Here is a 57,671-nt window from a genome sequence, read left to right on the forward strand (position 1 = left end):
TGATCATGCCAAGATGTTCGACCGGGTGGTGTTCAATATGGGAAATCCGTCTGTATTACCGACGGATCAACGTCTTAAAAAAGTAAACGCCGGAGAAGTAGACTTGGGATTGATCAGCTTGTATTTTCAATACGGACGCTATCTGTTGATGGGGTCTTCGCGTTCACCTGGTGTACTTCCTGCAAACTTACAGGGTATCTGGAACAAGGATATGAATGCGGCCTGGAGTTCGGATTTTCATACGAATATCAATATACAAATGAACTATTGGCCAGCTGAAGTGTGCAATCTCTCGGAGACGGTGATACCTTTTTCGAATCTGATAACGGCTTTGCGAGAACCAGGACGTGTGACTGCTCGCAAGACCTATAATTCTGCTGGATGGACGATGAACCACCTGACGGATTTATTTGGACGGACAGCCATTACGGACGGTGTGGGTTGGGGGACATTCCCGATTGCTGCTGCATGGCTGGTCTTACATCAATGGGACCATTATCTATTTACAGATGATTTGAGATATCTTAAAAGGGAGGCTTATCCAGCTATGCGGGAAGCCGCCGATTTTATTTTGGACTATCTGGTCGAGGATAAAAATGGGTATCTTGTCACTGCTCCATCAAACTCACCGGAAAATAGATACCGGATGGCGGATGGCCAAGTATTTATGCTGACTTATGGTGCAACAATGGATACGCAGATTATCACAGAATTGTTTCAGGCGTGCATAGAAGCGGCGGAGTTGACGGGGGAGAAGTCAGAATTTGTCAATCGATTGAAAAAAGCGAAAGCCCAACTACCTCCTGTTAAAATAAGTGCAAGATACAATACTATCCAAGAGTGGATAGAAGACTATGAAGAGGTGGAGCCTGGACACAGGCATATATCACACCTCTTTGGTCTGTATCCCGGCAAGTCAATCACTCCGCATCAAAAGGCTATTTTTGAAGCGGCTAGGCGGACAATCGAAAGGCGTCGATTCTATAACGAAAATGAATCCAATCGAATGGGAAGTTATACGGGTTGGAGCAGAGCGTGGATGATTAATTTTTATGCGCGCTTGTTAGATGGAGAAGAAGCTGGCGCTAACGTACAGGAGCTTTTGGCAAAGACTACGCTCAACAACCTCTTCAATACGCACCCACCTTTTCAGATTGATGGAAATTTTGGTGGTACGGCGGGGATAGCGGAGATGCTGCTCCAAAGTCATAATGAGGAGGTACACCTATTGCCCGCTCTGCCGTCTTTTTGGAGTATTGGCGAGATGAAGGGATTACGGGCACGGAACGGGTTGACGGTAGACTTGAAATGGAGCAATGGGCAACTGGTCTCGGCGACTGTATATGCAGATGAGGATAAGCAAGTGGCCGTACGGTACAAAGACAAGATTAGAAAGATAAAGGTCAAAAGTAAGCAGCCTTTTGTCCTTACGATAAGCTAGCCAATGTAACATGGACTATCCTCTATGGAGCTCTGATTGGCTGAAACAAGGTTTAATCCATCGGCTTCAGAACTACTCTCGAATGAGTTGTGGTCAAAAACACGTCCAACTCTGTCGTGAATGAAATCCTTGGGCAGTCGACTTTACTGTCTATCTTCAATTACAAAGGATAATTGTGTATGACAAAGAAAAGGATAACGACGATCGCTAACAATGTAAATGTCTTAAATAATAATTTCACTTTTAATCTAGTTTTAAGGATAGATGATGAATTGCAAAGTTAACATTAAATTTACATGGTTGGTATACCTATATGTAGGTATATGCTATCTCCACGTCTAAGACCGCTATATCGACTAAGATTGCCCTGTAGGGTAGTAGTCAATTTATCTTTTTTATAGATAGGATACCATCATAAACTCCGTATCACTTTTTATGGGCTGATGACTGCAAGTTACTAATTAGAGATAGTTAGATTGAAATTCAAGGCTTTTTGATTATCTTCAGACGATGAGAAGGAAAACCAAGCTTAAACCCATATTTACTCTTTTTGCCTTACTACATGTATGCGTGTGGATGGTGAGCTGTTCGATTATCGATCCTTGTGACGGGGTAGCCTGTAGCACCGGACCTCCACGATTTGATGTCGTATTTGTCGATAAAGTGAGTGGAAAAGACGCATTTGAGGAGGGACGATTTAATCCCGGCGCAGTGAGGGTCATCCAGGATAATGGAGGACATGTATACAGTAAATTAATGGACAATGGAGATGGTAAAGTGTTGGCGATTTCCCTACTCAGTAAAGCTGGCGAAGTGAGGCTTACCGTATCGCTGGATGAGACAACAAAAATCTCATTAAAGGCGAATGTGCGAGAAGGGAAAGCAAAGTGCTGTACCAATTATTTTGCGGAGGAGATAGCTACGTTGGATATTCCGAGCGAATGGGATAAAAAGACTGGTTATTTAAAAATCGTCCTTTAGGGAGAAAAATAGAGGGCCCATGATCAAATTGTACGTGTATTTCTACAGAAAGATATTTTGGATAAATCTGATACTTTCAGTCGTCCTTGCTACTGCTGGCCCCGGTCTCGAAATACCCTTCCATGTTGCTTTCCCATTGATCTTTATGACTGCTGGCTATGGGATGACAGCACTAGGCGTTAGCTTCATGGAGAGGCGAACAACTTACATGTATTATAATAAGGGGACTTCGTCATTTAAACTATATGGTACCGCATTTGGAATAAATGTACTCGTAACGGCTTTATTGACAGGGGGAATCTTGATATGGACATGGTAAAAGAATTATATGTCGATTCTATCGCATTTAGCTACAGCTCCAATAGAGAGCCTTTATTGACGGGAGTTTATCTCAAATGCAGTCCAGGAGATGTGATTGCTTTGTTAGGACGTAATGGGTGTGGGAAGTCCACCCTTATGAAAATCATTTTTGGAACATTAAAGGCACATCATAGCTTTATACGTCTCAATGGGGAGAAGGTGGACAAATGCTATAGGACTAAAAAAGTAGGCTACCTCCCGCAACATTCTTTTTTACCCCCTTCTGAGAAGGTATGTAAACTAATCGCGCTACTGGTAGACAATCCTCTTGATAGGGATAAGCTCCTGAGTGGGGATAGGATCCAAGAGATAAAGGATAGGAAAGTCTATCAGCTTTCGGGGGGAGAGCGACGTTATCTTGAACTTCAGCTCCTGATCAACCAACCTACGGATTTTTTACTGTTGGATGAGCCTTTTTCTGGTTTGGAGCCAATCTACAAGACGTTAATGAGTGAATTGATTGCACTGCACCAAACGCACAAAGGGTTTATTATATCCGATCATAATTATAGGGATGTCTTGGATGTCGCCTCCCAAATCGTCCTGCTTCAGAATGGAGGATGTCGCTATATTCGGGATCAAAAAGAATTGGAATATTTTTATGTGCCAGAAGGAACATTTGAGCAGAAAAGATGATTGTCTATTTTACCTAACACGAATAGGTAGGGGGTTGATTTAGATACGGGAGAGTGAGTCATAGGCTACCGACAATGGGTGGATTAGCATACATTTTGAAAGGATATAGTTGGTGGTTCTCTTCTTAATGTTTTCTCAATTTTTAAATATGGGCTATGATATTTATTAGTAGGAAACAGCAATTGCAATTCTATCTTTCTTTGTGATTTTTGTTCGAGAATTGCTACCTATATTCTTAACTTAGTGATGCATAATAGGGTACCCAACTATCCTTGAATCACTATGAAAGCAAAAGAGTATTACCTTGGGACAGGACAACATATCAATGAAAGACTGTCGAACCAAGAATTTTCCATAAATGACTACCAAATCATGGTCGCGATCCGACTACAAGCAGAAGGGGAGCGACGACAAGTCCATATAAGTCTTTTCAAGGATGAGAGGGAGAAGGATTTGGTATTACAAGATGATGTTTATTATTTTTTCTTCAACAGGTCTCTACTCGAGGATGCACTCGTGCAGTCGTTGTTTGAATCCAGGGATACGGATGAGTATCAGTTGACCCTAACTAAGGAGGAGGGAAGCTACTTGGGACAGATGGCTCATATTATCGATCAGTACCAAAAGAATGAAGACAGTGATTTGGGGGCTCACTTTGTTGCCAATATGGTGTCGCAGGTCATCATGATCACTAAGCTCGCGCTGGAGCGTCCTCCATATGAAGCGGATAAAACAGAAAGTGGAGATCGTAAAAATATGTTAGCTAACCGATTTATGAAGCTGGTTAGCGAGCGCCATAAAAATAACAAAAGGGTTGTGTTCTACGCAGATAAGCTCTCTGTAGGTGTGCGGACACTGGCTAATGCAACCAATGAAGTACTCGGATATACACCCAAAGAATTAATTGATCAAGCTACGGTAAAAGAAGGGAAAAGGCTACTGAGCGAAACACAACGATCGGTAAAGGATATCAGTTTCGAGTTGGGATTTGATGAAGAGAATAACTTCAGCTCCTTTTTCAAAAAAATGGCTAAAGTAACGCCTACCCAATATCGCAAGGATAAAAATCCCAAAAAAAAATGATACTGCGCACGAAGCTAGGTATACGAATATGATATTCGTCACAGCGTCTGTTTTTTCTGCCCAAAGCCTCTTTGGTTAAACTGAAAATGGTTAAATTAGTAGAGAAAGGAACAGAAGTCATGGTGATAAACAAGATGTTGGTCGTTTTAATTGCAGTAGGCTTATTTTGTCTACCAGCTCTTGGGCAGCAGGTGACTTTGCGAATTACACTCCATCCTATCCAAACCATCACCATTACACCTGATCAGACGCAACCGCGAGTAGAAGTCAATCCCCAGATTAGCCAAGTCAAGGTGGTCGACTATGATTTTCAAACGCTAATGCTTAAGCAAATCGACAAAAGTCGACAGGAAACCCCAGCTTATCGTGAACCGTATCTCGATCGACTCCGTGGCTATATGCAAAAGGAGATGAAAGAGAGACCGGACAATCAAAGAGAGATAGCGAAACTGGTCGTTTATCACGCCGAGACTCGGTAATATTAAGCAGGGCAAAATCTTTTTAAGCTCTTATTTGTCATCCCAATCTCCCAAATCTAAGTGTTTGAACATTTACTTGTAGTGGAAGTTCTACAAATAAATCCATATACCGAATTCTATATGTCAATTTCCATTTTTCATAGTTTTTTGTTCGGTTTCCGCGCCTACTTTTGTCATAACATTAACGCAAAAGAATCATTACAATGAAAAAAATTTTAACAGTAGCGGCCATTTTGGGATTCGCATTTTCAGCAAAAGCACAAACAGAAGTAACCCTTAATGTGAAGCTGCACCCCATCCAAACATTAGTAGTTACGGGAGCAAATACGGTTGATTTGAACTACATAACGAAAGATAATTACAAAGACGGGGTTAATGCGAAAATGACGAAACATCTTCAAGTATATAGTACAGGCGGGTTTGAAGTGAGTGTTAAATCAAAAGAAGCTGCTTTGCAAGGCAAGAATGGAACTATCGACGCCAATACCATCAATATCACAGCAAGTAATGCAAGTAAAAACGCAACTGATATCAAAGTGAATAGTGTACAACTAACAAACGCTGGGAACATCTTGGTGTCTAGTGTGAAAGGTGGGACCGATCTTGAATTTGATGTAGACTATAAGGGCGCAGGTGCTAATGCTTATGTGAACAAGTATTTTAATACCGAAAATCCTACTGTCTACACGACACAAGTACAATATTCGATTGTTGCGAAATAAGGACCATGCACTTGGGCAAAAAAAGTAACATTTTCCAGCGCTAAAACCAGGTTTCCAGAAGCCTGGTTTTAGTATTTAAAAGAATGACGGCTGCTATTTATCGATTTCAAAATCGTAGTTCTAGGACTGACAAATGACCCAGTATTCCTATCGCGATAGGAATTAAGGAAAGAAAGAATAAATTTGGTTGTTCGCGTAGAATTAAAATTGGTTATAAAAGCAAAGTTATCTAAGTTTGAATATACGTAACCGACCGCCATCTCGACGATCGGTACAGGCACTACTACTATGAAACATTATCACATACTTATCCTTGGCATTATTTGCAGCATCGTTACCACTGTCCACGCACAGACAGGTCTATCAGTAACTCCACCAAGAGTATATTTCACTGCTGGGCCGGGAGAGGCGGTTAAGCAGCAGATACAAGTGACCAATGTGAGCAAGAGTAATGTGTTGGACTTGGCCTTGTCTCTTAATGACTGGCAGTATGATAGGCTAGGAGAAAATGAAATCTTGCCACCCGACAGTTTGCAAACTTCCTGCGCAGGTTGGATAGGGTTGGGCGAGCAAACATATTTTTCTCTACAACCCGGAGAAAAGAAAGATATAGAAATCACAGTGCAGCGCCCCACGAATACTGGGGATATAGATGTGTATACCGCGATGCTGTTTGTCTCCCAAATCAATCCCGTGGATGATGTCGATGCAACAGGTGCGCAGATTAAAGTTTCTGTACGATCGGGCATCAAATTGTTTGTCCGATCTGCCAAACCTCGAAACGTACAGTTAAATATCGAGCATGCCAAATTTGACAAGACAAATGGTCTGCTGGAGCTGAGATTTAAGAATGAGGGAGACGTGTGGTCTAACGGTGACGTTGTTTCCAATTTATTGAATACCGATAATGGTGCCGAGCTTAAATTGGAAAACCAAGTATTCTATACCATGCCAGGGGATACGAGGACATTATATATTCCTGTAAAAAAGGATTTGACTGCTGGAAATTATATCGCTACGGTCATGCTGGATGCTGGTGATGACTATGTGGAAGCTGCCGAAATATCCTTTGTATATGAATAGGCTGTGTTTTAGTCAAATAATCTAGATGTATACGCTAATCGGAAAGGAGCAAGTATATGGACAATAGGATAATGAAGGGTGTCATGATAGCGGTACTCTATCTGAGTATGGGTACTATGGTGTGTGCTCAACTTCGGTTTGAGAAAAATAGCAGCAGCAATTATATTAGTGTAAATAGCTATAGCGGAGCGGTAAATAACGATGGCTATGTCTTTAAATTTGCGTATAGCGGTACACAATTGAATGTACCCAACTGGAAAATAACCGTACGTCCAGCGGGACCCGCATATTCTCAAGATCGTACCAAAATATTCCCTTCGGATAAGATTGGGTTTCGGATCAGGCAGACTGCTGGTACTTCTAATGCGGCGATACCCTCGGCTTCTGAAATCGGAATACCGCCATTAGTGATGTTGTTGCCTGGACAGGAGACATTTTTGGTTCCGAATGCGCAACGTCCATTATTTTTCAATTCGACATATAATGGTTACTACGAGCTGCGACTGCAGTATGATTTTTTAATACAGGGAGGAAGTTATCTTGCCGATTATCAGAATGATCGAGATCCTTATACACAGATGCGCTATGATATCCCCATGCAATTTACTGCTTACGGCACCAATAACGAGATTATCGCTTCTTTTACGCATACGTATCAGTTGGATGTATTTAGACTTACCGGGGTGCCGCCATTGGAAAATCAATTTAGTCTTCAGGTAGGGGGGGCTGCGCAAAATGGACTGCTGGAGTTTAGAAATGCTGCTGACTATGCTAACGGGCAAGATGTAGTATATCCAAATGCTTTGTCGGTCTCGTCAAATATTGGTTACCAACTTACTGTGCGGTCTGTTCAGCCTGCATTTTCCTCGATCAGTGGCGGTACGCTTCCGTTAGATATTGCAAGGGTGCAATTGATCCCTGCCGCAAATACGCAGGCTTCCCCAAGGACGGTGACCTTACAGTCAAATGCACAAACCGTAGCCACTGGAGCTTCAACGCAACTCCAACAGCGATTTTTTGATATTCGCTACTTCACGGTGAACGGTGATCGTAGGCTTATGGAAGCTGCTCCACAATTGTATTCGACAACCCTACAATATCAAATTACACCTTTATAAGTCTTGACTTTGTTTCGCTATCATCACTTGGGATTAAGGTTCATCATGTTGTTCTTGATGGGCATGCAGCTGATGCTAATGGATGCTGTTGCGCAATCCCAGTCTGTTACTATACAGGTTAAAGAGAAGGAAGCACAGGGCGGAAAACTTCGTATGGCTACCGCTGAGGTTCGAAATTCAGGTACAGTAGATTTTGAAGGCTATATAAAAGTGGATGCAAATGGAACTTTCCGGACACTCTCTGAAGACAACATCCCAATCCGGGTGTTGGCTGGAAAAACAAAATTTATCCCGATTCAATTGTATCCAACAAAAATGGCGAGTGCGGGTGAGCACCCCATACTGTATCAACTTATCGATGCAAAAACGGATAGGGTGACAGCTCAAACCGAGACCTCGGTCAAAATCACGGAGGTGATGAACTTACGGGTATGGACGGTGGCACCCGTTATACAAGTGACCAACCCCATGGATTCGGTGAAGATACCTATAGTCGTGACGAATGGTGGAAATACCGAGCGCCAATTTAGTCTAGTCTTTACGCTTCCTGCTTATATGGGGGGGCAGCATATCTTTGAATTGAAGGGGAAGGTAAAAGCTCGACAAGATACAAGCTATACATTTGCCTTTATGCTCAATAAACAGTTGTTGGATCAGACACAGTTTCAAGTACAGGTAGCGGCACTGGCAGAAGGAGACAAACAACTTTTGTCCAACACCCGGGTATCTGTCGAGCTGGTGAAAAGTGCGCGTTCCTATACCGACCTGTTTGTCAATGATCGCTATTATAACTTTGGTCAACAGAACTCCCTGAGTTTAAGTATGCGGATGTTGGGCGAGCATAATTATGCCTACCAATTGATAGGTGCACATGCCTTTAACCTGCCTGCAGGAAGTATGGCGGTCAGAGGCAATGTATACAAATCGAATCTACAGTCCGAGCTCTATAGCTCGGGTACTGCAATCCAATATAACTACCGGAATATGCAAGTGGAGGCGGGTAGTATCACAGAAATGTACGAAGTAAGTACCTACGGGAGAGGTGTGAAAGGTAAATGGACAGATGATAGCGGTAATCATACATGGAGCGTGGGGGTGGTGGATAATGAATTCAATCTTTTCAGCGCTACACCTCTTTTTAAAAATGGATATACTGTTTTTGCGGAGGGGCGTATAGGAGCCAACAATAGTCAACGGGGGGCTGCTTTACAATATATCTTTAAAGACGATCCTTTTGAAGCAGCAAAGCATCATATAGCAGGTACATCCTATAAGGCATTTATGGGACGTCATATTCGATATGACGCCAAATTGTGGGGAGGAGCAAGTCGCTATGACAATCGAAACGCGTTGCAACCGTCAGTTGCACTAGAGGTAAGTGGTCAAGGGGATTGGGAGAAATGGAAATGGAACGGTAATTATTTTTATAGTAGCCCCTATTTTCCAGGAAATAGGAGGGGTATGATAGCTGTAAATCAGCAGCTGTATCGAAAAATAAATGCACAGCGTAGTTGGTGGACCAACTTTTATATCAATCATTACAAGCCTAAGTCGCATGTGCTGGAATTGGACATGGTCAATACACAAATGCAAGGACAGGTTGCTGGCCAATTGCCCAATATGGGGGCTATATCGACTACGGTTGGTGTAATCGGCCAATTGGAGAAGACCAATATGCTGTACAATGTTGAAAATCCATCAATACCTCTTGATGCAACGTTGAAATCGCTACGCGCACTGGAGGAGTTTACCATCTGGTCAGCTAATAGACATCATTCGGCGAGTCTGTTGCTGGAAAATGGATTGGTCTATTATCCAAATGCTGAAAAGCCGAAGTTTCAAGGAAAAGCAGCCGCCTCTTATCGATTTAAAAGCCTATCAGTCCAAGGGTCGTATCAGTATGGGGCTTACTACCTCTCTGAGTATAGTAATGCGCAACTTCAGCATATAAATTTTAGAAGGGTACAAATCAACGCCAATTATTATAAAAGCTTTTTTGATGAACGACTATCCACTAATCTCGGAATTAATTATTATAAGGACTTTGGATTCAATACTGCCCCATCGGGATATGCCAATGTAAATTACAAAGCGTTTAAAAAACTGGAAATATATGCGAATACTTCTGTATATCAGTATAGTTTCATGGGCTATAGTGGGCGGGTAATCAAGCAAGCAGAGTTGGGTGTACGAATCAATTTTAAGAATAAGGCAATCTCTCCTGATAAAAAAGGGAAGTTGATACTTCAGTATTTTTATGACGACAATGGAAATGGTAGAAAGGATGAAGGAGAGAAATTTGCCTCAGGGGTGTTGGCGAGCGTTAACGATATTGTATTTATCAGTGACAATAATGGACAAGTAATCTTTTCGGCCATGCCCTATGGGGAGTATAATTTGGATGGGGGCACGTTAAAGGAATGGTTTTTTGATGCGCAAAAGACGGTGGTGAATCAACGTAAGAATATGCGGATGATACCGATGCAACAATCTGGAAGTGTGACTGGAAAAGTAGCCTATAGTTACAACGGGAGCATTGCTAAGGACATACAGTTGAAATATGCGGGAATCACGGCAATTATCCAAAAAGAAGATTTCAAGCGTAATGTAGTCACGGATAACTTTGGTAATTTTTCCTATTTTCTACCCACAGGTGTATACACCATCACACTTCATGTAAGCTCGCTACCTGAGGATGTAATCTGCAGCAATCCTAAATTGGAGTTTACAGTAGCATCTGGTAAAATAACTACCCTGCCTGCGTTCAATTTGGAAGTGAAGAGTAAGAAGATGAATATCAAGCGATTTGACTAAAGAGGCTAGGACTGGACTCCTGTGTATAGAGAAATGGAGATTATACAATTTCGAGAACCTCCATTTTTACATGGATACGATTGTTGGTTAACCGACCGCGATGAATTCTTTGCTTGGATTGCTATTGGTCAATAACTCGTGATTACGAATCGTGCAGGTTTTTAATAAATCTTGAAGTGGATATCTAGCCGCAACCTCTTTGATGGCCGCAAGATGCTTCTCATGATGTATGTCGGTACCGACAAAATCATATAAACCAGATTTGATTAAGGTCAAAGCGGTCGTCTTCACATTGCTTCCATAGTACCTGGAGACGGATAGTATGTTGAGTTGGAGAGCACAACCCGCATCCTTAATCTGCTTGAATATCTTAAAGTTTTGCTGATAATAGTTATAGCGTTCAGGATGTGCCAAAATAGGTTTGTATCCCATGGACTGGATATCCATAATTGTCCTAAATAGAGATTTGGATTCGGCTAAATAGGACATTTCTATTAACACATAATCGTTGGGCATAGTACAAAGCTTATTGTCAGCGACTAATACATCCAAGCCTTGATCAATCATGTGCTCTGCAGCATAGTGCAGCTGTACCTTTGACTCGCGTGACGTGAGCGTTGCCTTCAATTTTTTGTAAGCGTCTTCAATCGTTTGCTTGGTATTGGGATATACGCCATCCATAATATGGGGCGTACAGATAAATTTATGCAGCCCAAGCTCTTGTAGGCCTTCGATAAGTTGGATAGATTGCTCAATAGATTTGCTGCCATCATCAATTGCTGGGAGAAGATGGTTGTGCATGTCAATGCCTAAAAATGCTAAGGCATCATGATGGTGGAGTGTCTTTTTTTTACGGAATAGCTTGGACAGTAGATTCATACTCGTTTTTAAAAATGTTGTACAGTTATATTACGTAACGGCTATTTGTTAACATATGCTACAATATTATTTGTTATTTATAAATATTGGACACTACAAATATAAATCAAATACTTGATACTTAGTGGTGACATATAATTTATGTTTCATTATAAGGTAAAAAAATTAATACAATCCTTATTGTTTCCGTTTCTTTGGTAAAACCTGTTCAAAAATGCTGTTTAATAGTCAAAAAGTATGCTGTCTCTTGCCGAATTATACAATACAATATCTGTATGTAAAACAAGACGTCGGACGAATAGTTTTTCTATAGCAAATAGTTTTCCAGAATTATTTTAGGATGACGTTTCATTTTTGGAATAATACTTGTACGGATGCGATTATCATACTAAGCTATAGAAGAGAATCGAAATGTTGAATTTTGCTGGTTTAAAAAGAAGATTGAGACGAGATAATCCACGATGGGTGGTGTTGTTGATTGATGTTTGTATCGTATGTGGATGTTATCTATTTTCTCATTTTGCTATTAACAGTTTTAGGGGAAGCTTCGAGCTGGAAATGATGTTCAAAAAGGCCCCTTTGATTTTGACGGTGTATTTTCTCTGTTTCATATGGTATGGTACCTATAAAGGTATCGTGAGGCAGACGGGGATACGCGACGCTGTTCGAGTATTCAAAGTCGTATGGACGGCCATGGTGATATTGATGGTGATTACGGCAGCGACACGTGCGCTTTTTGAAAAGGGTACAGTAGCGGGTGATTATCTGCGGATGTCCTATGCACTTCTATTTATGCATGCTTTCTTTACCATGGTATCCTTGGTAGCGGCCCGGATATTTTACAGGACGTTGTATGAGGCGTTCTTCTTCCGTAAGCGTAAGCAGGTAGCGGTATTGATCTTCGGGGCTTCGCGGCCAGGGCTTATGGCCTTGTCTCTACTTCGGGACGATGTTCGGGTCAAATACTCGGTAGTATCCTATGTCGAAGATAAGTCCTCGCGCATCGGTAAACGGATCGGGGGACTCAAAATATATTGTTTGGAGGCTATCGATCAAGAGTTTGTCGATGAACATCATATTGAGCAGGTCATTATTGCAGTAGAGAACAATGATCCGGAACGATTGCAGCACGTTTCTGAAGTATTTGAAAACCTGGGGTTGGAGATCAAGATTATGCCGCCAGCTAGTACATTATTGAATGCCGGTGGGCAGCGACAGATTCGGGCACTGAAAATCGAGGATTTACTGGGGCGAGAAACCATCAAATTGGATAATCCAGCAGTGCAGCGTGAAATGAAAGGAAAAGTAATCTTGGTGACGGGGGCAGCAGGATCTATAGGGTCGGAATTGGCCCGTCAGATTGCTAGTCAGCGTTATGAATCATTGATCTTGTTGGACCAAGCCGAATCCGCATTGTATGACTTGCAGCAGACATTGAAGGCTGCTGATATAAGTAAAGTACATTTTGTAGTGGGCAACGTACGTGATAAAAAATTTATGGAAAGCATATTCGATCAGTTTAAACCCAAACTGGTTTTTCATGCAGCAGCATATAAGCATGTACCCCTGATGGAGCATAATCCCTATGAGGCCATCTTGACTAATGTGGTCGGTACCCAGACGGTGGCAGATCTTGCCATGAAGTATAAGGCTACAAAATTTGTCATGGTGTCAACAGATAAAGCGGTAAATCCTACAAATGTAATGGGGGCGACGAAACGAGCAGCCGAAATCTATGTCAACAGCTGTAATGACATTTCGGATACAAATTTTATCATCACCCGATTTGGGAATGTGCTGGGCTCCAATGGATCGGTAATACCGTTGTTTGAACGACAAATGGAGGCTGGAGGGCCATTGACGCTGACACATCCGGATATTACTCGATATTTTATGACCATACCGGAAGCTTGTCAACTGGTACAAGAGGCCGGTGTCATGGGCAAAGGTGGAGAAATATTTGTCTTCGATATGGGCAAGTCAGTCAAAATCATGGAGTTGGCAAAGCGGATGATCCGATTGAAAGGATATCGATATCCAGAAGACATGGATATCCAGATTACGGGCCTACGCCCAGGAGAAAAAATTTATGAGGAATTGCTCGCTAACAATGAAAATACAATCAAAACCCATCATCCTAAGATTATGATCGCGAATGTCAATCGGGAAGATATACCCACCAGAAGGATGATATTGGATAAACTCTGCACCTCAATCATGCGGATGGATCGGCAGGAGGTCAATCCCATCGAATTGGTGCGGATGCTGAAAAAAGTGGTGCCCGAATTTGTCTCCAAAAATTCGGTCTACGAAATCTTAGACAATCAACAGTCATTTTCAACAACAGAATAGAGGCTTGTAGCCTTTCGTAGGATATTTAATTATAGAACCGCGGATGTGCTGTAGGTTGGGGGAGCCCTCCTGGAGAAGGGAAAGAAGTAGAATAAAAGTGGGTTTAAGTTATTATCTTTAACTTTTACTACCGCTGATAGGCTAAAAAATGTATTTTTGCGGATAGGCCTAGTTGCTGATTGGACTTGGACCGATTCTTGTAATGAAAGAAAAATCTTCAATGAAGGAGGATTAAAGTAAAAATGAATAACAAATTTATGAGCAAAAAACTACCCAAAGGGATTGTCTTACTGTGTATCGCGCTATCTTGGATGTATTTTTTTTCATCGTGTGCCAACCGGAAAGATTTGATATATTTTCAACCGGACTCTACCGCGTTGAATACCTCCTATGAGCTGAATGCGCCAAAATTACAAGCGGGAGATATCTTGACGATATCGATTACTGCGGATGATATCCGAGCCACCCAACCCTTTAATGCCGTGAATAGTTATCAAGTAGGGTCTTTGACTAATACCAATCCCTTTCTCCCCACTTATACCATCGATAATGATGGGTTTATAGACTTTCCGAAATTAGGCAGGGTCAAGCTAGCGGGACTCACCCGTACCCAGGCCATCAATGATTTGCGAACGCGAGTGGGACAGTATATTGTGGATCCGGGGGTAAATATCAATATCCGTAACTTTAGGGTGACGGTATTGGGAGAAGTGGCGCGTCCGGGCACATTTACCGTCGAAAATGATCGCATAACAATCTTGGAAGCATTGGGAATGGCGGGCGACTTGACCATAAACGGTGTGCGGCAGAATGTGATGGTCGTACGGGAGCAGAACGGACAGAAAAGTGAATATCGAGTAGACCTCACGAAGCGGGATGCCTTAAACTCACCGGTCTACTATCTGGCACAAAATGATGTTATCTATGTACAGCCAAATGGCGCACGGGTACAATCCTCTAAATATACGCAGAACAGTACTGTTTTTATCTCAGTAGCCGGTATCATTATCACGATTATCTCGGTTCTTGTCCGTTAAATTTTTCTTTCGCATTCTATGAATAATACACCCAATATACAACCTGATAGCCAAGATCAGGAAATAAACCTGAAACAGCTCTTTGAACAGTATGTCTTTTATTGGAAGTGGTTTGTCCTGTCGGTCATCGTTTGTCTGATCGGTGCATTTTTATACTTGAGGTATGCTGAGCGGGTGTATAGCATCTCTGCTAAAGTATTGCTCCAAGACGAAAAACAGGCTAGTGGCGAGCTCGCTGGATTGGGCGAATTGGCGACGTCGTTGACCGGCGGCGGGACTACTCCGGCATTTGTATCCGATCAAATAGACGTCATCAAATCACGTCGGATCATGCGTAAGGTAGTGGAGGATAATCGACTGAATATCCAATATTACAGCAAGGGGAATGTAAAGTCGTCGGAACTATTGGAAGGGGAATCACCCCTTAAATTGGTGTTTTTGGAATCCAATAATCCCAAGCAAGACTCGACGGTCTATATCTTTACCATTAAAGCAAGTGGTAATAGCTACAACTTAGTCGATGATGAACGGACCGTAAAAAATATCGGGCTAGGTAAGCGTATCGAATCACCGGTAGGACCTATAATGCTCGTCCCACAGGGGGGGAAGAAGCTGGAAGGCGAGCTGCTTATTACAGCACTGCCCGTGGCAAAAGCTGTTGACGATTTGTTGCTCGGTGTACAGGTCACCCCCAATAAAGAAAAACAGTCATACATTGTCAACTTTTCTCTGAATCATGCCAATAGGCCGAAGGCCGAACTCATCTTGAATAGTCTTATCGATCGATATAACCAAGATGTCACAGATGATAGAAGCCGTATCACGAAGGCTACTTCTACGTTTATCAGTTCCAGATTAGATCTCATTGCGCAAGATCTAGCATCGGCAGACAAGAAGGTCGCGGACTATAAGGACAACAACAACCTGGTGGACATGGGGACTGAAGCGCAGTTGTACATGCAGAATGCGTCTGAAAATGAAAAGAAGCTCTTGGAATATAAAACGCAATTGCAGCTTGCGGATATGATGAAAGATGCCACGCAGGGCGAGAATAGTCAATTGTTACCTTCGAACATCGGATTACAAGATATCTCCATACAGAATGCCGTGAAGAGCTATAATGAATTGGTACTCGAACGAGACGATCTCTTGAAGTCTGCGACGCCAGATAATCCAGTGGTACAAAACCTGACCAAAAATATTCAGGAAATCAATAGGTCTTTGCAGACATCCTTACAGAACTATAGACAGGTGTTGCAGTCCAATGTATCCTCTCTAGAAGGGCAGAGAAATACGCTGCAAGGAAGATTAGGGCAGTTGCCTAACCAAGAACGAGGCTTTAAGGACATCTCTAGGCAGCAACAGATCGTCGAAACATTGTACTTGTTCTTATTACAGAAAAGGGAAGAAAACGAAATAAAGGCCTCGGCTACACCTGCAAATCTTAAAATAATAGACAGTGCCTATGGCTCGGATATTCCAGTTTCTCCAAAAAAGAGCATTATTCTATTGGGCGCACTGATATTGGGCTTTTTGATTCCCTTTGGTGCCCTGTACATCAAATTTTTACTAGATAATAAGTTGCATTCGAGAAAAGATATCGAAGAGAAATTCAACGTGCCAATATTGGGTGAGATTCCGCAATCCGATGACCCTATTATCAAGGATAATGATAGAAGCTCTTTGGCGGAGGCATTCCGTATCCTGAGAACGAATATTTCGTTTATGCTGGGTAATCGGAAGGACAAATCGTCCGTCATCTTCGTGACGTCGACTACCTCCGGAGAAGGAAAGTCTTTTGTGACGACCAATTTGTCCCGAATATTGGCCATGTCTGGTAAAAGTGTGCTCTTGATTGGGGCGGATATCCGAAGCCCGAAGGTATTGGACTATCTAGGTCTTTCTCACTTGCAACACACGAATATCGGCATTACCCAGTTCTTGGTGAATCCGGATATGCCGATAGAGAACATCGTAATCAAGAAGCCGGGGTCGTATGATTTTGACGTCATATATTCTGGCTATGTGGCGCCGAATCCTGCTGAGTTGTTGATGAACGGCCATTTTGAAGATGTCATCAAATGGAGCCGGTCACACTATGACTATGTGCTGGTGGATACTGCACCCGTCAGTCTGGTGACGGATACTTTGTTGATATCAGATAGCGCCGACCTGACGGTGTACGTTGCTAGAGCTAATTATCTAGACAAACGTTTGTTGAACGTACCGAAAGAACTATATGAACAAGAGAAGCTGAAGAATATGGCGGTGGTGATAAATGATGTGGACTTTGCAAGGGGCTATGGCTATGGCTATGGCTACGGCTACGGTTATGGAGATACGGGAGAGGTCTCGTTGCGTAAACGTCTTAAAAATCTAATCTTTGGAAAGGACAAAAACCGGATATAATATCACGTAAATACATTTATTAAGGGAAAGCAGGTGTATTACATCTGCTTTTTTTATTGGTAGCGCCAACCTCATCACTTTTCTATAAGCCTTAATTTCATCAGATAGTAGGTCTCCAGAAGATACATGAATATCATAACGTAGCCTGTAGGAAGGATTGCTATCGAACTATCTCACAATCTAAGATAATCGTTTCATACTCTTCATAGGGCGAATGTTTTCGCTTTAAAAGCTCCAGGAGATGTGCTGATCCCAATTGCCCCATCTTCCGGGTGGGTTGTCGGATGACCGACATCGGCATTCCAAACGAGCCTACATATGGATTATTCGTGTACCCCATCAGATGCATATCGCGAAAGTCGGTGAATTCGGGTTTTTGAAGGATCCCCACAATCATATTGGACATCATGTTGGTCGCTGTAAATATTCCGTCTGGCATCAGATTTTTCTCGACGAGAAATGTCAATCTTGACAAAATGATTTTTTCGATGAGTTGGGAATCTTGCTGATCACATTGAAGGAGATAGTTGGAATCAAAATCAATTCCTTTGGCTAAAAGTGCTTTTTTGTAACCTGCCAACCTGACTTCGGTAGCACCTAGCGTGACATCTGTAATAAGGAGGATTTTCTGGCAGCCTTGGTTTAAAAGTAGCGTCGTCCCCTCAAAACCGGTCTTGAAATTGTCGACTCCGATTTTAAACGTATCTAGACTATTATGAATGCGATCTAGGACAATTATACGACATCCTATATTTTTGATATGCTCGAGGTTACCAATGATAGCGGGATGATTAATCGGCGAAATAATGATACCGTCTACCCCACGCCTATGCAAGATATCAATGCATTCTAATTCTTTCTCGACATTGTCAAAGCTCTCGAGTACGACCATGCTATAGGACGAAAATCGTAAAGTCTCCAATATACCTTCTAGAATCTCGGCAAAGAAAGTGTTGCTTATATTGGAAACGACCACACCGATCAAATTACTCTTCCCTTTGGTCAGATTTTGTGCTGTATAGTTGTATGTGTAACCATTTTTATTTGCGTAATCTTTTACCCGCTTAATCGTTTCCTCACTTATTTCGTAACTATCAGATAGAGCTTTGGAAACCGTTGATTTTGATAGATTTAGCGCTATAGCAATATCTTTTATTCTCAACTTTTTCATAGCATATTCATATTAGGTTGTTGATACTTAAAAGTATACTTTTCATAGACATGCTCTCTTAATTTCAACGAAACCGGTTTCGCCTGTTACGCAATCGTTTTCGTTGAATAGTCCTCCGATATTGTCGATTTTATATCTCTATAATTGATTCAATTATTAACACCTAGTATACTAACTAGATCGACTAAATATGATGAATAGACAAGTGCGCTTATTATTACGATTTTTTGTATCGGCAGCTTTATTTTTTTCCTATAGATGTTCAAGGATTGGAGCGGGTATGGTTCCCATGAAATCCAAACAAATTTCTAGTGTGATTGAAAAAATCCATGCAATAATCTATCCAAAATTGCTCGTGGGGTAGACCTAAATCGTGCTGTGGTTTTTCGACGGCCGTGATTACTACTGGTCCCAATATGAGATATGCACTAATGCTTATATCGGTAGAAGTGACGGTCAGGCGATGAAAGCCAGGAAAAATAAGCTTTTTAGAGATTAAGAATCTCCATTACTAACTGGAAATTATTAACAAGACTATACTAACCTATAGATCAACTATAAATTATGATGAGAAACGTATACACTCTTATTTGTATTTGCTCGTGTTGCCTTTTAAGCAGCTTTTCCTTTGGGAAAACACATGCGTCTTGGGTAAAAGACTACATGTACGGAATTGCTGACACGACGGAAGATGAGCTAAGTCAGGAGGTCACGGACAGCCTTAAAAGGATTCTGAATGTGGTGACAGCACGTCGAAATTCGCCTGACTCTGTGGATATCGAGTTGATGAATAAAAATCCATACATCAGTGTTGCTCAGTTTGTAAAGGGAGCGGTTTCTGGATTGTACGTCCAAGAACCTTCAGGTGAGCCTGGAAGCTTAAAGAATATCGTATGGCGGGGACTATCAAGCCCTTTGTTGGCAAATCGAAATGTAAATGCTGTACAACCGACCATCTATGTCAATGGTGTGCCTTTGGCGCAAGAAAGCAGTTTTGCATTTGATATCCAACGTTATCAATTCAATAAAATTGGTACAGAGACAGATTTGTTTACCCGAGTGGATATGAATGCCATCAAATCGATTGAGGTCATAAGAGATCCCGTCAAACTCGCCGAATTGGGGCCACTGGCGGCCAATGGAGCTATTTGGATCATAACAAAGTCAGGTAAATCGGGCCCGAGGGAAATTGCAATCAACAGTTACTATGGATTTACCCAGAAGACAGCTGTAACGCCTATCAATGCGGAGTACGAGAATATGTTTCGTCAACCCTTCTATGCAAAGTATGGAGACTTGAACGATCGATTGCGCTATCCAGGATATTTGAGTGATTCTACCAATATGAACTATTATGGTCCTTCGGACTGGTCTGATCTTTATTATAAGAACAATCCCCTATATGCTATAGATATGAGTCTAACGGGAGGATCGGATCGCGCTAATTTTAGTTTTCATGGCGGACACAAGAGCAATGCAGGAAATGCAGATAATACCAAATTCAAAGGATATACAGCCTTATTCAGTGTCAATATGGCTCCATTTGAGTGGTTTACCGTATCAGCATTGATCAACGCCAATCGATCTGAACGTCAGCGTAATAAAAACTTGAGAGATCGCTATGCCGAGACGGCATACCTGCCGGATTTGTCCACCCCCTTGTCGCCTAATCGTCATACATATGCTTATTATTTAGATCAATTCAACGGATCCTTAGATGATAATATCATGAATGCCGTAAATGGTTTTATAAACTTTAAATTCAAAATTATCAAAGACCTTTCTTATGAAAGTAGATTGGCTATCGATTACACAGAAGGTATTCGAGACGTATTCTGGCCATCAACCTTAATGGAGGGAAGCAATTTTGTGTCTAACTTTTTTGGTTATTCACAGCGATTGGTGTTTAGTAACTACCTAAACTATAGCCTGAAAGTCAATCCGAAGAGTCAACTCAATCTTCATCTGGGGAGTGACTATGTAATGGACCTCTATCGATATAACTATGCACGAGCATATGATGGACCGAATGATTTTGTAAAAATCAATGTCGTGAATGGGAATGCTGCTGAGAGTGACTATCTACTGCCGAAAGGCGGATTGAACGTATATCGTTGGAATAATAAGGACCAATTCAGAATGCAGTCGTTCTATGGTCGAGCAAAGTACAGCTATGCAAATATTTTGGAGGCCGAGGCATTAATCAGATTCGATGGAGCCTCGACAGTACAACCCGATAGCAGATGGTTGTTTACGCCTGCAGCCAATGTGTCGTGGAATTTGAAAGAACACCTTTTGTCGGGAGAAAGCCCATTCTCAAGCCTGAAACTTAATTTGGGGGCTGGACGTATCGCTCGGCCAATATCGGGTGCTCGCTATGCAACAGGACCGCAGTATTCGACCAATATGGGATGGAGCACAGAACCTGGATTGGTGTCATTTAATGGTTTTGCAGGGATTTCCAGACCCTATAACTCTGGGTGGATAGGATACGATATCAACTGGCCATACTCGGATCAGATGAACTTATCGGTGGATGCTACGTGGTGGCAGGATAGAGCTTTTGCAACGCTGGCTTTGTATAACAAATCGGATAAAAATCAAATTGTAGAAATTCCAGTTCCGAATGAATATGGCTACAAAAGCCAACATGTGAACGGGATGACCGTGCAAAACAGAGGGGTAGAGTTGACGTTGGGGGCTACAATCCTACAGAACCCAAATGGAGTTCAATGGAAAACATCTGTGAATGCCTCATTCAATAAAAACAAACTTACTGCTTTGCCACGTGGCCTTGACGAATTAGTCATTGGTGATCGTAAATTAAAAGTGGGTGCGCCCATCGATCAATTTTGGTTGTATGAGAATGAGGGGATTTATGAACGGGAATCGGATATTCCGGTGAATCAATCGGGGCGTAAATTAGCATTCGACGGAATCTACCTGAATGCTGGAGATCCTATTTGGAAGGATAGTAATGGTGACTTCAACGTCGATGAGCAAGATAAAGTGATGAAGGGGCAAGCCACTCCAAAAGTCTTTGGTGGTTGGGCCAATCAAATTTCTTATAAGGGATTTGATTTGGGGGTGCAACTATATTTTGCCGCTGGGCACAAATTATTAAATCAACGTGCTTCTACTCGATACGATTTTATCAACAATGAGAGTAACAATAGCATCCAGTCCGTAAGAGAGATTTTTCATTGGCAACAGGATATCGATATTGAAAAGTACCCAATTTATAATCCATGGAGTAGCGTAGTACCGTATCGTGTTGATCAGGATTTATTCCTAGAGAATGCTTCTTTCCTAAAACTACGTTCGCTAAGCATAGGATACGATTTATCTGCTCTGGGGGGGCTAAAGGAGCGTGTCAAAACACTAAGAAGAGCATATGTATATGTCTCTGGCACCAACTTGCACACGTGGACGGGATTCTCAGGTCTCGATCCTGAGTTGGTCGAATTTAACGGGTATTATACCGGATACGGCCAACCCTTAGCACCGACATATACATTGGGAATAAAATTGGATCTATAACATTTAAGCAGAATACATCATGAAAAAATATATAAAAGTAGCTATAGCATTGTCCGCCGCTGTCCTTCTGCTGCCAATCACCTCCTGTGATAAACAATTGGATGTAGTCGCTTCGGATGTGGCATCTGAGGAATTGCAATGGAAAAGCATTTCTGATACTAAAGCAGGATTAATGGGTATATACGGTCTGATGAGAGCTGCGATGTTTGACAACAACGCACATTGGGTGTATGGTGAGATGCGAGAAGGAGATTTTGAGTCTTTTAATAGAGCCGATCTAGATGCGATACATGATCATGATTTGAAGGCCTCATATCCTGTTATCAAATCACTGACGAATTGGAGACGATTTTATGCGGTGATCAATGCGGCTTCCTTATTTATCGAACGTGCGCATGAAGTTTTTGAAAAGGATAAGCGATATACGGAAATCAATCTGAAGTGGGACATTGCTCAAGCCAGAACGATTCGAGCTTTTACCTATTTCTATATGGTTAGAATCTGGGGAGATGTACCATTGTTGCGCAAATCATTTGATGATGGCGAATTCTTGGAGCGACCAAAAAACGATAAAGAGACGGTGTTGGCTTTTGCTGAAGAAGAATTGTTGAAGGCGGTAGAGGACTTGCCTTATGGGTATGGTTTTTTGACGGAAAGCTATTATGGTGCAGGATCTTCTGTGTGGAGAGGGGTATTGTTTAACAAAGTAACAGCTTATGCGATTCTATCCCATATGGCAGCGTGGCAGCAACGCTACATCCAAGCGGATGCATATTCAAAGTTTGTCTTGGATACGTACGATCGTATTGCGGTGTCGTATTCATCAATTGGCACCCTGACGGGACGGACCGGGATTTTTTCAACAGAATACGTAGGTGGACAAATATTAGCAGTGGGCTCACCTTACTACCTTAGTGAAGCTACGGCGACAGGGCATATCGAGGAATTGACTTTGGCAGCACCCCTCGTATCTAAAAAGAACCCGGCAATCTTTATACCAAAGGATACCATATCTAAAACCTTCCCTGAACCTAATGATACGCGCTTCGGGATAGATACAATTTCTGGATTAACACGGACCAACTATTTTACCAATTATAGTGGAGAGACCCCCATCTTCAGTAAGATTAAAGTGCTGCGAGATGGCAACACCACCGGAAATTCATATGCTGTATTTGGATCGGCATTGGTCTTTACCCGACTTGAAGAAATGACCCTATTACGGGCCGAGATATTGGCTGTATTGAAGCAAGAGACGGAAGCGATTCGTCTACTCAACGTCGTAAAAACCTTGCGAAACACAACACCGTTTACATCAGCATCAAAAGAAGATTTAATCACGGCCATTTTTGAGGAAAGAAGACGAGAATTGATGGGTGAAGGATGGAGATGGTATGATCAAATACGTCTCAATCGCATTAAAACTGTGAACCAACGGATTGGTGAGATGATTGATAATGATGGAATTTACTGGCCAATTGCTTCTGAAGTTTTGAAAAATAATTCACTTATCAAACAGAATGATTACTGGAATTAATGAACGCTAACCTAATTAAAGAATGATGACGATATTAAATAAAGTACTGGGGCTAGCCTGCCTACTGATAGGGTTGGCCTCCTGTCAGAAAGGGGATCAGTATTATTTCGATTATAAAAACGAGACCAAAACCTTTGATGGTACCATACTCGATTACTTGGATTCGCAACCTGGTGTATTTGATTCTCTAATCCTGACGCTCGATCGTGTAGCCGAATTAAGGACAGCTCTCAAAGATGACAGTAAGCAGTATACCTTATTTGCAGTCACCAATAGGAGCTTTGAAATTGCGATTAAATCATTGAATACCACGCGTAAACTGGCCAACAAAAAACCACTATATATAGAAGATTTGGATCTTATTGAGGTCGACTCCATTCTTTCCCGGTATGTATTTCAAGGCATGTATGATACGGATTATCTAAGCCCGTTTGTGGAAGGGCAAACGATAGAAAGCGTAAGGTACAATTACAAGATGCATATGCAATATGAGGTAACCAATGCTTCTGGTTTAGTGGGTGGTGGTCAGCAACAAATTGAGTTGAGTGATGTCAATAATTCCATCTTTCAACGCTACTGGAAATCAATAAATACAGCTTCGGTCAACTTGAAAACAAAAAATGGAGTAATCCACATCTTGAGCTCGGGACATGATTTTGGCTTCAATAAATTAACGACAAAATTTGCGCAATAATATGAAATCCACGTATCTAACTAATCTATGCCGTATCCTTACGATAGTGGGAATGGTCATCACGTTGCAGGCTTGTAAAAAATATATCCCTGAAAATAGAGATTCATTGGGCTCAGAGGTCGACTATACAACCAAGGAATTTAATCCCATATTGGGTATAAAGAATATCTATGAAAATGCGGCATATGTGGGCACCAATACCTCGCAGCCCCTACAATTTGCTTTGGTAAATGTCCGGACGACCAAGGGGGAGATCCCGACTGAATTAATGGACAAGTTTCCGGTAAAAATCTGGAAAAAGGAATATTCGGGCGAGGAGAAGTCATTGGCTGAGATAGAAAGCAAACGAAAAGTGGAGTACCGCCCAATGCTTGAGATTGGGAAGAATTCTGGCGATATCATTTTTTGGGACAGTGGTAACTCGAATATCGTGAAGACGATTCCAGATTCTGGATATGTATTTGATGTCGAAATCCAAAATAACGGCGGACGTAAGTATGTCCGTAATATGAAGCTTAAACCCTACAAAGAGATGCCCTATACCCCTTCTATCTACAATGCGATAACAGGGGTTGCACTGAATTCATTTGTGTATCCAAATCGCATGCGAAATCTCTATGGCGAGCGGGATCCAATATTCAACGTCAGGGTGTATTTCCGTAAAGATGTGGACAATAAGGCACCCGGAAACAGCTTGACTTTCAGTTTTGTAGATTCTTTGAACAACTACATCGATCCGATGCTCTTCAACCAAACTGATTGGGATAATTTGGTTCACGGCTTTGATCGTAAACTGGTAGATAAAAAGATGGTGTATCAGGTGGCCTACCCTATGCCTTTGATTTCGAAACGGACACGCTATACAACTCAGGATGGGAAATTAGCAAATGTCTCATTTAGATACAGCAGAATAGGATTTGGAGGATTTAGACAGGAATCTGAAATAGGATTGGAATATGCAATTTTTGAGGAAGGTCATTGGGAAATCCAAATCAGGTTCGCAAATGAGACGCCCAAATTCGAAGACGAAAAGTAGAACCAATTAAGAATTGTAATTATGAAGAATATATATCTTATTTTGCTATCCATATGCATGCTGTGCAGCAAATCTTTGTGGGCACAGGAGGCAATAACGGGCACCGTCAGAACGGGAAATAACCAACCATTGGCCAATGTGACCATCTTATTGGGGTCGTCCAAGAAGGTGTTGGGTAGTACCAATACGGCGGGGGCATTTAGTGTTAGCGTACCGGCCAATGCAACGCTAATATTTAAAAGTATCGGATTTGAAGAGCAGAGGGTACAGGTGCAGGCTGGCAAGCGCGTGTACAATGTCAGCATGAAAGAAAGCGATCAGATGCTCGAAGAAGCAGTAGTGGTTGGTTATCAGGCGCGTAAAAAGGAGTCATTGACAGGGTCTGCCGTGGTGATCAGCGGTAAAGAAATCCAAGACGTACCTGCAGCGAGTTTCACCGATTTATTACAAGGTAAGGTTGCAGGTCTAAATATTCAAATGAACAATGGAACGCCTGGAATGCGAGGTTCTATGGCTATTAGAGGGGTTTCTAATCTGAACGTCTCTGGTTCTGGTGATAATGCCTTTTTGACACCTACCGCCCCACTGTTTGTCATAGATGGAGTTCCATTAGATGAAAATACAGGATATGAGTATGGATTTGAATCCGCCTCTCCAGGTGTCAGTCCCCTATCCCTGATTCCGGTAGAGGACATTGAATCGGTCGTGGTGTTGAAAGATGCCCAAGCAACGGCTCTTTATGGGTCTAGAGGTGCATACGGTGTTATCTTGGTCCAAACCAAAAGAGGAAACTCCAGCATACCTATTGTTCAATACACCTCGCAATTATTTTTAAATACCGTTCCGACGTTAAGGGACGTGATTGGTGGCGCTGCAGAGCGAAGATTGCGGGTCATGCAGATTCTGCAGTATGACTCCACTTATAGGGCGGCCTTGGAGCGAATCAATAATACCCCTTTTTTGGCAGATAGTAATAATGTGTACTACAATAATTCTACTGATTGGCAACGCCTATTTTATCGGAACACCATCAACCATTCGCAAAACGTGAACATCTCTGGAGGAAGTCAACAGTTCAATTACAAGTTGAACAGTGGGTTCTACCAAGAAAAAGGGATTATTCAAAATACAGGCTTCAACCGCTATACGTTGCAGATGAACATGCAATATAGGCCAAGTCCAAAGTTCATGATGTCGGCCTATGTTAACACGAGTTTGGGAAAAAACAGCACGGGAAGTGGCAATGCTTTTAACCAATCTGGGGTCGGGACTGCGGCAAATACAACGTCGCTGCTACCACCGCCATCTTTCTCCTCGGCTAGTAATGTCGCAATGGCTGCCCTATCCGTGGACGATGATAATAAAACCGGAAACATTGTCAATCAAGTGGAACTGCAATATCAACCTATTGAAGGACTAATCGGTACCTCCACCATAAGTTATAACTATACTTTTTCAACGAAGGATCGCTTTCTACCGGAAGCACTGAACGCCAATAGCTCGGAAATCTATTCGTATAATGATCGTCGAGACAAATTGTACAATCGGAACATGTTGTCTTTCACAAAGACATTTGCAGAGAAGCACAATATTTTAATCTATGGTTTTTCCGAAATGGAATTCAATAATTTCAGAGCAGATGCTATGCGATTAAATGGTACACCAAGTGATCAGATTACATCAGCACTAGGATACAATACGCGCATCACCCGCGGAGGAACGTTGAACAACATTGCTGAGCAACGTTTGCTGAGCTACTCGGGGGCGGCCAATTATAATTATGATTCGAGATATGTTATGGAGTTTACCTATCGTGTCGATGGGACTTCGGCTACCGGTAATATTAACCCTTGGTCACACAATCCTTCGATTGGAGCGAGGTGGAACTTTAAAGAAGAGTCATTTATGCAAGACGTAGATTGGCTGTCCTATGGATGGATTAGAGGTAGTTGGGGGAAAAATATCGCGCCTTCGGGCTCTATATATGATGTATATGGTCGCTATACGAGTGGTGGTACTTACAATAATCAGCCCGGCACACAGTTGGTCATGAAGTCGGTACCCAATATCCAATTGGTACCACAAAAAACGACACAGTTGAATGGAGCTATTGAATTGGGATTCTGGAACAGTCGATTAACCATGGTTTATGAAACCTATTACAAACAATCCGATCAGATCTTGCGTGAAAAGAAGATTGCTAATCACAATGCCTTTGAGAGTGTAAAGACCAACGAAACCAGTATGGTCAATATGGGACATGAGTTGATGGTCTATTACCGACCAAAGTTTGAAAATGACAATTGGGATATGACTATCTCGGCCAACGGCGCTTTAAATAAGGATTATGTCACCGCTTTGCCGGATGGTGTAAGACAGTTTTCAGAAGCTGATCCCAATGTTACGAACCTGACAACATTGTTTCGCCTAGGGATAAATTCCCGAACAAATGTACTCCTGCATTATAACGGAGTATATAAAACCGACGATGAGGTCCCTGTAAATCCACTCACTGGATTGAAATATCGTGCAGGGAATGCTGTTACAGAGGGAGCTTTCTTTAGGGCCGGAGATCCAATCTGGACAGATATCAATGGTGATTATGTATTGGATGAGAATGACTATGTGTATGTAGGTAACTCCCTTCCGATACTGACGGGTGGTTTCAACACCTTTACTAAATATAAGGAATGGTCTCTTCGTGCGGATTTCTTCTTCAGCATCAAGCGGGATATTATGAATAATGCGTTGGCAGATCGATTCCGTAATTATGCCGATCCAGACAACAGTCGCGCAGATCCAAAGGAAAAAAATCCAGGAGCACTGGTGCCCTTGGATAAATATGATATCTGGAGAATGGCTGGAGATGATGCGTATTACCCTAATCCATTTGACTTTACACGATATACCTTATATGATCCTTATCGATATGACCAGACCTTATTTATGGAGGATGGTTCCTACGTTAAGTTTCAATCAGCGACGTTGGCTTACAACTTTGATCGGGAGAGATTTATCAAGCGGTTGGGAATCTCGTCACTACGATTGTATCTGACGGCTGGCAATATTTATACCTTCAGCCGCTATTCTGGCCCGGATCCAGAGATGGTTACCTCGATGGGGAGGGACTCATCAAATGGATATCCGAATAGAAGAACCTATACAGTAGGCTTAAATGTTCAATTTTAATCATCAACTTATGAAATACCAAGGAATTAAAACGATCATATATATCTTTCTCACAGCATCATTGTTTACGATTTCTTCTTGTGGAAAGGAGTTTTTGAACTTGACTCCTATTGACGACCTATCGGGTAATAATTATTGGAAGCGGGAGCGGGATGTCAATCAGTATGTTCAAGGTATATACAATACGTTCAGAGATGCTACTATGCAAATGATGTTTTTCCCAGCATCCGGTGATTTGAGATGTGCCCCTATCAATCGTACGTCAGCGACTTCCGGAGCAGGGCGAGATTATATTTCGCATGTGATGAACAACAACCTGAATGCGGCCATATATGGGGACTTCAGTTATTTTGGGTTTGACAAGATTACGCGTTGGAACCTTTTTTATAAAATGGCGCAATCGGCAAATATTCTTTATTATGAAGTTGGGCAAATGGAAAGCTCCATATTATCGGATCGACAACGTGATGCTTATCGAGCAGAGGCTGTATTCTTGCGAAATTTAGCCTATTTCTTTATGGTGCGCCTGTATGGTGATATTCCGTATTATACTGAAGCCTACCAAAGTTCGCCCTTGCCACGTACCAACATGATCCAAGTGTTGAAGAATGGGCTAGCAGATATGGAGCAGCATTATAAAAATCTACCTTGGACGTATGATGATCCGTCTATTGTGGCCGTACGGGCTATGCGCGGCGCGGGGATTACCTTGATGATGCACATGAATATGTGGATTGCGGGATTTACAACAGAAGATAAGATTCCATATTACGAAAAAGTAGCAGAATTGGGTGGTGAGATTTTGACCAATGGGGGGGCCTATGAATTGTTACCATTAGAGCGAACCAAGGAGATTTTTAAAGGGAGGACTAAGGAAGGGCTTTTTGAAATCGTTCAGAACTTGAATTTTGGTGAAACTTTCCATCTATCGGCCACATTTGCGGATTATGTACTGCGAGCACCTAATAAAGTAACTACCCGCTCCTATATCTACTATGATACAAAGTTCATGGAAACACTGTATCCTCGTGGCGAACAGGACAAACGTAAAACAGTCTGGTTTGACGAATATATCTACAATACCGATGGGATGATGCAGATGTTGAAATTTGTGAATGTATTTATGGAAGAAGGGGAGGATTACAACCCCGATGATAATCAGATTGTCTTTCGATATGCCGATCCTATACTGCTAAGAGCAGAGGCGTTGGCTGAGTTGAATCGTGAAGATGAAGCTCGCGAGGCAGTCAATATGATACGTCGGAGAGCTGGAGCAAAGCTTGCTCAGACAGAAACGGGAGAGGAATTGAAGGACTTTATATGGTGGGAGCGGGTGCGAGAATTGATGGGAGAGGGACATTTTTACTATGACTTGGTAAGGACTAAAAAGGTAGTCAATTCAGACTATACTTCCAGGCCAATGAACGTCGTAGCCTTCAATTCTGGTGGGTGGACTTGGCCTATACATAAGGATGCATTGCTCAATAATCCGTTTATGACACTTAATAATTTCTGGAACTAGTTTTAATGATAATGAAGAGGTATTTTAAATATATAGGAGCATTACTGATGACAATATTACTATTGTCGGCATGTAAGAAGGATTATTACCAAGACGGTGGTATACACGATCCGAAATTTAATGGGACGATTATGGATTTTCTGGAATCCCGACCTGAGCTTTTTGATACATTGGTGCGAATTGTAAAGATTGCAGGACTGGAACCCACACTCGAGAATGAAGAGATTACCTTCTTTGCACCACCCAATGCGTCTATTGGTAAGACCTTAAGAAGTCTGAATCGTAATTTATATCTGGATGGCCGTGATACAGTCGTAGAATTGGAGCAAATCAAACCATCGGTATGGAAACACTTCCTAGGGATGTATATGATGCGGGATAAATATATTTTAAAGGACTTTCCACAGTTGGACACCTTGAATATGATTGCATTTCCAGGGCAGATATACTTGACCTATAATGATGAACCAATGAATGTTGGAGTGATTTACAACGATGTCATCACGACCAATTCAGAAGGAGTAAAGCAAATCGTGAAGTATGCGGGATATAGACAGCTCCATATTTCGAGTATGAATAGTTTTAGTATAAGCGGTTTAGGTGTGGCTCCTGTCGCTACTTCTGATATTCAGCCTCACAACGGCAGTGTACATGTGCTGCAATTTAGTAAACACGGCTTTGGATTCAACAATCGTGATTTTATTGATAAGGTGTATGCAACAGGAGTTAGTCCACGGACCAATTAATTATTAATCGAAGTAAATTATGAGAAGCATTGTTTCTATTAAAAAAACCATTTTTCTTGCTACGATTTGCACCGTGACTTGTGTGCTATCTTGTACAAAAGAAGTGGAGATAGGCAAAGATCCGTATGAAGGAGGGAAGGAGCCTTTGGGGGTAGCATTTACCAAAGCTTATTCAGACCCGGAGTTGGCTGAGCCTGGAGCGGAGGTAACCTATTTTGTCAAAGGGCTCAAACAATATGAGGGACAATTTGACTTTACAATCAATGATGTTCCTGTAGTGGTAAAGTCATTAAGTGATTCCACTATTCAGGTTATTGTACCTGAGCTAATCAGTTCGGGAACTGCCAAAATAAAGATGAAAGACCAGTTGTTCTATGGACCTAGATTGCTCATCGAAGGGAATGTGTCAGTAGATAATAATTTTGACGTAGTGAATGGCTTTAATGGAGGGGTGAATACTATACTTTCCCATTCTGGAGGTTATTTAATTGGTGGTTTTTTCACGAACTATGAGAATGAAGCAAGTAGCACAGTCTTCAGAAATGGAATCCATTTTATTAACAGCCTCGGAAAGACCGGAACGGGCTTTGAATTTAGAAAAGGATTTGATGGGGTGGTCTCTGATATAAAAAGGCAAAATAACATGTTTGTCGTTGGGGGCTCCTTTTCTAAGTTTCACAACAGGTCCCTCAATAATCTTGTGCGCCTTAATGCTGATGGCAAGATAGATTCTGTAGTTGTAGAACTGCTGAACTCGACAGATAAACCTGAGAATGGATTGGATACGGTATCGGCACTCAATGCCGGTACGATGGGGGGAATAGGGGGGGGCACTGTCCAAGGCGGATCTGTGAGGCGTGTATTTACTGTTGCCGACAATAAAATAGTGGCAATTGGAGGTTTTCACTATCACACGCGTGTTGATTATCGGTATTCATCTCGCGATCAAAAAAGAGAAGTATTGACTCCTGCGCGTCATATCATGCGCATTACCTCTGATGGCACACTTGATTCTGCTTTCAACTATAGTAACGTAGGTGCCAATGGTGAAATAACGGATGCTGTAAAATTAAGCGGGGACAATATTGTCGTAGTGGGATCTTTTACAAGCTATAATCAAAAGGCAGTACCACGTATTATGAAAATTGATGCCACGGGTAAAGTCGATGCCGGTTTTGCTGTCGGGACTGGTGCCAATGACGCTATATTTTCTATTCAATACAATGAAAATCGTAAAAAAATGATTATCACTGGGCGATTTACGTCCTTCAATGGACAACCTGCGAAAGGTGTAGTCGTACTCAATGAAGATGGCTCGCTAGATCCAACCTTCAAGTTGAAAGACATAGGCGAGAGTTTCTTCTATTATGGTTATATCTTGAATAGTGGCAAAGTTTTATTGTCAGGAAGCGTGGATAAGTATGACGGCGTTAAACGGTCGAACTTGTTGATTCTAAATGCAGATGGTACAGCAGAGCAGAAATACAATAATATAGGTCTCTTTGGTGGTATGGTCAATACGGTCGTGGAAACTACTTCTTCGCTTGGACATCCTGCCATTTTATTAGGGGGAGCGATTGGAGTCGTGGAAAAGAAGATTATATCGGGTATTGTTAAATTGGAAATAAAAAATTAAGGCTGACGATTATGAAAGAGCAAATTATAACCATAGGAAATAAAATGCGAAGTGTCGCATACGCGGTTTTGATTCCAATAAGTCTGTTGATGACAATATCTTGCAACAAAGACTTTCCGAAAATATTAAAAGAATATCCTACAGACTTGCCCGCGGAGGCTGGGCGTACCAAGGTATTGTATATATTGGTTGATGGGTTGCGGGGGAAAGCCGTCCAGGATCTAGAGCCGCCAACACTCAAAAGAATAAAGCGTAAATCACTCTATACATACGGCGCATTAGCCGATACCTCGCGGACGGTCATGACCAAAGAGTCGGGCTGGGCGACCTTGCTTACAGGGGTAGAGGCGCACAAACACGGTGTGGTATCCGATGATTTGTCTTTGGCTAAACTGACGGAGTTTCCGACGCTATTTGCTCGTGTAAAAGCAGAGAACAAAGGGTATACTTCTGTCGCCTTTACTTCTTCGAATGAGCTAGGGGCAGCTTTGACCAAAGATGCGGATAATCAAAAAAGCTTCGCTGGAGACGATGCCTTGACTTTGCAAAATACCATACAAGAATTGCAAAATGGACAGAGCGATATTGTATTTGCCCAGTTTGGAGATGTAGAAGAGGTGGGCAAGCAAAGTAGCTACGAAAGTACGGATCCTCTCTATGCTGATGCTGTTAAGGACATCGATACTAAGATCGAAGCACTTATCACAGCGATGGAAAAGAGAGCTTCATTCGAACGAGAGGAGTGGCTAGTCGTCATAACCTCAAGCAAAGGTGGCGAAGCAGCTACTACAGTAATCGACAATACCGTATATGGAGATCCCGTGCGCAATACGTTTACGATGTTCTACTCACCTAAATTTGCCGAAAAGGTATTGGCAAGACCCAACTCGACAGAAATCCCATTTGGGGGAAATGCGTTGCGATTTACCTATGGTGCTACACCAGTAAATGCAAAACTAGATGATGTGAACGCTTTTAATTTTGGAAATGACAAAGATTTCACTATCACACTGTTCATAAAAAGCAATATTCCAGGGGGTAATTGGAACTATCCCATCTTCCTGTCCAAGCGAGTGGAAGGCTTTGCAGGGGCGGGTTGGAATATGTTTGGGGAGGTAAGGGACGGCAAGATGGCGTGGGGATTTAACTCTGCTCTCGGCTCGCAAGTGTTTGGGACACAAATTAATGATGGAAATTGGCACTCGATGACCATCGTTGTCGATCGTACTGGAGATGCAGATTCTGTAAGAGCTTTTACCGATGGTGTATTTAATCAAGGAGCAACTGCTGATTCGGACAATCTAGATAACACATCTCCCCTGGCAATGGGGAGATGGCCAGGCAATAATAATGCTGATCCAGATGTTTTGATGGCAAATTTGCAGGTTTACAACACCGCCTTCACACGTAAGGAGGTAAAAGACCTAGCCGGTATAACACACGTTGACGAAACCCATCCCAAATATTCGGCTTTGATTGGTTATTGGCCGGGATATGACGATGTAGGCAAGAGTGTACTTACAGAGGTCACAGGCCGTGCTGGCGATATGAAGATTACAGGCCCATACAATTGGATGAGTTTTGGAGATGTGGTGAGTCATTTTAAACCTCCAATTACCTATGCTTTCTACCGTGTAGTGCCCAATTCGGTAGATATTTCATTCATGATATATAAATGGATGGGAATCAATACACCTGTTTCATGGCAGTTAGATGGAAAAAGTTGGGCTCCATTATTTGTGGATATAAGAGATTAAGAACAGATAAATCGATGATGACGATGAAAAAGAAATATGTAACAGGACTTCTCGCAATATTGGGCTTCCTAGCATTGAGTTCTTGCGGAAAATATGGATATGACTTTGAAAATGGATACCAACAAGGAGATTCTATTCCCTCGGATATCGTGACGGATACGACGATGTTTGAAGCAGATAAGAGTCTGTATCACCGAGCACGGATTTTTCCAGGCCTAGTTGGGGAAAATGTGTACCGTACGCGAGACACGACCATACGTATGGATTTCAAATTTGAATATGCCTCCAGTTTTGAACGAATGGTGAGTGTGGTACCGCAACCCATATTTAGTACAGGTGTATATGCTCCGGCGGGTGAATTGATTAAGATTATTGTTCCTGATGGAGTTATTGGACTTACGGCACAGATAGGTGTGCATATGGACAATTTGTCCGGAAAAACGCCTTTGCGCAGGGATCCGATAATATATACGGTCAAGGAACTGTTTCCAGGGACAAACTATATAAAAAATCTCTACGGAGGGACCTTGTGGCTCCGCACCAATATTTCGAGGGATACGCCCGTTGACTTGAAAATGGCAGGAGTGGTAAGGGCTTCTGATTTTGTACATGGGGTGACCGATGTGGGTAAATGGAAGGAAGATATACTCAAAAATGAGGTGCCGTGGATTGAACTGAGGGCGAAAAGGGTAGTATTCAATGTACCCCGAAATGCTATAGTGGGGCTTATTAATGAGGGTAAGTTGTCAGATATCAATGAGGTGATGGCTGAGTGGAATGTCATCTACGAAAAGGATTACTACGATTGGATGGGGTTGACACCAAATGCAGCAGAACTTAAAAATAAATATCCTACTTTGCCCGAACGAGGGGTATTGGATATCCAATTAACTGGCGGATATGGACACTCTGGCAATCCATGGGTAGCCACCAACGATAGGGGCTGGCTGAATGAGTGGGTCGATCTAGCCACCATCCGCGCAGGACAAAATTGGGGGACCTACCATGAGATTGGCCACAATTATCAACAAATTGGTGCATGGAGTTGGAATGGACTAATTGAAACTACAAATAATTTATTTGTATTCAAAGGTTTACATCGTAATGGAATCCAGAATATTGGAAATGCACATCCAGCATTGAATGAAGCTTTCACCGCTGCACTCGCATACGCCAAGCAACCCATTTCAAAAAATAGTATTACGGACGAAGCCGCCAACGGTGACAATGCTCCTTTCTTTAAGATTACGCCTTTTTTACAATTGTTTAATAAGATAGAAGGCAAAAATGGAGAAGATGGATGGGAATTTATGCCCTATTTATACAATCAGGCACGGAATGTGAAATATTCATTTGGGCTGGATGAGGCCAAGCGGGACTTTTTCTATAGGACTTTGTGTGATTATACTGGAAGAGACTATGCCCGATTTTGCGCCGCATGGGGCATCGGTGTGAGCGGAATAGCAAAGCGCGAAATGGCAGCAAAATACCCACCAATGGAAAAAGCCATTTGGGAATACAACCCATTGAATGATACAGGAGGCGATGGTGCCATGAACCCAAAGGTGGATTTATTCAATACCGAATGGAAGGTCTTGTCAAAAAGTACAGAAGAGCCTTCTGGAGAAGGTACGACTGACGGTAAAGTTATTCATATGATTGATGGTAATGCTAATACATTCTGGCACTCGCAGTGGCAAGCGCTTACAGCTGCGCTTCCGCATACTGTCACTTTTGATATGAATGTTAGCCAAGCAGTCAAAGGGTTCTATTTGGTCCCAAGGCAGAATAGTTCGGGACAACGGCCTAAGAATATTGAAATCCAAGTCAGTGAGGATAATCTGACTTATACGACCCTCACTGCTGCTGATTTGGAAAGTGGCTATTCATTCGATATGGTCAATGATGCAACTCGTAAAGAATTTAGATTGAAAACAAGACGGAATATTCGATATTTCAAGATTTTCTTTAGAAATACAAATCACAACGGATCGACACATCATGCTGTTGGTGAAATTGGGGCATTTTATGATGTGGATTAATGGATTGTAATTAACCTAAATGACAATGAGAAAAATAAATAAATACAAGTGGAATCGTTGGCTCGCTGTTTTCATGGTGGGACTGGCTTTGGCAAGTTGTACGAAATATAATAACCCAGCACCGGAGTTTGAGGAATATGAGCAAGATGTGGATTCTAATCAAGTGAAGCGGAAAATCCTGTTTATTTCTATAGATGGATTGGTCGGGAGCGAGTTGGAGAATAATATTCCCGAACATCTGGGGAAACTAATGGAAAATGGAAAATACTCCTTTGTCTCCTTAGGAGATATGAATACCTCTGACCCGTCCTCGTGGGCGACGATGATGACGGGAGTCAACTCTAATAAGCATAAGATTACGACAGATTCGTATATTCCAACTCCCGATCCTAATCATCCACATGATAGTGAAGATTTCTACCCTTCTCTTTTCTTTCGGATTTCGGAACAAAATCCCTATTTGAGTTCTGCGGTTATCACGCGTACATCGGCTATGAACAATATTTTGTTGATGGATGCTGACGAGGCACAAGCACTCGATTCAGATGAGAAAGTAAAAAGCTCAGTCGTCGAAGAATTGAAAAATGCAAATGCAGACCTACTCGTGGCGCAGTTTACCTCTGTGCAGGAAGCAGGCACGCAAACCCAATTCTCATTTGATAGCCCAGAGTATAAAAATGCCACATTAAAAGTAGATGGATACGTCGGCGAAATAATGACTGCGCTTGAGTCAAGAAGTAGCTACGATAAAGAGGAATGGTTGGTAATTGTCACTTCTAATCATGGAGGGCTAGGAAATAGTTACGGTGGTAGTTCGTTGGAGGAACGTAATACATTTGCTATCTATCACTATAAAAAATTCCAAAAACAAGAATTGAAAGCAGAGACCCTCATGGCACCTCGCTTCTATGGCTACGACAACGCAGGGGTGACTGCTATGAGAGCTCGGAATACGACGGTGTCTCCGCAAGAAGTTAATTACAATATAGCTCGAACGGGAGAGCTTACGGTAGAGGCTAAAGTTAAAATCAACAAAAAGGCGGACGGTAGCTATTCCTACAGTTGGCCGCCATTTTTAAGTAAAGTGAATGCTCGAAGTGGAAGTACAGCAGGCTGGTCTTTTTTCAGATCTGGAAATAATGTCTCATTCTTCGTCGCTGATGGAAGTGCTAAGATTGAGATTGGTGCTGGAGCTGTTGGAGTGGATGAAGTTTGGACGCATATTACGGGAACTTTCTCTCGAATAAATGGTATTCCAACCGCCAAATTCTATATCAATGGTAGGTTGGCGACATCTGGAGAGCTAGCAACGCTGAATGTTAACAATGTATTGTCCACGAGTCCTTTGACGTTTGGCTTCCAACCTGAAGTCTTTTCAGATCAATACTTGGATTTTTATATGGCTGACGTCCATATTTGGAATGTAGCTTTAACTGACGAAGAGATTTTGCAAAATGCTAACCGTGTAGGTCTGGAAGACAATCATCCCAAAAAGCAATTTTTGGTAGGATACTGGCCTTTGGACAAAGTAGAAGAAAATGTCTTTAAGAATAAAGTATCAGGACAACCTGATATGCCTATTCTTGGAAAAGCAAGCTTCAATATTTTTGGTAATAATTTGCCATATGTAGACCCCGAAAAAGCTATTTTGATAAAGAGCGAGGACATCACGATGCAGATGTTGTACTGGTTCAATATCAATGTAAGAGATAGCTGGGGACTAGAAGGCCAGAATTTCTTGAAAAATTTTGAATTAGAATTTTTACAGTAACAAATAGTTGTTTACAGATGAGATTAAAACTAAAATTTTTGACCCTGTTATGTGCGTTGCTCGCGAGCATGGTCGCATGCCAGAAAAATACATTGATATTGCCCACACAGCTTCCAGAGGAAGAAGAGGAGATTAAATCAATTATAGCGGGACCTGTCGATATTAAAATAGAGGGTACCTATGATTTTAAATTTAAGGTGGTGATGCCCTCCGTGAGCGATAGAGTAGAGAAGGTAATCATCAAATACACGGAAGTTGGGCAAGCAAAAGAATTGGTCATACAGGATTTTACCAAAAATTACTTTATTCAAATGGCCGATATCAGTGAGTACGCCTTTTCATTGCAATACTTTGCTAAAGATGGCACCCCTTCTAAGATCGTGGAAAGGAAGGCCACGAATAAGGGCTATTTAGTGGAGCATCTTGCGGAGAACTTCGAACTATCAAAGGAGTTTAATAGACTGCGGCTGATTTGGGACAATGAATCTTTGACGCCAGTCACAGCCACTGTATCTTACAATTCAAATGGGGAAACGCATGTAATGAATGTGGAGAATTCAATAGCATTGAAGGATACGCTGGAGACGGTGGCACTCAAGGCGGGAAAGGTAGACTTTGATGTCAAATTTAAAGATGGTACTGGTCGGGAGAGTGCAACGAAAACCTCATTTGTGATGTTAGATAGGAGTTACACAACTCAAGCAGATAAGGCGAATTGGTTAATATCAGCTACTGACGAACATAATGCAACATATGCTCCTACTAAACTCATCAATGGTGTAAGTACAGGAGATGATCATTGGCATACCAATTGGTACCCGGATCCAGCAAAACCATCAACTGTGTTTCCATTTGAAGTAGAAATCACAATGGAAGAGTTGATTATGGTCGATCAAATTACACTGTATAATAGGACTAATGGGTCAAATGATGGGGTAAAGACGTTTGACGTGTATATGAAGGCAGAAATTTCAGAAGAATATGAGTTGGTGGCTAAAGATCTTGTTCAGATACAAGATAAAGGAGCAAAAAAATCATTTGATTTACCTACGAGCAAGCCTGTTAAACGTGTCAAGTTTGTGTTTAAAGATGGATGGCCGCGAAATAATGTGGCTGAACTTTATGCCCACTTGGCTGAGATTGACGTGAAGGGAATCTTAGAATAATAGAATGGAATTTATATTCCCTAAAAGGAAATCTCTTTTAGGGAATATTTCTTAAACATTATAAATGCTTCTCTGTCATACTACATTAGCGGAGATTTCTCTCTTCATTATTTTTGATTTGACGCTCGCGATTGTAGCACATTTTGTCTAAGTTTGGATATCCAGACATGATGACTATGAAACAGCTGAATCTACTCTTTGCTTTTATCCTTTTTTCGGTACTTGCCCATGCACAATATAAACCTCAAGTAGAGTTTGGGGCTAAGGCAGGGCTTGCCTTTCCTACCTTCCAGTTTGCCGAAGGAGGTAATCCCAAAACGTATGTGTCAGGCTTTATTGGCGGGTTTGTCGACTTGCCTATTGCACAATCCTTCTCGATACAACCTGGGGTCACGTTGAGTGGTAAGGGGTATAATGACAAGTACTTTGAGAGTGAAACCGATTTTGGACAGTTGAAGACCCGGTTGTTGGTGGTCGATGTTCCAGTCCATTTGGTGGGCAAGATGTTGATTGGAGACGATCAGTTGCATTTTGGTGTGGGGCCTTATATAGGATTTAATGTGGCGGGCAAACAAAAGTTTGAAGGACAGGGAAATCGCTACCCCGAAGGAACGATCGATTTCGAATTTAACAAGAAAGATTTTAAAAGACAAGACTACGGAATCAGCCTCATGGCCAATTATAAATTTGATAATGGTATGTTGGTAAATATGGGCTACGGACTAGGTTTAGCCAACCTGTATGGTAGTGAGGTCGATAATAAGGTCAAAAATAGAGTGCTTTCCCTTGGTGTGGGAATACAGCTCTAAGAAAATTGTGATATAACGATAAGGGGGCAAGGATGTATCCTTGCCCCCTTATCGTTTAATAGTAGACGATATTATTCGCCAATGGCGTAATATTTGAATCCGATACCTTCCAATACTCTGCGATTCAACAATTTTCGGCCGTCGAATACAAAGGCGGGCTTTTTCATCAGTTCTTTGATTAAGGTCCAATCATAGGTCTTGAATTCATCCCACTCTGTTAATATGGCGATTGCATGGGCATGTTTAACGGCCTCCATTGGATCGGTGACGACCGTTACCAAGCGGCGGTTTTCTTCGGGCGTACGAGTATGAAGATAGTCTAGGTCGGCATATATTTTTTCAACGGGTACCTTTGGGTCATATATGACCAGCTCAGCTTCCTCATTCAAAAGATAGTCGGCCACATAGATTGCCGCTGATTCGCGGGTATCATTTGTGTCCTTCTTAAAAGCCCATCCATAGCAGGCTATTTTCTTGCCTGATACGGTATTGTACAGTGTTTGGATAATATGATCGGCGAATCGATGCTTTTGGTGGTCATTCATCAAAATGACTTGCTCCCAATAGTCTGCCACTTCGTGCAGATTGTAACTTCGGGCAATGTATACCAAATTCAGAATGTCTTTTTGGAAACAAGAGCCTCCGAAACCTACAGAAGCCTTTAAGAATTTAGAACCTATACGAGAATCCATACCGATTGCTCTGGCTACTTCATCGACATTCGCCCCTGTTTTTTCACAAAGCTCCGAAATGGAATTGATGGAGGACACGCGTTGAGCCAAGAAAGCATTGGCCGTTAATTTGGATAGTTCCGATGACCACAGATTGGTCGTAATGATGCGATCCTTGCTCACCCAATTCTCATAAATAGCAGCAAGTGCTGTTATCGCATTCGCATCTTCTCCACCGATAAGGACACGATCGGGATGGAGTAAATCTTGCACGGCGGTGCCCTCTGCGAGAAACTCAGGGTTGGATAGGATGTGAAAATTGACACCATTGCCTGTGTTGTCCAAAATGTTCTTTAGTGCAGCAGCAGTTCGTACGGGCAAGGTAGATTTTTCTACCACAATCTTGTCCGAAGTCGCAATTTCGGCAATTTGTCTAGCGCACAACTCAATGTATTTAAGGTCTGCAGCTTTCCCTTTTCCCTTTCCATAATTCTTGGTGGGGGTATTGACGGATATGAAAATCATATCGGCTTCGTCAATAGCCTTTTCAATATCTGTCGAGAAAAATAGATTGCGCCCCCTTGCTTCGGCAACGATATCCGCGAGACCAGGCTCGAAGATAGGGAGCAAATCTACATTGGAATTATTCCATGCTGCAATACGGGATTCGTTCATATCTACAACGGTTATCTGTATATCAGGGCATTGTTGGGCAATCACGGACATCGTGGGGCCACCCACGTAACCCGCACCGATACAACAAATCTTTTCTATTTTTTTATTCATATGTGCGCTATTTTTTATTCAAACTCCACATACCAACCATAGTCATTACTGTCGGTACGGTCTCTACAATATGTTTATTGGAATATAGTTATACACTTCCTGTCTGTATTCAAATGTAGGCGTGGATGCTACGCTTTATACTGACAGCTACGTGAATGCGAAGTAAAATTAAGCAAATGAATTGAGTATTGCGTAATCTCCAAATCGTATTAACGGTCTATATTTTGGAAAGATGGGTGTCGAAGACTCCCTATTGTTTTTTATTTTCGATTCGTGAATGCAAAGCATTTTTTCTAGGTTTACATGAATATCCCAAAGTAGAAGAAGAGCTGTGATTAAAAAGGAGACCATAGAGAAAGTATTGGACGCTGCCCGTATCGAAGAGGTGGTTGGAGAATTTGTGGATTTAAAGAAAAGAGGGACCTCATTAATTGGCAATTGCCCTTTTCATAATGAAAAGACACCGTCATTCCACGTTTCCGTCGCCAAGGGTATATACAAATGTTTTGGATGCGGAGCCGGAGGTGATTCCCTAAAATTTGTCATGGAGTTGGAAAAATACTCCTATCCCGAAGCCATTCGATATCTGGCCAATAAATATCATATTGAAATTGAAGAACAGGAACGTACGCCTGCACAATTGGCGGCTCAGGATAAAAGAGAGAGTCTTTATGTCTTGAGTCAGTGGGCAGGGAAGTTTTTCAAGGAGAATATGTGGAATACAGATATGGGACAGTCTATCGGCTTGTCCTATTTCAAAGAACGGGGATATCGGGAAGAGGTTATCAAAAAATTTGAATTAGGGTATTCTCCAGACCAATGGACAGCATTGGTTGAAGCGGCCAAAGCTGCTGGGTTTCATGAGTCTTTTCTAAAAGAAATAGGATTGGCTATTCAGCGAGATGACGGTAGTTTGTACGATCGTTTTAGAGGTCGCGTCATGTTTCCAATCCAAAATCTTACCGGTAGGATTATTGGATTTGGTGGGAGGACGCTGAAGACTGAAAAGAGCGTGCCCAAATATGTCAACTCACCTGAAAGTGAAATCTATCACAAGTCGGACGTCTTGTATGGACTCAACTTTGCCAAAAAAGCCATTTTAGATGCGGACAACTGTTATTTAGTTGAAGGATATGCCGATGTGCTTTCGGTACATCAAGCAGGGGTGGAGAATGTAGTTTCATCCTCGGGTACCTCCCTGACCTCGGGCCAGATTAAATTAATCTCTCGTTTCACAAAAAATGTAACCATTCTCTATGATGGAGACCAAGCAGGTATTAAAGCATCATTAAGGGGTACTGATATGCTGCTGGAAGAGGGTTTGAATGTCAAAATTCTTCTTTTTCCGGATGGGAATGACCCCGATTCGTATGTGCAAAAATACGGATCGGATGCCTTTAAGAAATATATTGCCGATCATCAAGAAGATTTTATATTCTTCAAAACTAACATTCTTTTAAAAGATGCCAAGAACGATCCCATAAAAAGGGCGGAGGTGATCCGGGATGTGGTAGAGAGCATCGCATTGATTCCAGATGAAATTAAGGTCTCGGTATTCATCAGGCAATGTAGTGATTTATTGGATATCGAGGAACGTGTATTGCTCTCCGAATTGAACAGCATCCGGATAAAAAAAGCGAAAGACGCAGATAAGAAGAATAAGCGAGCGAGCGAATCTGCAGCACAGATGGAGATGGAGGGACCTCCTCCGGATTTCTTCATGACGGATGAAGAAAGAGGCGGTGCTGCACCCGTTGTCGAAGATAAGATCACACCTGAAATCTTACAGGAACGAGAAATAGTACGTATACTGCTCAACTATGGCGATTACCTCGCGACATGGGAAGGAGATGGGGATATACCAGTCGCACCTTTGCTGTTGGGGAGTATAGATGATGTTGGATTTGAGGACAAACCAAGTGCTTATATTATACAAGTGTATAAGGAATATGCCGAACGCTATGAAATACCACAGGCCAAGATGTTCTTTTCACATGAGGATTCCCAAGTAGCAGATTTGGCAATTAGTTGCGTTGCGAGTCCTTATAGCTTGAGCCCAAATTGGAATGATGATAAAAGAAAAATTTATATCAAATTGGAGCACGAACAATTAAAAAATTTGGTTGTTCAATCGATATACCGTATCAAAAAAAGGAAGGTCGAAACCGAAATGCACAAAATAAGGGAAGAATTGAAAGTGACAATGGATGCGGCTGATATGGAAATCTTAATCAGTAAGTATCAAAAGCTTAAGGAAGCAGAGAAATTGCTTGGTGATTTTCTTGGAAATACGATTGTGAAATAAGACATGGCAAAGCACCTTGAATATGGCATACAAGGAGAGCAGTTAGCGACAGAAAGGCTGATACGCGAAGGATATCGGATTGTCAAACGCAATTGGAAACATAAACATTTGGAGGTAGATATCATTGCTTATGACGGTGCAGTATTAGTATTTGTTGAGGTGAAAACTAGGCGGTCTCTAGCTTTTGGAGAACCCTCAGAATTTGTCGATATCCACAAACAGCGTAAGTTGATACGAGCCGCTGATATATACCTAGGAGGGTGTGAGCATATAGGAGATATTCGATTTGACGTAGTGTCTGTTTATTTGAGCGATATTGTAGAGATAACGATAGTTAAAGATGCATTTTGGAGTAATTGATGCTGATTTTCCATAAAAATGCTGGTGTAGGTCTTCTAGCTGTGCAGTGTCGGGTTTGGGAATACAAAGCATTTTTTCTAAGTTTGGATAGATTAAAATAGATGATATAAAATCATAATCAGATGAAATCATAAAGATTTATTCAAACGGAGTGACACGAGTTCATGAATACCACTAAAAAGCAAATGGTGTATGAATAATCAAACTTTAGGCTGAATAAATCGGATAGCTTCATCATCTTAAAAAAACAAATTTAATACGGATGAAAAAAATATTAGGCCTCTGCTCATTAGGGATGCTGTTAGTCTGCAGTTGTTTTACAAATAAAGGAAAATTGGAATTTGTTGCTCCAGAGTCTGGAAAAGTAATCGTTATTGGGCAACAGGTTAATTTCAAATTGAAATTTCCTACGGTAGCCCTCGATTCAGTAGTATATGCTGTTGATGGTAACATTGTAGGTCGTAAGAATGATACCACGACTTTGGTTGTCGATTCTCAAACAATTGGTCTAGGAACCAAAAACCTCACCGCCAAAGTGTATGTTGATGGCAAAGAGGATATCGCTTATAGTAACGTGATAATTGTTCCTGAATCGGCAAAGCAATACGGATTTGAAATCGTCAACACCTTCCCGCACGACACGTCGGCCTTTACACAAGGTTTAGAATATGCTGATGGTATCTTGTATGAATCTACGGGGCAATATAATTATTCTTCAATTCGAAAGGTGGAGCTTACGTCGGGTAAAGTCCTTAAAAAAACAATGCTTGATGCGAAGTCTTTTGGAGAAGGGATGACATTATGGGGCAATAAATTAATCCTATTGACCTGGGAAGAGAAGATTGGAATCGTATTCGATAAAAATACATTTAACCAGATTGGTACATTTGAATACGGCAATAGTAAGGAAGGGTGGGGACTCACGAATGATGGAAAGCGGTTGATTAAGTCAGATGGTACGAATATGATTTATTTTTTAAATCCGGATACATATAAAGAGGAGAGTTCCATAAGCGTATATGACGATAAGGGTCCTGTCGACAGCCTGAATGAGTTGGAATACATTGACGGAAAAATTTATGCTAATGTCTACGGTCAGGAAATTATCGTTATCATCGATCCTACGACAGGAGCTGTCGAAGGGCAGATAAATTTGGTGGGGATGTATACCAATCCAGAGCGTAAAACCTATGATAATGAGTTAAATGGTATCGCTTATGATAAGGATGCAAAGCGTCTATTTGTAACGGGTAAAAAGTGGAACCAGTTATTTGAAATCAAATTGAATGAACGATAGTCTTCAACTAGTATAACACACATCGGCCCTAACATATCATTAGGGCCGATGTGTGTTATATGAGGTCGTGTTCCGTCACTGTTTTTATCAATGCTGTCATGTTTCTAGCCTGGAATTTGTGCATGATTCGCTTTCGATGAGTTTCTATGGTCAATGGACTTAAAAATAACTTATCTGCAATAGCTGTGGTCGTATTACCCTGAGCTATGAGTTGTAATATTTCTTTTTCCCGTTTGGTCAATTTCGGGAATGACATCGTTTCACTCAGTGTGGGCCGTGAGATAATATCCTGTACACTAGGACTAAAGGCTGGTCTACCCGCTACAGCTTCATTAAGTGCTGACTTTAAATCTTGAAGGTCAATGTTTTTTAATAGATATCCACTTGCTCCATTCTCAAGCATTCTTAAGATAATACTTCTTTCAGAATGATTGCTGAGCGCTATCACTGAGATATTTGGATATGCTTGTTTGATCTGTAGACATAGGTCTATTCCGCTGATATCCGGTAGACTAATATCTAAGAGTATAATATCAACTTTATTATGCTTTAAAAAGTCCAGCAAATCTTGGGCGAGGGTGAAACTTGCTACTATACTATAAGTCGGACTCCCATCTAATAGGCGGTTGATACCTTCCAGCACAATCAGATGGTCGTCAAGTATAGCGATGCGGATAGGGACATTAGACATACAGCTCAATGTTTACGGTAGTACCCTCACCCACGGAAGAGTGGATATCAATCCGGCCATTGAGATACCCAACGCGATTCCGAATATTGTGGAACCCCATTCCATTTTCCGAGTCAAGTGTCGATGTATCAAAGCCTATCCCATTGTCTTCCATTGTAAGCAGAAAAGTGTGTTCCTCTTGGCTGCATTGTAGCAATACTTCTGACGCCCTCCCATGTTTGCGCGAATTGGTCAATAACTCTTGTATGATTCGATAGATGTTGAGCTGCGTCTGTTCGGGGATGTGTTTCTGAATGTCATATGCTTGAAATGAAATCTGCAGATGTTCGCTAATCATCGATTCACAGAGGTCACGAATGGCCGTTTCGAGCCCAAATTTGATTAAATTAATAGGCATCATATTATGAGCAATACGTCTTAACTCGGAGACCGAGTGGTCCAATTGTTTGATAATGGGATTCAAATCCGTAGCCAACACCTGCGCTCCACTTTCTTCGATTTTGCCCGAAAGATTCATTTTTAGACCGACCAAGGTACCGCCTAAGCCATCATGTAGGTCTTGAGCTAAGCGTTTTCGTTCGGTCTCTTCGCCAGCCATTAATGCTTTACTGTACTTTATTTTTTCGGTCTGTTCAATCTCTTTTAATTGTTGAATATGATTTTGATTTTGTTCCTGTAGCAGTTTTCTGTTGTTTCGATAATACAGATAGGAGATAATGGCCATAGCCAAAAGCAAGATACTCATAATCGCCAAAGACCAAGCGGTTAGTTTTGTGTTTTTTGTGTCCAGGTCTGCCTCCCTTTTCGCAGCTTCAAGTTTTGTGATTTGCTTCTCCTTTTCGGCAGTGTTGTACTTTGCTTCAAGGTCGCTGATTTTGACATCTGTTTCATTTTTATGTAGGCTGTCAGCGAGTGCATTGTATTTTTTTGACCAAAAATGTGCCTCGGGAATGTTATTGGTCAATTCATGGATTTTCACCATCTGACCATAAATTTCTTTTTTGGAGTTTAGATCTTGCAGGATACTGTTTTCAGGATTGCTTAACGCTGTCAGGATTTTTTTTGCCTCTAGATACTTGCCTAGCTCTACTAGTACTTCATATTTTCGAAACTGCATCATCTGTTGCATATGGAATTGATTATTATGCTTGGTGCTTTCGATTCCTTTATCAAGCGTTTTTATTGCTCCTGAAAAGTCTTTGGTATACAGGTCATAGGTGCCTCTTTGGTAGTAATAGTACGATGCATTTACCGATTCTGGATAAAGTTTTAAGAGATCTTCGGCTTTATCTAACGTTTGACGAGCCTTTTTAAAATTTTTGAGTTGAATATAATTATCTGTTGCGGTGAGGTAGGAGAGGAAAAGGGTTGGTGAATTGGGTTTTGCCTTTTCCAATAACTCTATTGCTTTTGTATTATACCCCTCAGATTTTTCAAATTGCCGGCTATACATCAACAATGCACCCAACTGCGAATAATAATGAGCTCTTTTCTCCAAGTTATCAGTTTTATCAGCTAAGGGGATAGATTTATTTAGTAAGATGTCCGTGACAAAATTGTCCCCTTTTTCAGCCCTGACCATTAGCGCATAGTTGTACCAAGAGGCGGCTCGTACCAAAAGAGCACCTGAATGATTGTACGGACGTATTATTTGTTCTGCCTCTTGATAAGCTTTTGCTGCTAAAGGTTTATTCCAATTAAAATAATGCTGACCTAAATAAAAATGATATAACCCTTTCAGATACACCTGTCCAGAAGGTGGAGAATCCTCAGAGAAGACGAGCGCTCTACCTTTATTAAGGGCATCTCTACTTTTAGTTGTATCCTTAAAACGCCAGTAATCCGAAATGAAAAAATAAGTGTTGGCTTTGATACTGTCTGAAGGTGTAGTCTTGATGACGTGCTGGAGACTGTCTAGGAATTTCTTTTCATCCATCTGAGACAGAATCTGCTGGGATCTAGCCGGCAACCAACTAACTATGAGTAGTAACAAGAGTAAACGGATATACATGCGAGTCTAAAATCTATAATGTGCCAAAGTGATATTCCTATCTAAATTATAGAAATTTCATAACACTCCATCACCTACCTGCAAAATTACCCGTTTACAGGTATCTTAATTAGTAATCGACAATTGGAAGCCCGATCAAGGCATTATCGTTTTGGGGACAATGGAAAATTCGATTTTCTCTGTAAGGGGTACATATGGAATTGTCGCTTGTTCTTCTAGTCTATCCGTGAATAATATGCCGTAGAGGTGGTCTACTTCATGTTGGAAGATTACCGCAGTAAACCCTTCAATGTTTTCTTCTATTATGTCACCTTCCGAAGATAGATACTGCAGTCTGATGGAATAGCTACGTTGTACGTCTTCTTTTTTGTTCGGAATAGATAGGCACCCTTCAGCACCTTTTCGACTTAGCTTAGAGCGCCAGATGATTTTTGGATTGATATAAAACTCAAATGGATTGTCCGTTTTATCAAATCTTTGAACCCAAATAGCATTTTTACTGATGCCTACTTGTGGAGCTGCAATTCCAACGCCGAGATGGTCAGGGTCATTGACAGTAGCGTACATCCGTTTGGATAAATGTACGAGCAAAGGGTCATCATGCTTGATATCTTGGGAAGGAGTCTTGAGAATCTCCAAGTCATTGGTATCCGTTACCTGGAGTACGCGCATCGTTTGACTACTATCCCCGGCATTGATGAGCTCTTGTTCCGCTTTGCTAAAGCTTTTTGCAATAGTTTTATTCACAGTTCTTTCGTTTTTTGGTCCCTTATATTTTTTCTCCCCAGCTTCGATTATGATTTGTAATTGATTTTCGGCAGGCGGTTGTGGGCATCGATAGCCATTGCTATATGCGCAGTATGGATTATAAGCTTTATTGAAGTCGATACTTATCATACTGTTTTTGATGTCTTTGATGTCAAGGTCGATATAGCGCCCTCCTTCATAGGTCTGCTTACCATTACTCTGGTCTAGAAAGGGTAAAAATAAATGGTCTTTGTAAGCAGGGTTTTGAAAACGGGCTGCATTTTGGTACGTTGTTAACGTAAATTCTTCCTCTTTTAATGTAAACTTCAATATTGCATATCGACGATACGCATTGCTAGTGCCATCATAAGTTGGCATAAGAAAGCTCGGCTCGTTAGGCAGTAGTTCCACCTTTGCGATGACTTTGAAATCCTCATTTGCGGTGAAGTATTCAATATATCCAATATCTTGGGGACGTAGTGGGCCAAAGCCATCCTGTTTTAGACTATTTTTTTTGATGGTCCAAAATTCGTTTATCTGAGTCGTATATGATTGTGCATCAGCGAGGGTGTATAGGCAGATGCATAGTATAAATGAAAATAGAAACTTCATTAATAGCGGAGTTATAAAAATATTTTGACAAAATTATCAAATTTGTGCGGTATAATAGATGTACTTATTGTCATTTTAGATTGGCAATGATGTGGACAATAGATTTAAGTCTAATATGGACACGTAATATCTTCGCTGGTTATGAGAACGGAAAATGATAGAGCTGCAAATCCCTTTATCTATAATAGCTTTGGTCTGAGTTTCATCAGTTTTGTGAAAATGATGGATAGATAAAATCATCTTTTTTATGATGAATTTATCTAAGTTTGTAAAAATTAAAAGATTACTATGCGATTAATGGCTTTTGACTATGGCACTAAACGGATTGGTATTGCTGTAACCGATCCACTTCAGATTATAGCCAATGCGCTCACGACGATCCATCCCAATACTATCCTTGAGTTTCTAAAGGAATATTTGGTAAGCGAACAAGTAGAGACTTTTGTGGTCGGGATGCCTCGACAACTTGACGGCACGGATTCACAATCAGCCTCCCATGTCGTAGGATTTATTAGGTTACTTAAAAAGACCTATCCCGATATCCCTGTTGTCCAGGTTGACGAACGATTCACTTCTAAAATGGCATCTGCCGTAATTGCGCAAAGTGGATTAAGGAAGGGAAAACGCCAAGAAAAAGGATTGGTGGATACCGTATCGGCAACAATAATCCTACAATCTTATATGGAAAGCCGCAACTTTATCTAAGAGTAAGTACATCCAATCAATTGAGCATACGTTACTAATGTGGCAAGTATCAATAGAGAGGGTGCTTTAAATAGTTTTTTAATAACAATATGATATGAGTAACATTAATTTTTTTGCTGAAGAGACGGATTTTAAACCTAAAGAAAAGCAAAAGATTCGTCAGTGGGTTCTGGAAACAGTCAAATCCGAAGGATATAAGCGCATAGCAGAATTGAATTTTATATTCTGTTCAGATGCTTATTTGTTGGAAATTAATAAGCAGTATCTCCATCATGATACCTTCACTGATATTGTGACTTTCGATAGTTCCGAAGATGAGCAGGTGATTGCTGGAGATATTTTTATCAGCATTGAGCGTATTCATGAAAATGCCGCCAAATTCAAAGTAACAGAGCGAGACGAGTTGCACAGGGTCATCATCCATGGGGTGTTACATCTATGTGGGTATCCTGATAAGAAAGTAGAAGATAAGAAGCTGATGACGAGTAAAGAAGACTTATATTTGGGAAGCAGGACGTTTTAACGTCGATCAACTAAGAGTCTGTATTAAGTTATATCGTGATTTTTATGTAAGCGCCTTTTCCCTTGAAGCTTGTTCTCTAAGATAGACATGCTACTATCAAAGGGTGAAGAGTAAGTAGCGCCTCTACCTTCAATAAACTTCACGAAGTTGTAGCCGTAAAGTAACCTGAAAGACTATTTAACCAATTTTAAACAAGCGTAAGAAACGGGTAGTATTAATAATTACTTAACATAAAGCTGATTTTGGGTTTATGAGAGAGCACTACATTTGTGACGAATATTAATTTAGATACAAGACGGAATAAGTCGATTCAATATCAATCGGAATGATTCTAAATCTTGTAGACGATAAGACAACCTATTGAGCCGCAGTGTAAAGTATCCCTATCGGAGCCGAGCAGTAAGTTGCCGCTATACATGGTGGCAATGGTATTTACAGAAAGCCCTCATCAACAGATGAAGAACCGAGTATAAGGAGTTCAAAAATGCAAGTGAAGCTTATACTCATTATTATAAAAGAAGAAGATGAGACCATCAGGGTTTGTTTGATACCACACAGTGGAATGAAATCGATCGGATAGCTTTCTCGCCATTAAAAAAGCAATTTATACGGATGAAAAAATCAACAATTCTATTTTCACTATTAGCTATCGCAGCATGCGTGGAAGCCCAGGAGATCGTCAGAGGTACGGTCTTTGCCGATCTCAATAATAATGGTCGCTATGATAAACAGGAAAAAGGGATTGCGGATGTCTCTGTCAGTAATGGCATACAGGTTGTACAAACCGATGCGAAGGGGAAATATGAATTACCAGTAGGGGGAGATAATATCATTTTTGTTGTCAAACCGAAAGACTTTAGCACTCCGGTAAATAGTCAAAATCACCCTCAGTTCTACTATATTCATAAGCCTGAGGGGAGTCCAACTTCAAAATATCCAGGGGTAGCACCTACAGGAGCACTGAAAAAAGATGTGAATTTTGCATTAATTCCTTCAACGGAAAGCCAAGATTTTTCTGCCTTTGTATTTGGTGACCCCCAAGCGTATACCGTAGAAGAGTTAGATTTTTTTAAACGCGGTGTTATTGATCAAATAGCGGATAAGCGCATGGCAAAATTCGGAATTAGTCTAGGGGACCTTGTTGGAGATGATTTGAGTCTACACCCAGCATATCTTTCTACCGTGGGCCATATGGGGTTGCCTTGGTATCAGGTGATGGGAAATCATGACATGAACTACGATGCACAGACAGATTCACTATCTGATGAATCATTTGAAGCGACTTTCGGACCCAATAACTATGCCTTCAACTACGGTAATGCTCATTTTATTGTGTTAGATGATATCTTGTATCCCCATCCTACTAAGCAGAAGGGCTATCAAGGTGGATTTCGCAAAGAACAGTTGGATTTTGTGGAGAACAATCTAAAATTTGTTCCCAAAGACAAGTTGATTGTCTTGGCATTTCACATTCCCTTGCTAATGGAGAATCAAGATGTCTTCAGGAGAGAAGATAGACAACGACTGTTCAATATATTGGCATCATTCCCACACACACTTTCCCTGTCCGCGCATACGCATTTTCAAACACAGAATTTCTATGGGGAAGCAGACGGTTGGAAACAAGCGAAACCCCATCATGAATACAATGTTGGTACAACATCCGGCGATTGGTATTCGGGTGTGAAAAATGAAATAGGGGTACCCGTGTCTACCATGCGAGATGGCACCCCAAAAGGATATGCTATCCTGAATATTAAAGGCAATCAATATACCTTTGATTACAAAGTAATAGGGCAGGATGCAGAGTACAAGATGGCGGTATACGGTCCAGCTGTAATTGAACAAAAGTATGTCGGACGGTCACCATATTTTGCAAATTTTTTCATCGGTCATAAAGATGATAAAGTTCAATATAGATTAGATGGTGGAGATTGGAAAGATATGCAGTATACCGAAGAGGCCGATCCGGATTTCGTTTTCTCCGTATTGCAGTACGACTTGGCCAAACAATATAGAGCAGGTAGACGCCCATCAGATGGGGTAAAATCAACACATCTTTGGAAAATGAAATTGCCCAAATTAAAAATCGGGATACATACCTTAGAAATTCAAGCCGTCGATATGTTTGGTCGGAAGCACACAACATCCAAAGAAATCGATGTCGTTAAGTAAAATTACAAGACGCAAGCAATAAAAAAAGCCCTGCTTTCTAAATAAGCAGGGCTTTTTTTATTGTTTGTGTATCGATTAAAATCTCTCGAATTGAGAAAAGAAGAAGTTACCTTCGATAGCAGCATTTTCATCTGAGTCAGAACCGTGCACAGCATTTGCATCAATAGATTTTGCATATTTGTTACGAATAGTTCCTTCAGCAGCTTCGGCCGGATTAGTTGCGCCTATAAGAGTACGAAAGTCTTCAACAGCGTTTTCTTTTTCCAAGATTGCCGCAACGATAGGGCCCGAAGTCATGAAGCTTACCAAGTCACCGTAGAAAGGACGCTCTTTGTGTACAGCGTAGAAGTTTCCAGCTGACTCGTTAGTCAATTGAATGTATTTCAAAGCTACGATTTTGAAACCGCCTGAAATAATGTCGTTTAGGATTGCACCGATATGACCATTTGCTACTGCATCTGGTTTGATCATGGTGAAAGTTCTGTTAGTTGCCATTACAATTATAAAATTTTTGCAAAGGTAAGAAAAATTTGAAAACAACCCATTGGCAATAATTTCCTTGTCAAATCAAATACACCTGCCCATCACAAGCTATGCAATACTCGATACTAATTCTTAACTTTGTCCTATGGCTAAGAATCTGACTGTAACGATAGATAAGGATTCAGGGTTCTGCTTCGGTGTAGTGTATGCTATAGATATGGCCGAAGAGATTCTGGAAGAGGATGGTTATTTATACTGTCTAGGAGATATAGTACACAATGATGAAGAGGTCGCTAGACTAAAAGCTAAAGGTCTACGGATCATAAGCCATGAGGACTTGCCCAATCTCCAAAATGAAAAGGTATTGATTCGTGCGCATGGAGAAGCGCCCGAAACGTACAAAATAGCCCTGAAGAACAATATCACCCTGATTGATGCCTCTTGTCCCGTTGTGCTGAAATTACAGAATCGGATAAAAACATCACATGACGATGATGAGAAAATTCTCATTTTTGGGAAACATGGGCACGCTGAGGTTATTGGCCTACAAGGACAAACCAATAACGAGGCCTTGGTTTTTCAGGATATCAACGAGTTGGATCAGGTTGAACTACCATCCAGTTTCACCCTATATAGCCAAACCACCAAATCGGTAGATAAATTTTACGAGATTAAAGAAGAACTGATTAAGCGGGGCTACGATGTCAAAGCCAATGATACCATCTGTAGACAGGTATCCAATCGCTATGAAGACTTAGGTGAATTTGCCCGTCAATATGATAAAATAGTATTCGTCTCCGGGAAAAAATCTTCCAATGGAAAGGTACTCTATGACGTTTGTTTAAAAGCTAATCCAAATAGTTACTTCATTTCTGGTGTCGATGAAATCGACCAAACGGTATTTTCGGAAGGCGATACTGTGGGTATCTGCGGCGCTACCTCTACTCCAATGTGGCTGATGAAGGATGTCCAAAAAGCACTGCAAGGTCTATAAACTCTCGTCATGGGAGTTTCATATTCTTGGCACTCAAGACCGCTCGCCTATATTTATCTGTATTTTTGTAAGCTATGACTAAAAAAGTAACCAAAGGAATTCTACTGGTTCAATTAGGGACACCTGATACGCCTAGTACTCCAGATGTTCGTAAATATTTAATTGAGTTTTTAATGGATGGGCGGGTGATGGATATTCCGTATATCAACCGTACATTATTGGTGAAAGGTATTATTGCGCCTACACGAGCACCAAAGTCGGCAAAAGTCTACGAAACAATATGGGACAAAGAAACCGGTTCGCCGCTCATGTACTATAGTCTGTTGCAAAAAGAACTACTTCAGCAAGAACTCGGGGATGATTATCATGTAGAGTTGGCTATGCGCTATCAGAATCCATCTATTGAACAAGCACTTAAGAATATGGAAGGTATGCTATTAGATTCTATTCGTGTGATTCCGCTTTTTCCACAGTATGCATCTGCAACAACAGGGTCGGTAATTGATAGAGTCATGGAGCTGATGAGGACTTGGCAGTATTTTCCTGAAGTGAGCTTCGTAAATAGTTATTGTGATCATCCATTAATGATTGACGTAATTGCAGACAATGCCAAGATACATGATTTGACCAAATACGACCATTATTTATTCAGCTATCACGGTCTGCCCGTTAGACAGCTTGGTAAGGTCGATCCCAGCGGCCAATTAAACTGCCCTCAAAATGGATGTGAGTCCTGTCGGATGGAATCGAAGCCTTATTGCTATCTCTCACAGTGCTATGCAACTTCCAGGGCGATTGTCAACAAATTGGGCTTGAAGGAAGGTAGTTACACTGTCTGTTTTCAATCCCGTCTGGGTAAAACGCCTTGGATACAACCCTACACCTCTGACGCTTTACATGATTTGGCAAAGAGAGGAATCAAAAAATTATTGGTATTTAGTCCAGCATTTGTGGCAGATTGTATCGAGACCTTGGATGAAATCAGTGTGGAGTATGCACATGAATTTAAAGCAGCCGGAGGCGAAGAGGTACAATTGGTTGAAAGCTTGAATGACAATCCAAAGTGGATTGAGACGCTGAAGAGCCTAGCCCTAAATAACAAAAACTAAAACATGACTAGATGTTAATTATTAATTCCATTATACTGTTTGTACTCGATTTTTATATTTTTTTCGCATTAAGAGCGACAAAAATTAGATTTGTACACAAAAAATGGTTCCCCTATCTATGGTGGACGTATTCTGCCCTATTGTTGACGGGTGTCTTTATCGGAATGAAATTCAATATTCCATTGATGTACCGGTCTATTATTTTAGTCGCATTTTTCTTGACTGCCACTTGCAAATTTTTCTTTTTCCTTATTATCCTGATCGATGATATACGTAGGGGGGGAGTGTGGATAGCACGTTTGTTCAAACCGAGACGGAAGCATCAGTCAGTCGAATCTAAAATAGAAGAATTAGAAGAGCCTTTACCAGAAAAGCCCGTAAAAGGGATTTCACGATCTGAATTTTTAATGAAGTCTGGAATAGTCATTGCTTCGCTACCCCTATTGCCATTGGGCTGGGGAGTAGTCTCTAGTGCATATGACTATAGAATCAGAAGAAAGAAATTATATCTTCCCGAATTGCCAGCGTCATTTCACGGTATGCGTATAGCACAGATATCTGATGTCCATTCAGGCAGTTTTTACAACAAAAAAGCCGTATTGGGAGGAATAGAGATGATTCTCGGGGAAAAACCCGATGCAATATTTTTTACCGGAGATCTTGTAAACAATGTGGCAAGCGAGATGCGTGATTATCAGGATATTTTTGCCAAATTGAAAGCTGATTTGGGGGTGTTTTCTACACTAGGTAATCATGATTACGGAGATTATTATTACGGTAAGGAAGATTCTCCCGCCAAAAGGAAGAATCTAGCTGACGTAATAGATACGCATAAGGTAATGGGCTGGGATCTTCTTATGGATGAAAATCGCACTCTTAAAGTCGACAAGGAAGAGATTTCTATTGTGGGTGTCCAGAATTGGGGTACAGGTAGATTTCCGAAGAAAGGAGACTTGAAGAAAGCTCTTATGGGGACTGAAGACAAACCTGTCAAACTTTTGCTTTCACATGACCCTTCGCATTGGAGGGCCGAAGTCTTAGATACAGACATCGATGTGATGTTTGCCGGACATACTCATGGGATGCAGTTTGGTGTCCGTACGGAAAACTTCCAATGGAGCCCTGCTAAGTATATCTACAAGGAATGGGCTGGTTTATACAAAGAGAAAAATAATAAACAATTGTATGTCAATGTGGGCTATGGCTTTTTAGGATATCCGGGCCGTGTAGGAATTTTGCCCGAGATTACGATATTTGAACTTATAAAAGGTCCTAGGCCTCTAGTCTAACCCGTTCGATTAACGAGGCTAGAAGACTCTCCTTGTTATTTTAGACATAGAGAAGATATTCAGTGTCTAAAAACTTGGTAGGGGTGAATGGGAAATACAGATATTGAATGATATGAGTCGGTTATCGACTCATATCTCTCAACAGTTCCAGTGCAGCACCTACCGTATATATATTCTCAAACGCAATTCGTAACTGTCCCTTGATTTCTTTAAGATTGCAAATAGTCGGGTTGCGCTGTGCAAAAGCAATTACCTTTCCGAATTGATCCGATTCATAATACGACGACTTAGGATTATTAACAAAGAATCCTTTCAAAGTATTTTTCTTGTAGGAAATTTTTTCAAGCCCTATCTGTTTCCCAAACCACTGTAGTCTGATTGTGTTAAAGAGTTCAAATACCTCGTGTGGAATAGGACCAAATCTATCCTCCATTGACTTTGCAAAGGACACTAACTGTTCTTCGTTTTCAATCTTAGACAGCTCCGTATATAGATTATAGCGTTCGGAGATATTGGTTACATATTCATCAGGAATCAGGACTTCCAGATCGGTGTCAATTTGTGTAAATGTGACATACTTACGCTCCTGCTCATCTGCGAATAATTCCGTGAATTCGTCTTCTTTCAATTCTTGGATAGCCTCATCAAGAATTTTATGGTACATCTCAAATCCGATTTCGGCAATGAAGCCGGATTGTTCGGCTCCAAGTAAATTTCCCGAACCCCGTATGTCTAAATCACGCATGGCAACATTGAATCCTGATCCCAGTTCTGAGAATTCTTCTATAGCCGATAATCTTTTGTAGGCTTCAGGTGTCAAAGTGGACAGTGGCGGACTCAGTAGATAGCAGAAGGCCTTTTTATTAGATCGACCAACTCGTCCACGCATTTGGTGAAGGTCAC

The 57,671-nt window shown here is 41.3% G+C and carries 43 protein-coding genes (2 of these 43 only partly in view); 35 read left to right on the forward strand and 8 right to left on the reverse strand.

Features of this window, described 5'->3' with window-relative positions:
* The 10 genes from OQ289_RS01950 to OQ289_RS01995 form a co-directional block, all read left to right on the forward strand.
* A protein-coding gene (locus OQ289_RS01950) for a glycoside hydrolase family 95 protein (RefSeq protein ID WP_270089195.1) crosses the window boundary here: on the forward strand, positions 1 to 1,441 show its 3' portion. The gene continues 917 nt to the left of window position 1, outside the view; only the last 1,441 of its 2,358 coding nucleotides appear in the window; its start codon lies off the left edge, out of view; its stop codon occupies positions 1,439 to 1,441.
* Positions 1,442 to 1,951: 510 nt separating this feature from the next.
* Entirely contained in the window at positions 1,952 to 2,422 is a 471-nt protein-coding gene (locus tag OQ289_RS01955; RefSeq protein WP_270089196.1) for a hypothetical protein, read from the forward strand.
* A gap of 19 nt (positions 2,423 to 2,441) precedes the next feature.
* Positions 2,442 to 2,741, forward strand: a complete 300-nt coding sequence (locus tag OQ289_RS01960) for a hypothetical protein (protein WP_270089197.1) — start codon at positions 2,442 to 2,444, stop codon at positions 2,739 to 2,741.
* Entirely contained in the window at positions 2,735 to 3,418 is a 684-nt protein-coding gene (locus tag OQ289_RS01965) for an ATP-binding cassette domain-containing protein (protein WP_270089198.1), read from the forward strand. Before OQ289_RS01960 ends, OQ289_RS01965 begins: the two co-directional genes overlap by 7 nt.
* Before the next feature lie 282 nt (positions 3,419 to 3,700).
* Complete coding sequence (locus tag OQ289_RS01970) at positions 3,701 to 4,501, forward strand: helix-turn-helix domain-containing protein (RefSeq protein WP_270089199.1); 801 nt, start codon at positions 3,701 to 3,703, stop codon at positions 4,499 to 4,501.
* An 86-nt stretch (positions 4,502 to 4,587) separates the two neighbouring features.
* Positions 4,588 to 4,980, forward strand: a complete 393-nt coding sequence (locus OQ289_RS01975; protein ID WP_270089200.1) for a hypothetical protein — start codon at positions 4,588 to 4,590, stop codon at positions 4,978 to 4,980.
* A 203-nt stretch (positions 4,981 to 5,183) separates the two neighbouring features.
* Positions 5,184 to 5,702, forward strand: coding sequence for a hypothetical protein (locus tag OQ289_RS01980; protein ID WP_270089201.1), 519 nt, complete (start codon positions 5,184 to 5,186; stop codon positions 5,700 to 5,702).
* A gap of 288 nt (positions 5,703 to 5,990) precedes the next feature.
* On the forward strand, positions 5,991 to 6,785 hold the full coding sequence (locus OQ289_RS01985; RefSeq protein WP_270089202.1) for a fimbrial biogenesis chaperone: 795 nt from the start codon (positions 5,991 to 5,993) through the stop codon (positions 6,783 to 6,785).
* A 56-nt stretch (positions 6,786 to 6,841) separates the two neighbouring features.
* The gene (locus tag OQ289_RS01990; RefSeq protein WP_270089203.1) at positions 6,842 to 7,903 is read left to right on the forward strand and encodes a hypothetical protein; all 1,062 of its coding nucleotides are present in this window, start codon (positions 6,842 to 6,844) and stop codon (positions 7,901 to 7,903) included.
* Positions 7,904 to 7,948: 45 nt separating this feature from the next.
* Positions 7,949 to 10,717: a COG1470 family protein gene (locus tag OQ289_RS01995; protein ID WP_270089204.1), complete on the forward strand. Its 2,769-nt coding sequence runs from the start codon at positions 7,949 to 7,951 to the stop codon at positions 10,715 to 10,717.
* Between the two features lie 87 nt (positions 10,718 to 10,804).
* Here OQ289_RS01995 and OQ289_RS02000 read toward each other — a convergent pair whose 3' ends face one another.
* The gene (locus tag OQ289_RS02000; RefSeq protein ID WP_270089205.1) at positions 10,805 to 11,596 is read right to left on the reverse strand and encodes a tyrosine-protein phosphatase; all 792 of its coding nucleotides are present in this window, start codon (positions 11,594 to 11,596) and stop codon (positions 10,805 to 10,807) included.
* A 411-nt stretch (positions 11,597 to 12,007) separates the two neighbouring features.
* Between OQ289_RS02000 and OQ289_RS02005 the strand changes: the two genes are divergently transcribed.
* The 3 genes from OQ289_RS02005 (at position 12,008) to OQ289_RS02015 (ending at position 17,394) form a co-directional block, all read left to right on the forward strand.
* The gene (locus OQ289_RS02005) at positions 12,008 to 13,948 is read left to right on the forward strand and encodes a polysaccharide biosynthesis protein (RefSeq protein WP_270089206.1); all 1,941 of its coding nucleotides are present in this window, start codon (positions 12,008 to 12,010) and stop codon (positions 13,946 to 13,948) included.
* A gap of 257 nt (positions 13,949 to 14,205) precedes the next feature.
* The gene (locus tag OQ289_RS02010; RefSeq protein WP_270089207.1) at positions 14,206 to 14,985 is read left to right on the forward strand and encodes a polysaccharide biosynthesis/export family protein; all 780 of its coding nucleotides are present in this window, start codon (positions 14,206 to 14,208) and stop codon (positions 14,983 to 14,985) included.
* A gap of 18 nt (positions 14,986 to 15,003) precedes the next feature.
* The gene (locus tag OQ289_RS02015) at positions 15,004 to 17,394 is read left to right on the forward strand and encodes a GumC family protein (protein ID WP_270089208.1); all 2,391 of its coding nucleotides are present in this window, start codon (positions 15,004 to 15,006) and stop codon (positions 17,392 to 17,394) included.
* Positions 17,395 to 17,554: 160 nt separating this feature from the next.
* Here OQ289_RS02015 and OQ289_RS02020 read toward each other — a convergent pair whose 3' ends face one another.
* A complete protein-coding gene (locus OQ289_RS02020; RefSeq protein ID WP_270089209.1) occupies positions 17,555 to 18,565 on the reverse strand; it encodes a LacI family DNA-binding transcriptional regulator in 1,011 nt (336 codons plus the stop codon).
* A gap of 663 nt (positions 18,566 to 19,228) precedes the next feature.
* Here OQ289_RS02020 and OQ289_RS02025 point away from each other — a divergent pair.
* From OQ289_RS02025 to OQ289_RS02085, 13 genes are all read left to right on the forward strand, one after another.
* Complete coding sequence (locus tag OQ289_RS02025) at positions 19,229 to 22,105, forward strand: SusC/RagA family TonB-linked outer membrane protein (RefSeq protein WP_270089210.1); 2,877 nt, start codon at positions 19,229 to 19,231, stop codon at positions 22,103 to 22,105.
* Positions 22,106 to 22,124: 19 nt separating this feature from the next.
* Positions 22,125 to 23,642, forward strand: coding sequence for a RagB/SusD family nutrient uptake outer membrane protein (locus OQ289_RS02030; protein WP_033563543.1), 1,518 nt, complete (start codon positions 22,125 to 22,127; stop codon positions 23,640 to 23,642).
* A 22-nt stretch (positions 23,643 to 23,664) separates the two neighbouring features.
* Entirely contained in the window at positions 23,665 to 24,336 is a 672-nt protein-coding gene (locus OQ289_RS02035) for a fasciclin domain-containing protein (protein ID WP_033563542.1), read from the forward strand.
* A 1-nt stretch (position 24,337) separates the two neighbouring features.
* Positions 24,338 to 25,372: a DUF5007 domain-containing protein gene (locus tag OQ289_RS02040; RefSeq protein ID WP_270089211.1), complete on the forward strand. Its 1,035-nt coding sequence runs from the start codon at positions 24,338 to 24,340 to the stop codon at positions 25,370 to 25,372.
* Positions 25,373 to 25,393: 21 nt separating this feature from the next.
* Positions 25,394 to 28,561: a SusC/RagA family TonB-linked outer membrane protein gene (locus tag OQ289_RS02045; RefSeq protein WP_270089212.1), complete on the forward strand. Its 3,168-nt coding sequence runs from the start codon at positions 25,394 to 25,396 to the stop codon at positions 28,559 to 28,561.
* 10 nt (positions 28,562 to 28,571) lie between these two features.
* Entirely contained in the window at positions 28,572 to 30,083 is a 1,512-nt protein-coding gene (locus tag OQ289_RS02050; RefSeq protein ID WP_270089213.1) for a RagB/SusD family nutrient uptake outer membrane protein, read from the forward strand.
* Positions 30,084 to 30,130: 47 nt separating this feature from the next.
* Positions 30,131 to 30,829 (forward strand): fasciclin domain-containing protein, encoded by a 699-nt coding sequence (locus OQ289_RS02055; protein WP_270089214.1) that lies wholly within the window; start codon positions 30,131 to 30,133, stop codon positions 30,827 to 30,829.
* Between the two features lie 19 nt (positions 30,830 to 30,848).
* Complete coding sequence (locus tag OQ289_RS02060; RefSeq protein ID WP_270089215.1) at positions 30,849 to 32,465, forward strand: DUF5008 domain-containing protein; 1,617 nt, start codon at positions 30,849 to 30,851, stop codon at positions 32,463 to 32,465.
* Positions 32,466 to 32,476: 11 nt separating this feature from the next.
* The gene (locus tag OQ289_RS02065; RefSeq protein WP_270089216.1) at positions 32,477 to 34,222 is read left to right on the forward strand and encodes a DUF4983 domain-containing protein; all 1,746 of its coding nucleotides are present in this window, start codon (positions 32,477 to 32,479) and stop codon (positions 34,220 to 34,222) included.
* 23 nt (positions 34,223 to 34,245) lie between these two features.
* A complete protein-coding gene (locus tag OQ289_RS02070) occupies positions 34,246 to 36,264 on the forward strand; it encodes a M60 family metallopeptidase (protein WP_270089217.1) in 2,019 nt (672 codons plus the stop codon).
* 25 nt (positions 36,265 to 36,289) lie between these two features.
* Positions 36,290 to 38,035 (forward strand): LamG-like jellyroll fold domain-containing protein, encoded by a 1,746-nt coding sequence (locus OQ289_RS02075; RefSeq protein ID WP_270089218.1) that lies wholly within the window; start codon positions 36,290 to 36,292, stop codon positions 38,033 to 38,035.
* Positions 38,036 to 38,052: 17 nt separating this feature from the next.
* Entirely contained in the window at positions 38,053 to 39,201 is a 1,149-nt protein-coding gene (locus tag OQ289_RS02080; RefSeq protein WP_270089219.1) for a discoidin domain-containing protein, read from the forward strand.
* 176 nt (positions 39,202 to 39,377) lie between these two features.
* A complete protein-coding gene (locus OQ289_RS02085) occupies positions 39,378 to 40,010 on the forward strand; it encodes a porin family protein (RefSeq protein ID WP_270089220.1) in 633 nt (210 codons plus the stop codon).
* A gap of 71 nt (positions 40,011 to 40,081) precedes the next feature.
* On the opposite strand, the gene OQ289_RS02090 is transcribed toward OQ289_RS02085, so the two are convergent.
* Positions 40,082 to 41,467 carry a nucleotide sugar dehydrogenase gene (locus OQ289_RS02090; protein WP_270089221.1) on the reverse strand — a complete coding sequence of 462 codons (1,386 nt, stop codon included), beginning with the start codon at positions 41,465 to 41,467 and terminating at the stop codon, positions 40,082 to 40,084.
* Between the two features lie 331 nt (positions 41,468 to 41,798).
* Between OQ289_RS02090 and dnaG the strand changes: the two genes are divergently transcribed.
* The 3 genes from dnaG (at position 41,799) to OQ289_RS02105 (ending at position 45,429) form a co-directional block, all read left to right on the forward strand.
* Positions 41,799 to 43,772 carry a DNA primase gene (gene dnaG / locus OQ289_RS02095; RefSeq protein WP_270089222.1) on the forward strand — a complete coding sequence of 658 codons (1,974 nt, stop codon included), beginning with the start codon at positions 41,799 to 41,801 and terminating at the stop codon, positions 43,770 to 43,772.
* Between the two features lie 3 nt (positions 43,773 to 43,775).
* A complete protein-coding gene (locus tag OQ289_RS02100) occupies positions 43,776 to 44,132 on the forward strand; it encodes a YraN family protein (RefSeq protein ID WP_270089223.1) in 357 nt (118 codons plus the stop codon).
* Positions 44,133 to 44,394: 262 nt separating this feature from the next.
* Positions 44,395 to 45,429, forward strand: a complete 1,035-nt coding sequence (locus tag OQ289_RS02105; protein WP_270089224.1) for a glutaminyl-peptide cyclotransferase — start codon at positions 44,395 to 44,397, stop codon at positions 45,427 to 45,429.
* A gap of 55 nt (positions 45,430 to 45,484) precedes the next feature.
* Here OQ289_RS02105 and OQ289_RS02110 read toward each other — a convergent pair whose 3' ends face one another.
* The 3 genes from OQ289_RS02110 to def all read right to left on the reverse strand — a co-directional run bounded on the left by OQ289_RS02110 (position 45,485) and on the right by def (position 49,490).
* Positions 45,485 to 46,120, reverse strand: coding sequence for a response regulator (locus OQ289_RS02110; protein ID WP_270089225.1), 636 nt, complete (start codon positions 46,118 to 46,120; stop codon positions 45,485 to 45,487).
* Positions 46,113 to 48,113 (reverse strand): tetratricopeptide repeat-containing sensor histidine kinase, encoded by a 2,001-nt coding sequence (locus OQ289_RS02115; RefSeq protein WP_270089226.1) that lies wholly within the window; start codon positions 48,111 to 48,113, stop codon positions 46,113 to 46,115. The genes OQ289_RS02110 and OQ289_RS02115 overlap by 8 nt, the downstream gene beginning before the upstream one ends.
* A gap of 153 nt (positions 48,114 to 48,266) precedes the next feature.
* Positions 48,267 to 49,490 carry a peptide deformylase gene (gene def / locus OQ289_RS02120; protein ID WP_270089227.1) on the reverse strand — a complete coding sequence of 408 codons (1,224 nt, stop codon included), beginning with the start codon at positions 49,488 to 49,490 and terminating at the stop codon, positions 48,267 to 48,269.
* A gap of 288 nt (positions 49,491 to 49,778) precedes the next feature.
* Here def and ruvX point away from each other — a divergent pair, with 288 nt between their 5' ends.
* The 3 genes from ruvX (at position 49,779) to OQ289_RS02135 (ending at position 52,893) form a co-directional block, all read left to right on the forward strand.
* Entirely contained in the window at positions 49,779 to 50,195 is a 417-nt protein-coding gene (ruvX, locus tag OQ289_RS02125) for a Holliday junction resolvase RuvX (RefSeq protein WP_270089228.1), read from the forward strand.
* Positions 50,196 to 50,289: 94 nt separating this feature from the next.
* The gene (gene ybeY, locus OQ289_RS02130; protein WP_033563528.1) at positions 50,290 to 50,718 is read left to right on the forward strand and encodes an rRNA maturation RNase YbeY; all 429 of its coding nucleotides are present in this window, start codon (positions 50,290 to 50,292) and stop codon (positions 50,716 to 50,718) included.
* Between the two features lie 612 nt (positions 50,719 to 51,330).
* On the forward strand, positions 51,331 to 52,893 hold the full coding sequence (locus OQ289_RS02135; RefSeq protein ID WP_270089229.1) for a calcineurin-like phosphoesterase family protein: 1,563 nt from the start codon (positions 51,331 to 51,333) through the stop codon (positions 52,891 to 52,893).
* A 75-nt stretch (positions 52,894 to 52,968) separates the two neighbouring features.
* Here OQ289_RS02135 and OQ289_RS02140 read toward each other — a convergent pair whose 3' ends face one another.
* Positions 52,969 to 53,388, reverse strand: a complete 420-nt coding sequence (locus OQ289_RS02140; protein WP_270089230.1) for a nucleoside-diphosphate kinase — start codon at positions 53,386 to 53,388, stop codon at positions 52,969 to 52,971.
* A gap of 133 nt (positions 53,389 to 53,521) precedes the next feature.
* Here OQ289_RS02140 and OQ289_RS02145 point away from each other — a divergent pair, with 133 nt between their 5' ends.
* From OQ289_RS02145 to OQ289_RS02155, 3 genes are all read left to right on the forward strand, one after another.
* Positions 53,522 to 54,370, forward strand: a complete 849-nt coding sequence (locus OQ289_RS02145; RefSeq protein WP_270089231.1) for a 4-hydroxy-3-methylbut-2-enyl diphosphate reductase — start codon at positions 53,522 to 53,524, stop codon at positions 54,368 to 54,370.
* 74 nt (positions 54,371 to 54,444) lie between these two features.
* The gene (hemH, locus tag OQ289_RS02150) at positions 54,445 to 55,479 is read left to right on the forward strand and encodes a ferrochelatase (RefSeq protein ID WP_033563524.1); all 1,035 of its coding nucleotides are present in this window, start codon (positions 54,445 to 54,447) and stop codon (positions 55,477 to 55,479) included.
* Between the two features lie 11 nt (positions 55,480 to 55,490).
* Positions 55,491 to 56,768 (forward strand): metallophosphoesterase, encoded by a 1,278-nt coding sequence (locus OQ289_RS02155; protein WP_270089232.1) that lies wholly within the window; start codon positions 55,491 to 55,493, stop codon positions 56,766 to 56,768.
* A 121-nt stretch (positions 56,769 to 56,889) separates the two neighbouring features.
* Here OQ289_RS02155 and mfd read toward each other — a convergent pair whose 3' ends face one another.
* Positions 56,890 to 57,671, reverse strand: partial view of a transcription-repair coupling factor gene (gene mfd / locus OQ289_RS02160; protein WP_270089233.1) — the end only. Its footprint extends 2,557 nt past the window's final position; 782 of the gene's 3,339 nt are visible here — the last part of the coding sequence; the start codon falls outside the window, past its right edge — the gene reads right to left on this strand; it ends in the stop codon at positions 56,890 to 56,892.

Source organism: Sphingobacterium sp. SYP-B4668 (genome assembly GCF_027627455.1).
In the GTDB taxonomy this organism is placed as follows: domain Bacteria; phylum Bacteroidota; class Bacteroidia; order Sphingobacteriales; family Sphingobacteriaceae; genus Sphingobacterium.

Coding starts and splice junctions, on each gene's coding strand:
- OQ289_RS01955 (WP_270089196.1), top strand. CDS start 1,952: ATGAGAAGGAAAACCAAGCTTAAACCCATATTTACTCTTTTTGCCTTA.
- OQ289_RS01960 (WP_270089197.1), top strand. CDS start 2,442: ATGATCAAATTGTACGTGTATTTCTACAGAAAGATATTTTGGATAAAT.
- OQ289_RS01965 (WP_270089198.1), top strand. CDS start 2,735: ATGGTAAAAGAATTATATGTCGATTCTATCGCATTTAGCTACAGCTCC.
- OQ289_RS01970 (WP_270089199.1), top strand. CDS start 3,701: ATGAAAGCAAAAGAGTATTACCTTGGGACAGGACAACATATCAATGAA.
- OQ289_RS01975 (WP_270089200.1), top strand. CDS start 4,588: ATGGTTAAATTAGTAGAGAAAGGAACAGAAGTCATGGTGATAAACAAG.
- OQ289_RS01980 (WP_270089201.1), top strand. CDS start 5,184: ATGAAAAAAATTTTAACAGTAGCGGCCATTTTGGGATTCGCATTTTCA.
- OQ289_RS01985 (WP_270089202.1), top strand. CDS start 5,991: ATGAAACATTATCACATACTTATCCTTGGCATTATTTGCAGCATCGTT.
- OQ289_RS01990 (WP_270089203.1), top strand. CDS start 6,842: ATGGACAATAGGATAATGAAGGGTGTCATGATAGCGGTACTCTATCTG.
- OQ289_RS01995 (WP_270089204.1), top strand. CDS start 7,949: ATGTTGTTCTTGATGGGCATGCAGCTGATGCTAATGGATGCTGTTGCG.
- OQ289_RS02000 (WP_270089205.1), bottom strand. CDS start 11,596: ATGAATCTACTGTCCAAGCTATTCCGTAAAAAAAAGACACTCCACCAT.
- OQ289_RS02005 (WP_270089206.1), top strand. CDS start 12,008: ATGTTGAATTTTGCTGGTTTAAAAAGAAGATTGAGACGAGATAATCCA.
- OQ289_RS02010 (WP_270089207.1), top strand. CDS start 14,206: ATGAGCAAAAAACTACCCAAAGGGATTGTCTTACTGTGTATCGCGCTA.
- OQ289_RS02015 (WP_270089208.1), top strand. CDS start 15,004: ATGAATAATACACCCAATATACAACCTGATAGCCAAGATCAGGAAATA.
- OQ289_RS02020 (WP_270089209.1), bottom strand. CDS start 18,565: ATGAAAAAGTTGAGAATAAAAGATATTGCTATAGCGCTAAATCTATCA.
- OQ289_RS02025 (WP_270089210.1), top strand. CDS start 19,229: ATGTACGGAATTGCTGACACGACGGAAGATGAGCTAAGTCAGGAGGTC.
- OQ289_RS02030 (WP_033563543.1), top strand. CDS start 22,125: ATGAAAAAATATATAAAAGTAGCTATAGCATTGTCCGCCGCTGTCCTT.
- OQ289_RS02035 (WP_033563542.1), top strand. CDS start 23,665: ATGATGACGATATTAAATAAAGTACTGGGGCTAGCCTGCCTACTGATA.
- OQ289_RS02040 (WP_270089211.1), top strand. CDS start 24,338: ATGAAATCCACGTATCTAACTAATCTATGCCGTATCCTTACGATAGTG.
- OQ289_RS02045 (WP_270089212.1), top strand. CDS start 25,394: ATGAAGAATATATATCTTATTTTGCTATCCATATGCATGCTGTGCAGC.
- OQ289_RS02050 (WP_270089213.1), top strand. CDS start 28,572: ATGAAATACCAAGGAATTAAAACGATCATATATATCTTTCTCACAGCA.
- OQ289_RS02055 (WP_270089214.1), top strand. CDS start 30,131: ATGACAATATTACTATTGTCGGCATGTAAGAAGGATTATTACCAAGAC.
- OQ289_RS02060 (WP_270089215.1), top strand. CDS start 30,849: ATGAGAAGCATTGTTTCTATTAAAAAAACCATTTTTCTTGCTACGATT.
- OQ289_RS02065 (WP_270089216.1), top strand. CDS start 32,477: ATGAAAGAGCAAATTATAACCATAGGAAATAAAATGCGAAGTGTCGCA.
- OQ289_RS02070 (WP_270089217.1), top strand. CDS start 34,246: ATGAAAAAGAAATATGTAACAGGACTTCTCGCAATATTGGGCTTCCTA.
- OQ289_RS02075 (WP_270089218.1), top strand. CDS start 36,290: ATGAGAAAAATAAATAAATACAAGTGGAATCGTTGGCTCGCTGTTTTC.
- OQ289_RS02080 (WP_270089219.1), top strand. CDS start 38,053: ATGAGATTAAAACTAAAATTTTTGACCCTGTTATGTGCGTTGCTCGCG.
- OQ289_RS02085 (WP_270089220.1), top strand. CDS start 39,378: ATGAAACAGCTGAATCTACTCTTTGCTTTTATCCTTTTTTCGGTACTT.
- OQ289_RS02090 (WP_270089221.1), bottom strand. CDS start 41,467: ATGAATAAAAAAATAGAAAAGATTTGTTGTATCGGTGCGGGTTACGTG.
- OQ289_RS02100 (WP_270089223.1), top strand. CDS start 43,776: ATGGCAAAGCACCTTGAATATGGCATACAAGGAGAGCAGTTAGCGACA.
- OQ289_RS02105 (WP_270089224.1), top strand. CDS start 44,395: ATGAAAAAAATATTAGGCCTCTGCTCATTAGGGATGCTGTTAGTCTGC.
- OQ289_RS02110 (WP_270089225.1), bottom strand. CDS start 46,120: ATGTCTAATGTCCCTATCCGCATCGCTATACTTGACGACCATCTGATT.
- def (WP_270089227.1), bottom strand. CDS start 49,490: ATGAAGTTTCTATTTTCATTTATACTATGCATCTGCCTATACACCCTC.
- ruvX (WP_270089228.1), top strand. CDS start 49,779: ATGCGATTAATGGCTTTTGACTATGGCACTAAACGGATTGGTATTGCT.
- ybeY (WP_033563528.1), top strand. CDS start 50,290: ATGAGTAACATTAATTTTTTTGCTGAAGAGACGGATTTTAAACCTAAA.
- OQ289_RS02135 (WP_270089229.1), top strand. CDS start 51,331: ATGAAAAAATCAACAATTCTATTTTCACTATTAGCTATCGCAGCATGC.
- OQ289_RS02140 (WP_270089230.1), bottom strand. CDS start 53,388: ATGGCAACTAACAGAACTTTCACCATGATCAAACCAGATGCAGTAGCA.
- OQ289_RS02145 (WP_270089231.1), top strand. CDS start 53,522: ATGGCTAAGAATCTGACTGTAACGATAGATAAGGATTCAGGGTTCTGC.
- hemH (WP_033563524.1), top strand. CDS start 54,445: ATGACTAAAAAAGTAACCAAAGGAATTCTACTGGTTCAATTAGGGACA.
- OQ289_RS02155 (WP_270089232.1), top strand. CDS start 55,491: ATGTTAATTATTAATTCCATTATACTGTTTGTACTCGATTTTTATATT.